The organism is Pseudomonas sp. SDO5591_S426, assembly GCF_054070755.1.
The window spans coordinates 1-50,979 of sequence record NZ_JBSVXD010000002.1 but is presented as its reverse complement, the minus strand read 5'-3'; the positions used below and the strand labels follow the sequence as shown (position 1 = coordinate 50,979).

The window sequence follows — 50,979 nt, the reverse complement described above, 5'->3', positions numbered from 1 at the left end:
GTCGGGAGTACCAGTTATGTCGGTGAAATCGCCATCAACAGTAGCTGCCATGGCTTTCAGCGCTTCGTGGCACTCCAGGCCGATTGCTGCGCGCTGCTTCGGCTTGAGACCCGCCCAAGCAGCGGCATAGGCTTCAATGTCCTGTTGCTTCGCCACAGCCAAAAGGTCGGCGAATACTCCGTCGATTTCCGGTGATGGGGATTTGGGACCAAATGAAACGCTGCTGGCGACAGCAGTGTTCGAAGACTGCTTCACGGGTGTGATGTCGATTTCTCCACCGTATGAGTCTTCGAACTCATCAGGTGTGTAGACGCCGAGGATGACGTCAGGGCAGAAGAGTCGCGCCCATTTCTTGGTCACCAAGTAGGCGATCTGCTGCTTGGGATCTTCCGCCCAAAGCGTGGAGTTTCGCGTCCGGACTTGGGTCAGCAGGAGCTGCAGCACCCTTGGCTCATCTTCGCCTTTAAACGTTGCCCAGACCTCAATCCCGAGGCCTTTCTCATCGTCAAAGCTCCAGGCAGGAACGCGGTACTTTTTGGGCTCGCCAGTGTCCTCGTCCTTCTTCGTTTTACTGGTGACTTCGCGCATCTTGCCGATGACGTTTTCCCAAGATCCAAACCACTTGAAGTTCAGCCGTCCCTTAACTGGCGCCTTGGCGGTAATCACTGCGTTGACGAGTTGTGCTTCATAACTCAGCGCGCCGCCGTTGACGATGAACGTCTTCTGCGCAACAGCGAACGGGTTCATCTGCCACTGCATCGCTTGCAGCACTACCGCCATGCAGTCCGCGTGGTTGCCCCTCAAATGCTTGGGGACTGTTGCCACGCCTTTCGACATCATCAGCGCGAGGTCGCTCATCGACTTCATGGTGTTTGGATCGAGAATGAGCGCCGCTGCGTTGTGCGATGGATCGTGGTAAGTGGCGATACCAGTTGGTGATTGAGTGTCTGAGTCGGTCATTACGCTCTCCGCGGCCGACGTGGAGTCGGTCGGCCTTCAGATGGAAAGGGGAGTTAGAAGCGGATGGCGCGAAGCCAAGCGCGAGCGATGTCGAGGTCCACGTCGAAGCCCAAGGCCACAACCTCGACGATGTCTTCAACCGACGGCGCGGTCGTCGAAACGTCGTCGAGATCAGCGGCAATCGCATTTGTGCTTGCGGGGGCGGCTTCGACCTGGTCCGCGAAGAGTGGCGCCGCCGCGGTGATGACCGGCGCCGGTGCAGCAGCCTGGGCGCGCAGACGAGCCAGTTCTTCCTGGTCACGCTGGTACTGAGCGTCGCGTTCGCGCTGCTGGCGCTGCTGCTCTTCCTGCTGCTCACGCTGTTGGCGTTGCTGTGCTTCCATGTCGCGGCGCTGCTGGTCCAGATCGTCCTGCTGCTTTTTCAAACGCAGACGGTCTTCTTCTGCGCGCTGCTTGCGCAACTCCTCAGCTTCGGCGTCGGCAATGCGCTGTTTTTCGCGCAACTCATCGAGTTCTTTCTGCTGGGTCAGCAGCTTGGCCGCAGCCTCTTCACGTTCAACAGCCGACTTGTGCAGCGTTTCCAGCTGTTCAATAGCGTTGTCGCGAGCGATGGTGCCTTCAGCTTCGAACTCGGCATATTCTTCGGGCAGGATCACCGACTCCTTTACGCTTTGGAGAACGGCTGCGACATCAGCAGCGCTTCGGCTTGCATAAGCAGCGGCTACAGAACTGAAACGAGTAATCTTTGCCCGGATGGCTTCGACACGTTCAGCCTCGATACGCTCGCGCTCGGCTTTCGCATCGGCTACACGCCTTTCTTCAGCCTTGATTGCTTCGTCGACAGGCGCTTCGACCGCCAGCACACGATCCTTCAGCGCCTCGCCGAATTCCTTCACTTGGTTGACGCGAGCCTGGGCTTCTTTAACGGCCTGCTGATAAGGCACCAGCGCCGTTTTGGTGGTGTTGGCCAGGGCATAACGGACATCGCGAATATCAACGCGAACTTCCTTGGCATTGGCCAGTCCCTCACTGGTCGAGCAGTCCACAACCAGGTTCGCGTAAGTCGTTTCGAGACGAACGATCTGCTCTTCGTGTGGCCGATATTCGGCGATGTCGGTGACCGCTGCTGCAGGCGATACACTCTTGGATTCTTGTGCCTCGTTGGTATCCAGCGATTCTTGTGCGAGGGCTTGTGCAGTATTTTTCGACATGACTATTCCTTGCCGCGTTGTGTGCGGCTTTCAAATGCTTGGATTAAGAAGTGACGCGATCGGCGAGGGCGCCGAGTAGCATCAGAAATGTGAAGAAGGAGATGGCGGAGAAGGAGCCGCGCCAGATCAGCACGCGGCGTTCCCACTGGCGACTGGTCACCGGAACACCCGGTAGGTGGTCGAGTGCGGCACCTGGCAGATGCTGGTGGATTCCCGGACGGCGTTATAGGCGGCAACCGCGGCAACTAGAACAGCGACGAGCGCCCAGTAGATTAGCTTCATGGTCGAGGCCTCACGGTGATCCTTCCGGCCTTGATCGCCGCAACCAGCTTCGGAGGTAGAGCAGCCACTGGCAACTCACGGGGAATACCCGCGCCGATCACAGCCAGGCAGCGTTCGATATCGTCGAGCTGCTCATCGATCAGGTTTTTCACTGGTGACGTAGTCATGCGGCTGCTCCCTACTTATTCGATGTGTTGAAAGTGGCGTAGATCTGGTCGATTCGCGCCCTGTAGTTCCGCTGCTCTTCGTCGCTGATTGCGCGAAGCAAGAAAGCGAGGGTGATTGCTGATGTCGCAGCCGCGCTGGCATTAGGCTTGCCGAGGTCCCGAACCAGGTTCTCGATCTCACCCTCGATCCAGGTGACGGCTGTCTGGTGGTCGCGCTGTCCAATGCTCATGCGGATCCTCCATTGGGTGGGCAGACCATTTCCATTTTCGACATGGCCAGGCCAATCCGTCGTTTCAAGCTTTTCCGTTCTTCCAGAAAGCGCGATTCCCGGTCGATCAGAGCCTGGGTGCGCATCTGCTCGGCGGCCTCGTAGTCGTGGAACTCTTCAGGGCGAGTTTTATTTTCTCGCCCCCAAGCGTCGTAGCGCCTGTCCCCGTCCCGGGCCTGCGCGCTATCGGCATAGCTGGTTGCCATGGTCGCCTCCAGAGTGGCGGTGTTGATTCAACAAAACTCGGCTGCACTCATCCATTCCGCTGGTTGCCGTTGAGCGCGGTGGGGAGTGCATGCGAGTTTGTTCGGGGAAGGATGCCCAGGCCCGCTACTGGCGTCGGCCTGGGTTTGCAGCAACAAGTTGTCTTCGGGCGCTGGGGTGGCCTACCGGTATCCCGGCCAATGCGCGGTGACATCGACGACCTACTGTCCGCTGCCTGTATGAGTGTTGGGTGCAGCCTTCAGGCTTGCTGCGCCGCGCAGGTGAATCGTTTTGGCTACTTCATGGCAGTGACTCCTATTGCTCGCGCACTGGGAAGGCAGTGGACACCTATCGAATTGGTGCTGATGGCCGGGCGCGAATCCGGCGAGAGCGGACCCTTTCGGGACGACCGCTCGGAGGGGCTAACCACGCATAAGCTGGCGCCTTATTAACCTGCGTTTCTCCAGGGCCGCCGAAGCGTTCAACCCAGCTTTCAACGCCGCATCTGCTTGCCGGTCACGTCTCCGGCGCCGAGTTCCACGGCCGTGTTCAGTTCGCCAGCGCTCGATAACAACCGATTCTGGGATTTGATGCAGGTGGGCGGTTATAGGCCGCAGTTTCGTCCGCATCGGAGAGTGATCGAAACACCAGGGCGCTACCCCTGCTTGTTTCCCGCCGCGTTTCTGGTATTGGCCGGCAGATCCGGCTCAGGAGATTTACGGGGCTTTGCGATCCTAGCGCTGCAGCCCGCTTGGGCACGCTTCGATCACTCTCCGATGCGGCCTGGTAGGACATCGGGCAGTTTTCGTCAGGCTGACGTGGCGCTGGCTGTTAGGAAAAGGGGTCGGCTGGCTTCGCGATCGAGCGGACGAACCACATGAAACCTTGCTGCAGGTTCGTTTTCGCCAGAGCCAGGAGCCGTGGGTCGACGCCGTCAATTTCGCTGACCTGCTTGAACAGTGCGCCGGCGTCCGCTTCGAGAGCCTTGATTGAGTTCATTCCGTCGATTTCGGACTGGCTCAAATCGCGGTAGCCGGTGATTTTCTTGTGCTGGTTTTCCATGGTGTTGCCCTCGGTTGTCATCCCGCTGCCCACTCAGCGAATGGGCAGAGGTGATGCTTCACACTGCTTCCGGCTTGTCTTTTTCGTACTTCTCACCGCAGAACATGCAGTAGTTGCCGAGCAGACTTACCCGCTTTGTCTGCTCTCGCAGACGGCTGGACTTAGTGGCAGACCCCTTGGTCGGAACCTTGAAGGTCGCGGTGACCTCGCAATAATTCTTGTAGGGCGCCGGACTGTTGAAGCACATCGCGTAACCGCCCATGCTCACCTGCAAATCAGTAGCCCCCTCAGGCAGCGTCGCGGCAAAGTGCTCGCGCAACCGCGCCTCATCTTTCTTCTTGCAATCGCACATCGTCCTACCCTCGGTTGTTTTCCCAATGCACCCGACCGAACTGCAGCTGGGTGCATCAGTGAAAACTCCGTGTTGCTGTCCGCCCCATGCTCGGCGCCGCGGTTTCCCCACCTGGCCGGCGTCACACATTTCGTGTTCGGTGTTCTTCGCCGGCTGGCTTGCATGGTTTGGCGTCCTCCCATGAGGGGAGTCCGGCAGGTTCCAGAGCCTGCATGGAGATCGAAATTTTTGTTTCGCGCTGTGCCCGCTGCCGGGGATCGATCCGCGAAGATTTCTGACTGTTAAAGAGCGACGCGGCTTTCGCTGCTGGGCCGGTGATGCGTTGGCTTGAGATGAATTTAAGCAAGCTGAAATTATCCTGTCAAGCATGCTGAAATAATAAATTCAGAATGCTGAATTTTTGGTAAAAAAAGCCCGCTAGATGCGGGCCTACTTCAAGCTTCGTAATACTCTCGCCACCCGATCCTGACGGTGTCACTGTCCAGGCGCTCTATGCGTATGCCGCTCGTGTCCTCGATTTCTTGAATTACTTGGCACCAAGCTTCAGGACTTTCATCGTCGTTGCGCGCGACGGTGATGATCTGGACCTTTTGAACGCCCGGCGCGGCAATCAGGCGCTGGATTCGCCGTCCCACCAACTCATAGGAATCTCGGGCATACACTGCGGGTGACGCGATTTTGGGCATAGAAAAGCTCCTTGCTTGAACTGGATAAATATACAGTATTTGGGCTTCAAAGCTTTTGCAATAGATCCTTCGTCTACCCCGGAGAATCTGGAGACAATGGCGTAAATGCCTGGTCATCGGATACAAAAAAGCCCGCGATGGGCGGGCTGTTTTGGGTCGATCGAATTAGGTTTTTTGGTTTTTCTTCTTTTCGAGGTTTGAGATGCATGCCGAGAAATACGTGTCTTGGAAGTCGACAGTCGCCCTCTTTTTCATGGCGTCGGTCTCGAAGCGGGGGACCTCATACGCGCTTTTTACGAGCATCTTGAACATCGCCTCCAAATAATCGTCATGCGTATTCTCGGCAACTTTCCATATTTTTGACATAGGAGCACCAGCTTGACGGGCCTCCATGACAATCTGCGCGGACTCCTCTATCCGCTTGCATTCGTCCATACCTGTGTTTGATGGTGCTGCTTGGGCGATCGCAAAGGGAAAGCCTACGAAACACGCGAGACTGAAGACTATCTTTTTAGAAGTTGAGTGCAAGGCAGTACCTCCATGTGCGTATGTGTCAACTCTAGCATGGCGCACGGCCACCATTAGAGAATCAATCCTCGGGATCACTCTCTTCTTCTGGCTCACACCTGGCTATAAGCTCAGCGATAGTTTCTGCGATGAAGTCCGCGTTTCCAGTGATCACAGCCAAGTGATCTTCAATGCGATTGGACACTTCCGTGGAACCGCGCTGATCGATCCAAATGCCAATCTCTTCGACGGCGCAGCCAAGGGCCATGATGTTCTGGTTCAGGCGGTAGAGCAGGGCAGGGGTAAGGTCGTCTGGCATGGCTGTTCCTCCAATTCATAAGGGAAAGCGTAGCTCAGCGGCCAAACTCACGCGGTGTGCAGATCGCAGGCAAAGAAAAGCCCGCGTGGGGAGCGCGGGCTAAATGAATCACGAAGGAGCTGAAATCACCGTAGTCGGTTGACCGTGAAAAACTTGTGAAACCCCTAACTAAAAAAGGTCAGCCCCGCACAAGGTAGACCTGCGGATCGCATGCTATAGCTTTACCTTCGGCATCTATTGATGGATGGGGAAATGAACACTAATGAGTTTGGCATGAAGGCATGGGGAGTTATCACTGTTGTGCTCGCGCTTGCTGCGCTTGCCGTGGTGATTGCGGGTGGCTTGCATCTTGGGCCCGACAATTTGTTTGTGAAGGACACTCCACAATGGATTGCGGGTCTGTACTTGGCTCTCATTGATTGCGGAACGGTTGTGGCAGGGGTTTTGGGATTCAGCGGCCTTGCGTGGTCTAATTTTTACAAGGCGTCCGCTGGAATCAAGGATGAGTCAGAATGAAAAAACCCGGCGCAAGGCCGGGCTTTTTGTTCATTTACACGTTCCACCCTTGTGGTGGGAGCCCGTACCACCCGTTGGGTGCGTGCCCTTAGGGCAAGCCGAGGCTGAAACTGAAATGATTGAGAGAAGTGCGACGAGCCCAGCGATTGCGATCTGTTTCATCATGCCTCCATGCACTGCGAGATGCAGTAGAAGGTTATCGGCTTTATGCGACGGATCTTGAAACAAAAAGCCCGGCGCTGGGCCGAGCCTTAAGTCGCCTCAGCGCAATTCACCAGCGAAACGCTTTTTCTGCGGCGCCGGCAAGGAGTGCAATTGCCATTGTGAGGGCGAACATTCCAAAGAACAGTAAAATTGAAGCGCCCCAAGACCAGTGCCAAGCATAGTGCGCTCCCAGTACCCCGATGACGCAGTTCAGGAGGTTTATTCGGAGAAAGAACACCAGAATTGTGGCGATCAAAGAGCTAAAGAACCAATGCCAGTCCAGCCAATATTGGATGCCACCGTATATCGCTAAAATCTGAGCAATGCCCAAAACGATATTGACAGGGAGAAGAAGGAATCCTATTCCAGTCACAACTTTTTCCGATGCGCTCATTTGCTGCCTCCTTGTATACGAGCCATTACTTTAGCATTGCGGAAGACTATCGGAGGGGCAAAAACAACGAGCCCGGCGCATGCCCGGGCTAGCTATCGTTTGTCGGGAGATTGAATTTCGCTGTGGAAATTGAGCTGCTCAGGGTTAGCTTCAATACTGGAGAGGGATCTGGCCAAAATACCGACCGTTCCAGCTCTTTTGTAAATCTGTTTGTCGTGCGTCCAGATCTCTTTGGCGCCGGCCGCTACCGAAATTGCGAGAATTTGCCGGTCGTACTTGAGCTTAGCCATCGTAGAGTCAGGGTCGAGCTGCTTCATCTCCTGCTTGCTAACCAACATTGCACACTCGATAGCAGCCAGCTGGTCAAATGGCGAAACTTCAATGCATTTAACGCCATTGATGATATCGAGATGCTTTTGATAACTGTCATGGCGAATACCTATCAGGTATTCGGCTAGTACCGGAGCCGGCAGGACTACAACACCCTTTATCGCCTCGATTCGCTCAACAAGTGCTTGGGCTCTCATAAATGCATTGTCTACGACCAGGTCCGTTTCTGGATCTCGAAGCTCTTTAGCCCCTTCGTTCTGCATGATCTGGACCAGGACGTTTGTATCAATGACGATCTTCAAGCCTAACCCCTAGTTTCCAAAATATCAGGATGGGCGCTAGACATGTCGTTCCAGTCCACCCCTCCCGCGGCCTTAAGCCGGGCTATAGCTTCCTTGAAGCCGATATCCTCCAATTTGGTGAAGGTGCTGATTTTCAGTTTTACCAGCTTCCAGGCACCTTCATCGGAGCGCACCCATTCGCCATCACCGTGCAGGCGGACTGGCTTGAAAAGAAATTGGGCAAGTCGTTCAGCAACAGCCACGTCCGCCTCGCACAGGAGGCTCTCGTTGTCCGCACCTTCAATCCTGACCGGAACCGTCTCATCCTTTCCACCCACGCTATACAGTCGACCCTGGATACTGGACGGTTTAATAATTCTAAGTGGAGGTTCCTCAAGCTTAACGCGCGGGAACTGGAAAATTTGAGCCCCCTCAGACCTAATGGATCCACCAGTGCGGTCAAGTGCCATATAACCTGAAAGGGTTTTGTAGGCCGCTACTGCAGATTTTTTTCCGAGTCCGCCAGACACCTCCCGCACCTGATTCATTATCAAGGGGAATGCCTTTTCATCGACGAGGGACTTTAGCTGAGCTGAGCCAGATTCGACACGATCAAAATGGACAGATTCCTCGCTGCCATAAAGCACAGACAAAGCGCGCAAGTAATCCGCAAGCCGTTTCATGGAGAGTTGGCCAGGGGTAAGGTCGTCGAGGTAAAGCGTTAACTCTTTCATGTCTTGATTATAGTCATGCGTCCATTTCATTCACTATAGGTATTTGTCGCTACCCAGCGTCTTCATCTCATCAGCATATGCAGTCAGCCTGACATCGCAATTCTCAGCGCCACTGCAGCCTCTAATAGCTTTTGCGCCTGCGTCGAAACGGATCTAGCTAAATCCTCATTCCCGGCTTCTTTTAGCGTTGCAGCCAAATCAAGCAGCTTCCCGACCTCAGTCTCGATGGTGCGGACGGATTCGCCTATCTGGTATTGAAGTGAGTGAGCCATACGTTCAATCCTCCAGATCGGTTACAAATCCTCACTGCGTGCCGAACCGATTCAATGAGTCCACAGCGGTCTTCAATGAAGAACCCTGCGGCTTTCGCCAATCCTGATCCGGTCCAGCGCCCGGTTCAATGCATCCAGGGCATCGAGGAGGGTTTTCGCCTCAGCTTCTCGACCATCTCCCCATAAACGTTCAGCCATTTTGTTCAGGGCCTGGATTGATCGCTCAATGTCAGCAGCGGTTGCGGTAGTGGTATCTGGCTGCTTCTTCGGCATGGTCAGAACTTCTGAAGCGCCCGCACCACAACACCAACAATCCGGCAATCTTCGGTAAAGGGCTCAATCCGCCAGGCAGGGTTCAGCGGTTTTAAGAATAGTTTCCCACCATCATTGACCAGCTTCTTAAAGGTCGCTTCATTGCTGTCCGGCAGTTTGGCAACTACCAGCTTGCCCGGTGTGGCTTCTGCCTCGGTATCTACCAGGATCAGCGTGCCTTCGGTAATGCTCTGTCCGACAGGCGAGGTCATCGAGTCGCCTTTGACTTCGAGCCAGAAAGCTGGACCTTTTGAGTCGTATTCGGAGAATTCGTAGCGATCGGAAAAGCCGGCCGGGTAGGGTTCAACCGCCTCGGCCCAGGCGCCGGCGGCGACCCAGCTGATAACCGGGTAGCGGTAGGACTCAATCTGAGGGCGAGTTTCACCGATGTTTGACTCAGCCTCACGCTCACTACCTTCACCAATAGCAAGCCACTCGGCTCGATACCCAGTTGCCTTTGCAAGCGCGTAAAGGTTTTCAGGGCGTAGGCTTTTGCTCTCTCCCGAAATCCATTGAGTGACGGCCGAATTTGCAACGCCACAAAGGGCGGCAATTTCGCCTTTCTTTTTTCCGCTGAGCTCGATCGCTCGGGCAATACGTTCGTGTCTTTCCATGGACTCAATATTAAGTTAACTGAATTTAAGCATGCAGTAGATAAAAAACGACATTGACGCTATAACTTAAGCATGCTGAAATTACATAAGACTCGAACGAGGATGCGCAATGAATACGCATGAAGTCGCCGAATTCTTCGGCAGCAAAACAAAGCTGGCACTGGCGCTGGGCATCCGTCCGAGCGCTGTGACCATGTGGGGAGAAACCATCCCCGAATCCCGGCAATACCAGATTCAGGTCCTCTCCAAGGGCAAATTCAAAGCAACCAAAAAAGACCAGGCCGCCTAACAGCGCCTCAAGCTTAGCGAGACAGTTGCGCGTTCAAAACCGCGTAGCTCATCACCGCGTAGTTGATCACGGAAAGGGCCAGCAACCCGCTCAAATGCGGGCCAAAGCCGGAGCTGAGACGACAAGGGAAGGGTGGAAGCCAAGGCGATCACCAGGCAGCAAAGGGCGGCTATCTCGCCTTGTAATTCAGATTGATTGGTCATGGATGCGTCCCTGATCAGTTGATGACCAAATGATCGCTTTGTTGGCGTAACGCCACCACGGAAACAAATTTGAGGTTTTACGAATGGAAGATTTTCTGCGGGCCTGCCAAAGCGCTGTTCTGGATAACGAGGCCAAAGCACTGGCGGCAAAGATGGGCGTTCCGCACGTTGGCCTGCTCCAGCGTGCCAACCCTGACAACGATGCTCACCACCTTACCGTGGAGCACTTGTTCGGGATCTTGCTGCACACGGGAGACATGCGGCCTCTAGCAGCGCTCGCAAATGAATTCGGCTTCGACCTGGTCGCCAAGTCTGCTCCCCAGCCTCAGGCACTCACCAAATCGCTGATCAATGTCGGCAAGGAAGTGGCTGATTTGACTATCGCCGTGCACGAAGCACTCGGCGACGACCATGTCAGCACCTTCGAAAAATCCTTGATTCGCCAAGAGATCAACCATGTCCGGCAAAGCCTGGACGTGATGGATGCATCGGTGAAGGCCGCCTGAATCATAGGCACAAAAAAGCCGGGATTGCGCCCCGGCTAATTCGATACCACTCAATGAGGCGGATTATGCAGAGCCAACCCAATTCAAGCAATACCCCGAACCATGTCGCGACACGTTTTGTAAATTCTGAAAACGTGTCGCGCACTCAAACCGCGACCCCATTCATCTTTCACGGCCTTCTAGTCCGCGTTATCGACGACGGCACCGGTGAGCCTTGGTTCATCGCCAAGGATGTTGCTGAAGCCCTGGGCTACGCCAACACCTCGAAAGCCATCAACGCTCACTGCAAAGCTGTGAATACCTGCCATACCGAAATGGGAGGGCAGGTCAGGGCGGTACAGATCATCCCTGAGCGCGATCTATACCGGCTGGTGATGAAGTCGAAGCTGCCTGCTGCCGAGCAATTCGAAGAGTGGGTTGTGGCCCAGGTGCTGCCGACGATTCGCAAGACAGGCCATTTCTCCGTCCAGGCGCCGAATAACTCCAAGATCGTAGGAGAGCTAGCCATCCTCGAGTGCTTCGACCGACTGCTCAAGCCTGCTCCGTCGAGCAAAATGTTGATGCTGGCGCAGATCGCAGCTAACAACGGTCTCGACGCCAAGTTCCTCCCAGGCTACGCAGTCGACGCAGCGCCAGACGCCGCCGGTGGAAGCTCCATGCCAACCAAGGCAATTACCGCACTGATTAAAGATCACGGTATCGCCAGCACAGCCGCCGCCTTCAACCGCGCGCTCGCAGCCAAGGGCTACCTCAAGCAACTCCAGCGCAAAAACTCCAAGCACGAGATGGTCGACTTCTGGTCGGTGACTGAGAAGGGCCTGGCTTACGGCAAAAACCTCACACGCCCTCAATCCCCCCGCGAGACGCAGCCTCACTGGTACGTCGATCGCTTCCTCGAACTGGCCAAACTGGTCGGGAAGGCCTGACATGCAATACACCGTCACGATCAACCAGGTGAAGGCGCTGGAGTGGGGGCTGAACTCGCAGCAGGCCCTGCTGTTCGCCTTCGTTTACGGCTGCCCGAGCTGGACCAAGCCAATCAAGACGGACGACGGGATCTTCTTCGCGTTGAGCAAGGCCAAGATCATCGAGGAGCTGCCGCTGCTCACTGATAAGCCGGACACCGCTTACCGCATGCTGAAGGCCCTGGAAGAAGCCGGTTTGATTGAGCTCTCCAGCACCTCGAACATCACACTGTTTCGCTTGACCGAAAAGGCGATCGAGTGGAACCAGAAGCTTGATGGGTCGGAAAAATATCCGACCCCACCAGAGAACAAGGGTCGGAAAAAAATCCGATCTACCTCGGAAAAAAATCCGAGCAAGGTCGGAGAAAAATCCGAGGCAGGGTCGGAAAAATCTCCGACAAATCAGGATACCAATCATCAGGGTACCAATCAGGATACCAGTCAGGACTTGCAAGACGGCCCGGGCAAGCCGGCCCGCAATTTGGTGCTGGTGGTCGATCGTACCGACGGTCCCCGGGTTGAGATTCCCGCCGACATGCCAGGCCCAAAAGACCAGTCCTGCAAAACCTTCAAGGCCTGGGCGAACTACGCCATGGCCTACCGCAAACGCTACAGCACCTGGCCGGTGTGGAACGCCAAGGTAGGCGGTCAGCTCGGCCAACTCGTTGACCGCCTTGGCGCAGATGTCGCCCATCACGTCGCGGCTCACTTCCTGAAGACCAGCGATGCTGCCGTCCTCCGCAAGTGCCACAGCCTCAACGAACTGCTGGCCAACGCCGAGAGTTATCACACCCAGTGGGTGACCGGTCAGCGCATCAACGGCGCCACAGCGCGCCAGTTGGAGCGCACCGAGGCGAACGCATCGGCAGCCGAGCAGGCAGCTCAGATGGTTCTGGCCAAGCGACAGGCGGGGGCACGCAATGAATACCTTTGAGATGAATGACCAGCAGGTTGCCGGCCTGGCGGCAGCGATCTGCGCCACCGCTGAGGCCATGGGGCAGGAGATGAACCCAGGTACTGCGGCAATGATGGCTGAAGACCTGTGCGCTTACTCCGTGCCTGTCGTGAAGGCGGCGTTGAAGGCGTGCCGCTTCGAAGTGAAAGGGAAATTGGCCATGGCCGACATCCTGCAGCGCGTCCAGGCCGCCGACGGCCGTCCGGGTAAGGATGAGGCTTGGGCTATCGCGATGACCTTGAACGACGAGTTCGAAACGGTGGTGCTGACCGACGAAATTCAACTGGCGCTGGCTGCCGCGAAACCTGTCCTCGACGCTGGCGATAAGGTCGGCGCGCGCATGGCGTTCAACAGCGCCTACGAGCGCTTGGTCGGCCAGGCCCGGGAGGACAACAAGCAGGTCAACTGGCACGTGTCTGTAGGCTTCGACGCCAATCGCCGTGTGCAGGCGATCAGCAAGGCTGCGCAGATGCGGCGCATTCCCCAGGATCGTGCTCAGCAGTATCTGGCAGAGCTGAGTGTCGAGCCTGTCACCGAGGATGGCCGTGCCCTGGCGGGTTTGATCACCGGCACGATAACTCGGCCGGCACCGAAGCTGCGCGCCAAGCTCGCGGCCGTGAAGGATTCGATGCTCGCCATGCGGAGAGCGTCGGCCGAGAAAAAAACAGAACTGCGAATTCAAGCGGCCAACGAGCTGGCTGATCGCCGGGCACTGCTGGTTCACCAGGCCGAACAATTGGAAGCAAAGAGAGCAGCGTCATGACCGACAAAATTAGCGTCAACAGCCAGGTCAAACTTTCCGAGGCCATCACCAAACTCAGCACCATGTTCCGCGACAAGAAGTTCGTCGTGGTCAGCCTTCGCCCGGGCAAGGACCGCACTCTGGATCAGAACCGACTGTGGTTCGGAATGTATAAGCGCATCGCGGAGATGACCCAGATCGGCGATGAGGCTGACGCCAGGCGCTACTGCAAGCTGCACTTCGGCGTACAGATCCTGCTGAACGAGGATGCCGGGTTTCAGGCGGAGTGGTACCGCGTAATGCGCCATCTTCCCTATGAAGTGAAGCTGTCCATGATGGGTGGCTGCAAATTGTTCGGCCCTGATGGGTTCCCGGTGACGAGCCTGTTCAACCGTTCCCAGGGCATTAAGTACACCGACCGCATGGCTGCCTACTTCACTGGCCATGGCGTGGTTTTTACTGACCTGCTTAGCGAGGAGGCCGCGTGAGGACTGCGATCAAGGAAGTGAAGCAGAAGAGTTGCAAGGCTTGCGGCAGCAAGTTCCGACCCTCTCTTTCGACCCAGAAGGCTTGCAGCGTGAAATGCGCGCTGGACTTGGCCAAGCAGCCGGCCAACCAGCAAGTAGCCCGGAAAGCCATTGATCAGCGCGAACGCCGGGAGATCAAAGTCCGCAAAGAGAAGCTGAAGAGCAGGGCAGAGCACCTGCGCGAAGCCCAGGCCGCGGTGAACGAGTATGTGCGCCTGCGTGACGCGCAACTGCCGTGCATCAGTTGCGACTCGATGCCGAGCGACAACGACCTCATGACCGGCAGCCGCTGGGACGCCGGGCACTACCGTTCTGTGGGCGCCTGTCCGGAGCTGCGCTTCGAGCCGCTGAACATCCACCGGCAATGCGTGAAGTGCAACCGGAACCTGTCCGGCAACGCGGTCGAGTACCGCATTCGCCTGGTGCAGCGAATCGGCGCTGAGAAAGTCGCCTGGATCGAAGGGCCGCATGCGGCGCGCAAGTACACCATCGAAGAGATCAAGGCCATCAAGGCTGAATACCGGTCAAAGACAAGAGAGCTGAAGGGAAGAGCGGCATGACATATCGCAACGTGGTATCCGCAGTTGTTCGGGCGCTCGCCGCCGAGACCATCAATTCCGCCGGCGGCTGCGACTTTGAGCCCAGGGTGCAATGCGCGAAGCAGAAGGGGGAGATCGTCGGTAAGGAGGCAGCATTCCTCACTGACTGCTGGGTGTTCGGTCGGCTGCACAAGTCGCTGTCGGCGGTGCACTGGCGGGCGCTGGTGGCGAAGTACTCCACCCATGATGAGCGCAAGCACGGGGCGATCCTTGAGCTGATAAAGACGACGCAGTCTCCAGCACCGCAGCGATTCCGGGAATGCGCTGTACTGACCTGGGCGATCCCGCAAGTGGCCGGTACAGAGGGTAAGCGATCCGCCGCGGTCCTGCCTGCTGCCTGGTATGACATCACCAACTGGGACAACGACGGCAAGCCGGAATCGACTCGGTACAGGTGGCGCTCGAACATCCGCAAGGTACTGGATGACCAGGTGAACGAAGCGCTTACTGCTGCTCAGGAGCTGCTCGATTCAGAGGGTCTGATTGAAAGTTGCGCGGCGTAGCAAATAGCCATTGCGTCGAGTGAGAAAGTGAGAGAGTATTCCCCCATCCTGTCGATCTTGCGCGTTAGGGATCGACAAAACATCTCCCTGGAGCAGCGGCATCCGTTGTTGTGGCTGGAGTCGTAGCCGGCACCGTAGGATTCATGGCATTGGTAGCTGTAAACCTGCTGTATCTCAAGGTGCAAGAGCCGAACGTAGCGGCCTCGACTACGAAGGAGGATAACGAGATGGTGAAAAAAACTGACATGGCGTTTCTTAACACGATTCACGCTGTCGGTGCCGGTCTCGTCTCCAGCCTCATCATTGCCGGTCTGATTTGAGCCTAACGGCTCACAGAGCCCTGCCTAGAGCGGGGTTTCTTTTAAACCCGCCCTGTGCGGGTTTTTTATTGTCTCGAATTTACCTGTAGGCAAGGCAGCCTTCGGGGAGGCTTGGACACTGATAAGCCGGTAGTGCAGTGCTACGAGAAAACACCGGCAGCCCGCGCACCCTGGCCGTACATGCTCCAGAGTGGCGCGAGACTGGACTGCGGGATCGATGCAAAGGGGCGTCGACGCAGGGCAGGTCTTCGGCGGACAGCGCGGAAAGACGCGCGAACCTATTCAGGCCTCTGCATTCGCAGGGGCTTTTTCGTTTCTGGAGGACGAAATGAAAAGCGAGTATCGCCAAGCCGTGGAGTCGGTCATCGCACAGGAAGCGAAGCTGGTGCAGGTGTCGCTAATGCACGAAGAGGCCGTCGCGAAAGAAAGTCAGCTGTCAGAAGCGCTGCGCCACAATCGGGAAACTCTCGTCCGGTATGAGGCGCGCGTTTCTGAAATTGAAGCCAACTTTTCTGCTAGAAGCCTAACCCCGTCTTGAGAAGTGTCGGGAACTGAACTTCACCTTTTGTAGCCTTCACCTGTCTCTTCGTGTCGACGACAAGCAAAAGATCTTTAGTTGAGTCGAACTCCGTCTCCAAGTACAGCCTGCTGCACAAGCTTTCTGCTGTCTCATTCGCCTCGAGAGCATAAAACGAAGACGTTTCAGCCCACGGATGAGTACTAGCAATTTCGTGAACTTTCTTCACGAAGGACTCATATCGACTCTGGTAGGTCGCATCAGACTTAAATCTGAACGTAATCACGAAATTTCCCATGGTGCGGTCCATCGTCGTTGCTATAGGGACTATGACGATAGCACGGTGCCATGCGCCCGTTACCGAGCGAGCCTTTTTATCCCAAGCTCCCTGACGGGGAGGAACCGAGATGCCAAACATGCCAGACAAACCAGACACCTGGGCGATAGCGCTTGCGTGGTTGAGCCAGCACTCGCCAATTTTCTACGCAGCTGCATTGTCTTGTGCCATGGCGGTTCTGCGCATCACCTATGGTGGAGGCACGCGGCGCCAGATGCTGGTGGAAGGGGCGATCTGCGGAGGTCTGACTCTGACCATCATCAGCGGTCTGGATTTCTTCGGCCTACCCCAGAGCATGGCCACCTTTGCCGGTGGTTGGGTTGGCTTCTTGGGTGTGGAGAAGATCCGCAACATCGCTGACCGAGTGACTGACTTCAAGTTGCCAAGCCGCAAGCCTGAGTAATCCGCGACACGTTTCGCGAATCATCAAATCGTGTCGCGACATGAGATTTACCTGTCGATCACTTTTACTGTGGCTGTGATCTCATAGGTAGAAAATCCCTTTGTCTGGAAATCATCCCAGACCGTTTGAGGGTCGAACCCAAAGAGTTTTTCTGAAGTATCCAGCTCTTTGATGTCTTCTGTCACCTCTGGGCCAATCCAACGCTGAGTGTCGTCAGAAAGATTGTCGAGTGTCTTGTCTTCAGGAATGGCGAGTGCCCGATGTTTCTGATGGTTGTAGTACGCCTTCACTTTGAATTTCATATCTCTGCTCCGTGAGTGTTGGAGCGTCATCAATACCGGTATCCAGCAACCTTTTCAACTTCGAGACAGTGAGGGCGCATGACCAATGTAACCCGCCTGCACCACGCGCTCCCATTGAGTAACGACATCAACAAGGCTCTGACCGAACTAGATAGCGCGATCGCCAAAGCGGTTGACGCTGCCAAGGCTGCCGGTCTGCCTCAGGGTTTGATCGTCGCGTTGCTGTATGGCCAGGCGCACAGCGAGACGACGCGGATGCTGAGTTAATCAAGACACTAGGTATTCGCTAGGTCAATTGCGGCTCTTGTGGCTAATCCCAACCCTTTGCTCAGCGCGTCGTTGGCTAAAGATTTGATCGCCTCGACCATGCCACCCTTCGCTGCGGCTTGGAGGCTGGCCCCAATGCTTTCACCTGAAAGGGTTGATGGTGTGGCTTTCAGTATTTCTAGGGTTTTCGCTGTGAGCGTGCAGTCTTCAAATTTATACGCATACGAGGATTTGTGGCGCTCAACTATGTATCCCGACTCAATGAGCCACGCAATCGTAGCTTCGAAGAAATAAAACGGCTCACCGCCCAGGTACTTATCATCTTCGGTGAGCTCTTTTTCATAAAAAAGGGCGGCTTTAAAGTCCATGACGTACAGATCAATCGGGATTGGGAAGCTGCCGTATAGCTTAGAGAAAACAAGACCTGTGAGCTGATCGAAGCGCTCAATGTTTGGGTCAGACATCTTTAAGTCCTGCGCTGATCTCAGAAAGGTTTTAGACAGATACCGACAACCCGCCACTTTTTCAAGTCTCAGAGATATCCGATGACAACCAAGCAGCCCGACTGGGAGCGCATCGAACAGCTCTTCCGGGCTGGTCTGCTCTCGGTGCGCGAAATCGCCTCATCATGTGGCGTCTCTCACACAGCAATCAACAAGCGATCGAAGACTGACGGCTGGGAGCGAGACCTAAAAGCCAAGATCAAGGTCAAGGCCGATTCGCTGGTTTCCAAACGAGAGGTTTCCAACAAGGTTTCCACGGAGACGCTGGCAACCGAGCGTGGAATCGTAGAGGCGAATGCTGAGGTCATTGCTGACATCAGGATGGCGCACCGGACTGACATCGGTAGGTCTCGGCGCCTGGCCAACAAGCTGCTGGATGAACTGGAATCGCTCACACATGAGCAAGGGACGATCAAGTCGCTGATCAAGCAGTTCAAGGAAGGCGATCACGAAGACGGCGAGGCGATGGCTGACATGCTGGCGCTGGCCAACAAAATCGGCGCGCTGCCATCCCGGACCAAGACCATGAAGGAATTGGTCGAGACATTCAAAACGTTGGTTGCCCTGGAGCGCCAAGCCTACGACCTGGACACGAAAGCCGGCGGCAATGATGCCGACGAGTTGTCGAACATGATGGACGAACTATCGAAGGAAGCCTGACATGAAGCCCGAGCACTTGAGGCTGCTCCGGGACAAGCGATGGCGCCTGAATAACCTCTACTTCATCACGGACAAACAGGGCAAGAAGGTCCGCTTCCGGATGACGGACGAACAGATCGAGTACTTCGATGGGATGCACACGCGCAACATCATCCTGAAGGCTCGTCAGCTCGGCTTCACCACTGAGTGCTGCATCATCCAGCTGGACGCGGCGCTGTTCGAGTCGGCCAAGTGCGCGTTGATCGCTCACACCCTGAACGACGCCAAGCGCCTGTTCCGAGAGAAGGTGAAGTACGCCTACGACAACCTGCCGGCCGAGATCCGCGCAGCCAACCCGGCGAGCAATGACGCCGCGGGCGAGTTGGTGTTCAGCAAGGGCGGATCGCTCTACGTTTCCACGTCATTCCGGGGCGGCACACTGCGTTATCTGCATGTGTCCGAGTTCGGGAAGATCTGCGCCAAGTTTCCGCACAAGGCCCGCGAGATTGTCACCGGCGCCTTTGAGGCTGTGGCCACCGACTGTTTCGTTACGATTGAATCGACGGCGGAGGGCAGGGCGGGTTACTTCTTCGATTACTCGCAGAGTGCTGAGCGCCAGAAACTCGCCGGCGTTCCCTTGGGCCTGCTCGACTGGAAGTTCTTTTTCTTCTCTTGGTGGAAGAACAAGGCCTACTCGCTTGATTCGACTGACGTGGTCATTCCGCAGCGCCTGACTGATTACTTCAACGAGATGCAGGCCAAACACGGGATCGTCACGAACGACGGTCAGCGCGCCTGGTATGCGGCCAAGGAGAAGACGCTCGGCGACGATATGAAGCGGGAATACCCGTCTATCCCTGTCGAAGCCTTCCAGCAGTCAGTCGAAGGCGCTTATTACGCCCAGCAGCTGACCAAGCTCTATGCCCAGCAGCGCATTGGGGCGATACCGAATAACAGCCACCTGCCGGTGATGACCTTCTGGGACATCGGCGTCGGCGACTCCACGGCCATCTGGTTCGTGCGCCAGGTCGGTGAAGAGTTTCACATCATCGATTACTACGAGAACAGCGGCGAAGGTCTGCGGCATTACATGAAGGTGCTCAAGGACAAGGGTTACACCTATTCCGAGCACTGGGGGCCGCACGACATCGACAACCGGGAGTTCGGCAGCGATGCCAAGACTCGCCGAGAACTGGCCCGCGAGGGTTACGACATCGATGGCCAGAAATACAGCATGACCTTTCAGGTGGTCCCAAAGCTCGGCATCAACGACGGCATTGAGCAGGCTCGCGAGATCCTGCCTAAATGTGTGTTCGACGAATCCAAGTGCGAGAAGGGCATCGCCTGCCTTGAGAACTACCGCAAGGAGTGGGACGACAAGCGCGGCTGCTGGAAAGACAAACCACTTCACGACTGGACCTCTCACGGCTCAGACGGATTCCGGTACTTCGCTGTCGCCAAGAGCGCAAGGAAGCCGGTCAAATCAATCAAAATGGGATTCGCACGCTAATGGCAGACGTCACTTACACCCGCCCGGAGTACGACGTGGCACAGTCCCGTTGGCGGCTGGTGCGAGACGTGTGCAAGGGCTCCGAAACCGTAAAGGCCCGCGGCGATGCTTACCTGCCGAAGCCCAACGAACATGACACCAGCCCGGAGAACATCGCCCGCTACAAGGGCTACAAGCAGCGGGCCGTCTTCTACAACGCCACCGGGAGAACTAAAAACAGCCTGGTGGGTGCGGTGTTTCGCACCTGGCCAACACTGACTGTCCCTGGCGCGCTCGACTATGTGTCGAAGGATATCGACGGGCAGGGCGTGAGCGTCTACCAACAGTCGCAATCGGTCATTGGGCATCTGCTCGAAGTCGGTCGTCACGGGTTGCTAGTGGACTACGCCGCCGTGAAGGCCGGCACTGTGAGCAAGGCCGACGAGCAGGCAGGCCGTGCCCGGGCAAGTGTTGCCAGCTACCCGGCCGAGTCCATCAGGAACTGGAAGACTCGCAAGGTCGGAGGTCAGCACCTGCTGAGCCTGGTTGTCTTGCGAGAAGAGGTGGACATCGATACCGATGACGGCTTCGGCAGTGAGCGGGTCGTACAATATCGGGTGCTGCGCCTGGACGTTGCCGGCGTTTACACGCAGGAAGTCTGGCAAGAGGGCAGCAGCGAAACTGCGATGATCACTCCGCCTTTCACGCCATTGAATGGTCTTGGGCAACCGTGGAAGTTGATCCCGTTCCAGTTTCTGGGCAGCGAGAACAACGACACCAGCATCGACGATTCGCCGCTGTATGACATGGCTGTGTTGAACATCGGCCACTACTGCAACAGTGCGGACTACGAGGACTCGGTGTGGTTCTCCGGACAGCCACAGTTTTGGATTTCCGGGCTTGATGAGGCCTGGCGCGATCACTTGGAAGCGAACGGCATTTATGTCGGTTCTCGGGCGCCCCTGACGCTCCCGGCCAACGGTTCGTGTGGCTTTGCTCAGCCTGAACCGAACACGCTTGTCAAAGAGGCCATGGATGCCAAGAAAGAGGACATGGTGTCCCTCGGCGCCCGGCTGATCGAACGGGGCAGCGCGGTGAAGACTGCGACCCAAGCTGACAACGAGAGCGCCGCCGAACACAGCGTCTTGTCGTTGGTGGTGAGCAACGTCAGCGAGGCCTACAGCCAGTGCCTGGTCTGGATGGCTGATTTCGTGAATGCTCAGGGCGAAACGCTCTACAAACTCAATCAGGACTTCAGCCAGATCACATTGGACGCAACGATCCTCACCGGTTTATTCAACGCGGTGCAGGGCGGCAAGTTGCCGTCATCTGACTTCTGGCAGTACCTGCGCGATCGCGGGGTGATTGATCCCGAGAAGACCGACGACGAGATCCGCGACGAGCTGGAGACTGAAGCCCCGGCACTCGACCTGGACGACGATGAGGTGAAAGCAAATGTCGGCAAACCAAGCAATCCTTGACGCCACTATCCGGCACGCGGTCTTCCTCGAGCAGTTGAAGTCAGGGGAGGTCGCCAAGTTCGGGCCTTTCCTAAAGGAGATCGACCGCTCGATTCGTGAGCGGCTGACTCGGGCCGACCTGACGGATTACACCGTCGCTCGGTTGGAGCGACGGCTGAGCGAAGTCGACAGCCTGCTGCTGGGGATCTTCGATCGGTACAGCGAGAAGCTGAACCTCGACCTGGTGGATATCGCCAACTATGAGGCCGAGTTCGAGGCAACCAGCCTGACTCGGGCGGCGCCAGTTAGCGTGTCCTTTGATGCCGCAGTGCCAGGTGCTGCTGCAATCCGTGCTGCCATCCTCACCAATCCGCTCAGCGTGCGTGGTGCGGACGGCGGGAAGCTGCTCAAGTCGTTCATTGATGGCTTCACCACCACAGAGCGGCAGCGCCTCACTGGCGCGATCCGGCAGGGCTTCTTCGAAGGCCAAACCAACTTCCAGATCATCAAGAACATTCGCGGCACAAAGGCGCTCAAGTACAACGACGGCATCCTGGCCACGACCAACCGCAATGCCGGCGCCATCGTTCGTACGGCAGTGCAGCACGTCGCGACCCAAGCGCGCATGGAGACGCTGAAAGAGAATTCCGATGTCGTACAGTCGGTGGAGTGGGTTAGTACGCTGGACACGAAGACGACCAGCCAGTGCCGAACGCTCGACAAGCGCCGCTTCAAGCTGACTGAGGGGCCGAGGCCTCCGATCCACATCAACTGTCGCTCGACGGTGGTGGCGGTGACCCGGTTCAGCGCGCTGTTCGCCAAGGATGCCACGCGGGCATCCATTGGCGGCGGCGCCCAGCAGGTGAGGGCAGACCTCAGCTATTACGCCTGGCTTAAGCAGCAGCCATCGGCGTTTCAGGACAAGGCTATCGGGCCGGTTCGGGCAAAACTTTTCCGAGAAGGCGGGCTGAGCATCGAGCGATTTGCTGAGCTGCAGCTTGATCGCAACTTTTCACCTCTGACCCTTGTGCAGATGAAGGCGCTTGAGCCTCTGGCGTTCGAGCGCGCTGGGCTGAATTGAGATGCGTGTAGTCAGAGGATGTTGAGATAGTGACGAAGTCCTATCCACATTTTACTGACACCGAGACGATCCACAGCGTCTTGCTGGTTTTTGTAGGCATCCAGCGGATCGACCTTGTCTTCAGGCCAGCTTGCGAATGCATGAATGATGATTGCAGTGATCTTTGGGATTTGGTCCAAATGCCTTGAGTTTGCTGAACCCGAGTAAAATCCAGGCTGACAGCGTTCAAGAGGCAATAGGGCTAGATAGAACTGGTGTCGCCAGTGCTCTTCATGACCTTCAAGCTCTTCAAGGGCTACTTTGTCACGTATACGCACCTTTGCTCTCTTGTAGTCCTCAAGCAGCCTCGCTGTTGTTAGCCATGCGAGCCGGTCTGCTGGGGGTGGCACAGAACGAGGATTGCCGACAAGGGATTCATACGCGCGCTCGAGAGTCTTAACTGCGTAACTCAACATGCGGTCATCGCGTCTCTCATTGACACTTTTTCGTATAGTCAAAAAAGCAAAAAAAGCAGATAGGGCGCCCGCAAATGCTGCCGCTATGTTTGCCGAATCTCCGACTGTCATTCTTCCACCTCACCGCAAATATCACATCAGGCGTATGCCATCGTGCAAGCGGACATTTGACTACGGCGACCAACCGGGCGTCGAGCATCACTATCACCCGCAGGCAGTTCCTGCATGCCTGTCTCTGGGAGAAAGCGTCAAGCTGTCGCGTGATCGTTGACTGAGGACGGGGTTCTGCATGTACAGTCCGTTTTTTCTATTATTGTTTCGGTAAGTCATGAGCGAAGAGCGAGATATTCCAGAGCCAGAGCACGACCACCTGCTCGATCATGAATTCCATGATGACGAGTCATGGGTTGAAGAAGACGCTCAAGCAGCTTTTGACGAAGAAGACGATGACGTTGATTTTCTTGATCAGATCGATCAGGAGGAATGACCCGAAGGGTCTACATGTTTCGAATCAAGCCCTGGCATCCGCCGGGGTTTTTTTATGCCAACGATTTAAACAGGCCTCGCCAATGACGGGGCTTTTTCATATCTGCGGGCCGGCCCTGCAAATCGTCTCTGGGAGACAAGCAAATGGGTTTGAAATATCAGCTGGACACTCTTGACGGTCTCGATGACTCCGTTAAATCGCTCTACACCGAGAAGGAAGGCAAGTTTGTCCTCGGTATTGAAGGTCTGCCGCAACAAGAAGACGTATCCGGACTGAAGTCCAAGGTCCAGGAACTGCTGGACGAGAAGAAGGCCGCCGACAAGGCGCGCAAGGATGCCGAGGAACAGGCCCGCCTCGATCGCGAAGAAGCCGCTCGCAAGTCCGGCAACGTCGAAGAACTCGAACGATCCTGGACTGAAAAATACAACCGCCGCGAAGCTGAGCTGAACGGCATGCTGGAGCAGGAGCGTGGAACGCTGAGCGGACAGATCCGGGATCTGACCGTTGGCCGTACCGCTACCGATATCGCGTCCGCCCTGGCAATCCCGGGCAGCGCCAAAGCCCTGTTGCCGCACATCGAGCGCCGCCTTGGCGTCGAGCAGCGCGACGGGAAGCCTGTTGTGGTCGTCCTCGATCCGCAGGGCAAACTCTCGGCGGCAACGCTGGATGAGCTGAAAGCAGAATTCGCAAACGACACGGCGTTCGCGCCGTTGATCGCGGGTAGCAAGGCATCGGGCGGCGGGGCTGCTGGTGCTGGAGGTGGCGGCGGGGCCGCAAAAGGAAAAATCGGCGGCACCAAAGAGGAACGCACGGCCGCAATCGCGAGCCGGTTCCCGGATCTCCCTCAATCGTAAGGAATAACTCATGTCCCTGTCGCAAATGCAGGTTTTCAACGAATACATCATGCCGGCGACTCTCGAGACGCTGGATCAGTATCTCGCCGCTTTCAACGCTGCAAGCCGCGGTGCAATCGTGCTGTCTCCGGATGGCTTCACGGGCGACTTCCTTCAAGAGTCGTTCTTCCAGACCCTGGCCGCTGCCCAGCGTCGCGTGGATCGTTACAGCGCAAACGCCGCTGTCGCTGCCACCGACCTGACCGAGCTGAAGAACACTTCGGTGAAGGTAGCCGGCGGCTTCGGTCCGATCCGCTACGAGCCATCGCAGATGACCTGGCTGGAGCGTCCAACTGCGCAAGGCATCGAAGTCGCCAGCCGTGCTTTCGCTGAAATTCTCCTGAAGGACCAGCTGAACACCGCGATTGCTGCCCTGGTGGCGGCGATCACTACCCAGGCCGCCGCTGTCAACGACGTGTCGGCTACCGCAGGCATCACTTACGCTGGTCTGAACAACGCTCATGCGAAGTTCGGCGACGCGAGCCAGAACCTGGTCACCCAGGTGATGCAGGGCACCAGCTACCACAAGTTGGTCGGCCAGAACCTGGCGAACCAGCAGCAGCTATTCCAGGCGGGGAACGTCCGCGTCGTGGACATCCTCGGGAAGATCTCCGTGGTGACGGACGCCCCGGCGCTGATGCAGGCCGGCACCCCAAACAAGGAAATCATCCTGTCCCTGGTGCAGGGCGCGGCGCTGGTGCACGACGGTCGCGACATCATCAGCAACGTCCAGACCACCAACGGCAAGGAGCGTATCGAAACCACCCTCCAAACCGATTACACCTTCGGTCTGGGTCTGAAGGGTTACACCTGGGACACAACCACCGGCGGCAAGTCGCCAACCGACGCCGAACTGGCGACCGGTACCAACTGGGACAAGACTGCCACCAGCATCAAGCACACCGCCGGTGTGGCTCTGATCGGTGACGCTTCCAAGTAACTCCTGAATGTTGAGCCGGGCGACGTGCCCGGCTCGGCGAGGTAATGATCATGAGCCAAAAAAATATTTGGTACTTGCCTGGTCCATTCCACCAGTACCAAGAAGATGTGAAGGCGCTGGCCAAGGAAAACGGTCTGCGCATTGTCGACGCGAACGCCACCGGAAGCCGCGATGATGAGGCTGAGGATCTGCCAGAAGTTACGTTGCGACAGGTCGACTCGGCCCCGGTGCTGCTGATCGCCGACAGCGTTGATTTTGACGGCGCTGCGTTACAGGAATTGATCGACAAGTTGAACGCAGAACGTGACGGCATCGTGTTGCTGATCGACGCCGCCGAAGGCCTGTCGGAGCTTGAACATCCGGGTGCTGGCGAACTACCGATCCGCTTGTTCGATGCTCTGAAAGCCATCCATGAAGGTGTCGTCACCATCGAGGGTGAACGCGATACTCTGGCGGGCGAGGTCGAATTGCTCCGCGCTGAAGTCGAACGCCTCAAGGCGGCAGCGGAGCCCGTCGACAATACCGAGAAGATCGCAAGCCTCAAGGCGCAGCTCGACGCTGCCAGCGTGACGTATCGGGCGAATGCTTCGGTAGAATCGCTGGAAAAGGCAGTTGCTGATCTGCAGCAGGCGTAACAATCCGGGTGCCCGGTAACGTGGCATCCGATCCAGAACACCACAGCGAGCTGATTCATGACTCTCATCATCGAGGACGGTACCGGCAAGACCGACGCCGAAAGCTACGCATCCGCCGAAGGCCTGGCCATGTACGCCGTGAAGTTCGGCGCGACCATCCCGGCGGATATGCCAGCACAGGAAGCGCTGCTGCGTCGGGCCGCTCTGGCGATGGATGGCATGACGTGGAAAGGGCGGAAGACCAATAGCGAGCAGGCTCTGGCCTGGCCGCGCCGCGGCGTAGAGCTGGATCAGGAGATCAAGCCAGACAACTACCTGCCGGCGCGCATCCAGTACGGACAGATGGCACTAGCCGCGGAGATCCATCAGGACGATATCGACCCCGTCGAGAAGCGCAAAGGCGCGGTGACACTCGAGCGTGTTGAGGGGGCGGTAACTCGCGAGTACGCGACGATCCCTAACACCAGCGGGCGGCTGTTGCCGGCGGCGCCGGATCGGCCGAGCGCAACGCAGTTTGCAGACTATCTCCAGAAGCGGGGGCTTTTCGCCGTCAGGGCTTAGAGCCCAAGGGCCTCTTCTAACTTACTGGACCAATATTTACCGGTGAGTGGCAATCTCTTGGTCATACCGCCGTTCGTAAGCTCATCCAAAAGGTCAATGTTAGGGGAGCCTCCATGAGGGAAACAGTCGTCATAAATCTCTAAGTACTGATCTTTTAGGGGGGACGTGGCGATCTCTTCAGCCAGCAACCGTTTAACTGTCAGTGCTTTGGCGGGAATATTTCCATGGTTGTTCGCCATAGCGTGCTTCAGATCATCTACAGAATTCTTCAATTTTTGTAATCCGCTTGAACCTGTCATGCGTACCTCTTGGAGAGTGGAATTGAGTTTTTACGATGAAATGGCCGCTACCACCCTAGATTTAATCACAGAGCTCGGTCAGCCAGTGGTCATCCGGGCAATCACTGTCGGCGAGTACGACCCGGAAACTGGTACCGCGCCGCCAGATACCATCACTGAGCAAACCGCTCAAGGCATCCTACTCGACTTCACCGGTCAAGAATTCCAGAACAACAGCCTGATCAAGCAGGGCGACAAGAAGCTCAAGATTGCCGCGCAGGGGCTTGAATGGGCGCCTGATCTGCTGAACAAAATCATTGTTCAAGGTCGCACCTGTTCAATCGTCCCTCCGCTGAAAGAGATCAATCCTGCCGGGGCGCGAATACTTTACGAGCTGCAGGTGCGGTCGTGAGCCGCGCCGGCGCCGGACAATCCGGCAGTTTCGCGCTGAGCCTTGCCGAGTTCGCAGCCCAGGCAACGGAAGCCATCGACGCGAGCCTGCGCGAGATCATCATCGAAGTCGGAAGTAGTGTTATCCGCATGTCGCCGGTGGCTAACCCGGAGATATGGGCGCAGAACACCGTGGCCCACCAGTACAACAAAGCGGTCGACGATCACAACAGCGAACTGCGCAGCGATCCCGCGAACCTGACCAAGGCGGGCCGACTCAAGCCTGGCCGAAAGCTGAACGACGGCATGGATATCATTGCACCAGAAGGATATGTCGGTGGGCGGTTCCGGGCCAACTGGCACCTTTCGATTGATGTCGTAGAGAACGTCACTTTCGACGAGGTTGACCCCAGTGGCCAAGAGACGATTGCCGCGCTGGTTTCAGCCGTGAGCGACTTCACCGCCGGGCAGACCGCGTACCTCATCAACAACCTGCCGTATGCGATTCCGCTCGAGTTCGGGCATTCGACCCAAGCGCCCGGCGGCATGGTGCGTATCACAGTGGCTCGCTTCCAGCAGATCGTGCAGGAGGCCATCAGGAACAACCAGGTATGAGCCACAACATCATCGCTTCGATCTACGAGGCCAGGCTGATCGCCTGGGCGAAAGCCTTGCCGGTTCCGCTGAAAGTGGTGGTCGAAAACGAGGCCTACGCACCGAAGGACGGGGAGACCTACCTGAAGGCCTACACGTTGCCAGCCGACACCGTGAGCAACACGCTCGCCGGTGACCACAAGCTGTACACCGGAGTGTTTCAGGTCAGCATCGTGACCCCGTCTGGCAAGTACCGCGGCGCGGGCGGTGCGATAGCCGACCAGATTGCAGCGCTGTTCCCTCTGTACGAGCGAATCACGAAAGGCACTCTTACCGTGGTGACCATGAGTCCGGTAGACCCAGGCCCCGGCATTCCCGACGACACCACCTACACGGTGCCGGTTTCGTTCTTGTACCGAGCCGACACCAACTGAATTAGCCCGTTGGGCAAACCCAGAACCCGTCATTGAGCGGGTTTTGTCATTTCTGCAAAGAGGAAAACCCATGAGCGTCAAGATTCCCAACGGCACCACCTTCGAGATTGCAGCCACCCTGAGCGCTCCGAAAGCGTTTACCGCGATCAGCAATGCCAGCCCCGCAGTGCTCACCGCTGCAGCCCACGGACTGGTTGATGGCGACGTGATAGTTATCGATTCCGCCTGGGCGAAGCTGAACGGCCGGCCGGCTCGCGTTATTGATTCGGATACTGGAGATTTCGCTGCGGAAGGCATCGATACCACCAGCGTGAAGAACTACCCGGCAGGCTCTGGCGCTGGCACTGTCCGTGAGGCTTCCGGTTGGACGCAAATCTCGCAAATCACTGAGCCAACTGCGAACGGTGGCGAGCAACAGTTCCTCACCTACGGCTTCCTCGAAGACGACGATGACCGTCAACTGCCCACCAACAAATCGCCCAGCAGCCTGACGCTGCCAGTCGCGGATGATCCGGCTAAAGCATATGTCGCTCTGGTTGAAGCTGCGGACGAAGACAAAGAGCCGCGCCTGATCCGTGCGAACCTCCCGGGTGGCGCGACAATTTACTACTTCGCGTACGTGTCTATCACTGCGACTCCGACGCTGAGCCGTAACAACATCATGACGCGGACCATCACGCTGTCGTTCGCCTCCCGTCCAACCCGCTACAACGCCTAAGGGGATCCCATGGCAAAGTTTTCCATAGCGCCAAAGCCGACGTTCACCGTCGACGTGGCCATCCCTCAAGTGGGCGGCAAGCCAGCCATGGTGCCGTTCACATTCAAGTACCGCGACCGCACCGAGTTGGCCGAGCTGTTCGATTTCTGGAAGGAAAAAGCAGAGGCCCTTGGGGATCGCTTCAAAGGAACGGAGCCGTCCCTATCAGAAGTCACTGCCGCCGAGGTCGAGCAGGGCGTCGACCAGATCAAAGACCTCGTGGTGTCCTGGGGCTTCAACGACAAGCTCAATGATGAGTCGATCACTGCACTGGTGAACAGCTGTATCGGTGTATCGGATGCTGTTGTTAAGGCCTACAGCGAAGCCTTCGGCAAGGCTCGCCTGGGAAACTGATCGCCGTTGCCCGTGCGCTATATGAGTCCGAAGGATCTGCCGAGCAGATGGCTATGTTCGGCTTCTTGCCAGAAGACTATGCCGAAACCGTCGAAGTCTGGCCGGACAACTGGCCGTCGTTCCTAGTCATGGAATCGATGGGGACTCAGTGGCGCACAGGCGCATGCGGCGCGACCGGCCTCGATTACGGTGTTCTGCCCAATGTAATGAAGCTCGTCGGCATCCCGGCGAAGTATCGGTCTGTTGTGTTCCATGACATTCGCGTCATGGAGTCGGAAGCTATCGCGGTCATGGCAGAAACGCGCGACAACAGCCCGTAATCACGGGCACTTATTCAAGGTGAGTCGATGAACATTGCAGAACTCGGCATCAAGGTCGATTCGGCTGATGCCGCCAACGCTGCGACCGATCTCGACAAGCTGACCAAGGCTGGTGATCGCGCTGAGCAGTCCGCCGTCAGCCTGATGAAAGAGATGGAGGCGCTGGAAAAGTCGTTGTTGAAAGGCGCGACCACCACGCAGGAGCTGTCCAAGCAGCGCGAGAGCCTGGCGAAACTCACCAAGACCGGTGCTTATGGCGAAGCCGAGTTCACCAAGATCACCGCGCAGCTGGATAAGCAGCAGGTGGCACTAGCAAAGTCGACGCTGGATGAACAGAAGGCCCTGAACAGTCTGTTGGGGGCAATCGATCCAGCCCGGGCAGCTATGGCCAAACTCGACAAGCAGGTCGAGGACCTGGGCAAGCACCTCGATGCTGGGCGTATCAGCCAAGACCAGTACAACTCGGCACTGGGCAAGATCGACAAGGACTACGCGAAGCTCGAAAAAACGGCGACCGGCTTCGATAAGCTGAAGCTGGGTACCCGCCAGGCTCAGGAAAACGTCGTTCAGTTGGGAAATGCGCTGTCCTCCGGCGACTGGGGGAGCGGCGTGCGTGCGGTGGCTCAATTAGGGGCGGGCGCTGGAGCATCGGCTGCCGGCTTGCTTGCCATTCTGGCGCCTATCGCGCTGGTCACTGCCGCAGTGGGCGCGCTCGCCTATTCCTACTATAAAGGCAGCGAAGAGCAGGATGCCTACAGCAAAGGGCTGATTATTACCGGCAACTCGGCTGGTGTCAGCGCCGGGCAACTTAGCGAAATGGCCCGCCAGGTCAGCGCTACCGTGGGTACGACCGGCCAGGCCGCTGAAGTTCTGGCGCTGCTGGCAGGCAACGGAAAGATCGCAGGCGACAGTTTCGTAGGTATCGCCCTAGCCGCGGTATCCATGCAAGAAGCGACCGGCAAAGCTGTGAGCGAAACGGTCGCCGAATTCTCGAAGCTGGCAGATGACCCGGTCAAAGCATCCGCTGCGCTCAATGAGCAATACCACTACCTCACGGCGTCGGTCTATTCGCAGATAGCCGCGCTGGAGAAGCAGGGTGACCATGCTGGTGCGGTCAAGCTGGCAACCGAGCAATACGCCGACGCCATCAACGAACGTACGCCAAGAATCCTCGAAAACCTGAGCTTTTGGGAGAAAGGCTACAACGCTGTCGCCCGGGCGGCGGACAATCTGAAGAACATCGGACGGCCCGATATCGATGCTGATATCGACCAAGCTCGGCGCAATCTGGCTTCAGCTCAGGCCGGAGATATCGGGGCGTTTCAAAACCAGAAAGAAATGGTCGAGCTTTATAGCAACCAGCTCAACATGCTGGAGGACCAGAAGGCTGCAGCTGCTGACATCGCAAAATGGGAAGGCGAGCAGGCAAAGGCCCAGGGTGATGCAGTTGTTGCCATGGGCAAAGTGGATGCTCTGAGCAAGTCCGCATACAGCAATGAGCAAAAGCGCGCGGAGGCGCTCAAGGAATACAAAAGGCAACTCGACGACATTCGCAAGGTCGCTCCGACGGATCCCCGGCTGAATCAGGCGGCGATCGATAAGAACATTGCGAACATCAACGACCAGTTCAAGGACCCCAAGGCGCCGGCCGGCAGTGTCGACACCACCGGTTTCAACAACGCGAAGAACGCACTGGCCGAAACCTTGGCCTACTACAAAAACGCCGACAAGGAGTTGGAAGCGTCGCAGCGCGCCGGCGTGATCAGCCAAGCTAGTTACACCGAGCAGCGGATCAGCCTGTTGAAGCAGCAGGCCGATGAAGTTGCCCAGGGCTACCAGGCGGAGATCGATGCGCTCGAAGCTGCCAAGGCCAAGAAGGGCACCACTGGCGCTCAGATCATCCAGATTGATCAGAAGATCGCCGACGCCCGCACTGCCATGGTCAAGGCACAGCAGGACAGCGATAGCGAACTTTCGGTCATTGCAACGAACGAAGAGGGTCGGCTGCGCAAGCAGACTCTGGCGGTCAGCACGTACACCAACGCCCTGCAGCAGCAAGTTGAAACTCTTCGGCAGCAGGGATTACGGGCGGCTTCCGGCCTTGGCCAAGGTGACCGACAACGTGGGCTGACGGATCAGCAGAACGGTATCGACGACCGCTTCAACCAGCAGCGACTGGAACTGGCGAACCAGTACGGCGACGGCTCGCGCGGCATGAGCCTCGATGAGTACAACCAGAAGCTGGCCGCGCTGAAAGCTACCCAGCAGGACCTGCACGACACTGTGCGATCCAACTACAACGACATGACTGCCGCCCAGGGTGACTGGAGCGCTGGCGCATCATCGGCGTGGCAGAACTACTTGGAGTCGGCGCGCGACGTCGCCGGGCAGACGAAGAGTCTGTTCACCAACGCCTTCAGCTCGATGGAGGACGCCATCGTCAACTTCGCCATGACCGGGAAGCTGTCGTTTACCGACTTTGCCAAGTCGATTCTCGCCGATATGGCACGCATCGCGGCGCGGCAAGCATCCTCGTCAGCTTTGAGCGGGCTGTTTGGCTTGGCCGCCAGCGCTGCGGGTTCTTACTTTGGCGGCGGGTCTGCTGGCTCAACGCAAGCGGGTTACTCCGGTGACTTATCGGGTTTCACTCCAGGCAGTATTCAGGCCAAGGGCGGCGCCTGGTCTGGCGGCGTGCAAATGTTCGCCAACGGCGGCGCCTTCACCAACTCCATCGTCAGCAAGCCAACCGCATTTGGTATGGCTAATGGCAAAACTGGCGTGATGGGTGAGGCGGGTGACGAGGCAATCGTTCCGTTGGCTCGCGATTCACAAGGCCGCCTCGGCGTTCGCGGAGGTGGGGGCAACTCCAGCACGATCCAAGTCAGTGTCACGGTTGAAGCCTCCGAAGGTGGTGGCGCTACACCTGACCCAGCGCGCTTGGCCGAAGCCATCAAGGTCGTCTGCCGTCAGGAAATCGCAATGGCTCGTCGTAACGGCGGGCAACTCACCTAAGGAGGAGTCATGCAGGTCTTCACCTGGAAAGCGGGTTATGACGCCTCGAAAACAGTCGCTCCGACCGTCAAGGTCATCAAGTTCGGCGACAACTACGAGCAGCGGCAAGCGTCCGGCATCAACCGCCTGCCACGCAAGTTCTCACTGACGTTCAAGAACAGAACGGAGGTGATCGCAGAAATCGATGCTTTCCTTTCTGCGCGAGGCGCCGTCGAAGCCTTCAGCTACACCCACCCTGGCCAATCTGCCGGGGTTTTTGTTTGTCGGGAATGGACGCGAGGCGATATCGCCTATGGCGCATCCAACCTATCAGCTGCTTTTGAAGAGGTGTTCGAATGAGCGAGTTGCAGGGGCAGCTCTCGTTGGCTACGGGGATGGTGATCTGGGAGGGATTCGAATTGGTTCTCACTGACCAGACCATCCGCTTTCACGCAGGAACCAACGAAAATCTCGGATCTGTCGTGTGGCAGGGCAATACATATGTGCCCTGGCCTATCAATGCCGTCGAGTTTGCTACGCCCAGCCAAGGATCACCGGCCCGCCCAAAGCTGCAGGTCGGCAACTTCGGTGGCACCATTTCAGCGTTGTGTCGGCAATACGACGACCTGCTTTGGGCAAAGCTCAAACGCCGCCGCACTCTGGTGAAGTACCTGGATGCAGTGAACTTCTCTGCTGGTAACCCTACAGCCAACCCGGCTGAGGAATACCCGGTCGAGACATGGTTCATCACGCGGAAGGTCAATGAAACCCCGGCAGCGGTCGAGTTTGATCTTGGCTCGCCGCTCGACCTGCAGGGCGTCAAGCTGCCGCGTCGGCAGGTGGTGGCGGGCACTTGCTTGTGGGCATATCGCTCGGGTGAATGCGGTTGGGCTGGCGGGCCTGTGGCGGATTATGCCAACCGTCCGACCAGCGACCTTTCCAAGGACCAGTGCAGTCGTACTGTGGCTGGCTGCAAGCTGCGGTTTGGCGCCAATGACGAGTTGCCGTTTGGTGGCTTTCCGGGTATATCGCGCGTTCCGAGACTCTGATCATGAGCAAACTTTTCAACAAGTGCCGGGCTGATGCCGAGGCGCACGCGCGTGCGGAGTACCCACGCGAGTCGGTCGGCCTGATCGTCAGCGTGCGCGGCAAGCCACGATATGAGCCGTGCCGCAATCAGTCGGAAGAACCGGACCACTTCGTCCTGCACCCGGAAGACTACGCCGCTGCGGAGGACAAGGGAGACATTGTCGCTATCGTGCACTCGCACCCGGACGCCGGTCCTGAACCGAGCTTGCACGACATCGCCAGCCACGCGGTGAGCCGTATGGCGTGGTGGATCGTTGGGCTGAAGGATGCGGTTGCAACCTGGCACGAAATGCCGGCTTCGGGTGAAATGCCGCTGGAAGGCCGGGTCTTCGTCCACGGCGTGATTGACTGTTACACCCTGGTCCGCGACTACTACCGGCAAGTGCTTGGCGTCGACTTGATGGACTTCTACCGCAAGGATGACTGGTGGCACAACGGCGAGAACCTCTACGTCGACAACTTCACTAAGGCTGGTTTCGTGCAGGTGGATACTCCGCAGAGTGGCGATCTGATCGTCATGGCGATCGGTAGCCCAACACCGTGTCACGGTGCGATCTGGCTGGACGGCGACGTTCTGCTGCATCACCTATATGGTCGGCTGAGTTGCCGTGAGGTGTACGGCGCGGCCTACCGGGAATGCACGACGCATATCCTTAGGCACAAAAATATCAATCCAATTGCGTGGAGCGAGCAACCTCAGCTATTTCGCCAAATAACTTATGGATATTTCGATGAAATCGCTTCAGGCAGCTCAGCGTTTGGTTTTCTTGGCTCCTAGGCTTTTGAGTGTTATTGGGGGGCTATTAATGGTTCATAGCCAGAGTAATCAGGCGGAGTGGGCGAACTTGGTTGAATAGCTTCCTTTGGGGGGAGTTTGTATGGTGGCTCACAGGATTTGAATTTGCTGTTATGCAGAATGGCAAGTGGCTCCGTCCACTCATTGACTGATCCTCTTTTGGAGAGTTTATAGTCGGCAACGAAAAGCATTTGGCGAGCGATCCCCCAGCGGTAGTGAGCATAAAAGAGATTCGAATCAATGAGGTTAAAGTCCTGCGCGGAGTGATCAGGATCTCCCTTGATAAGCCCCCAACCCGCATAGGGATGAAATCCAGGTTTGCGAGACCACGTAAGGGCCTCTTTGTCCGAGGCGACGGACCAGATCCGTTTGTCTCTCTCGCTGTCAGCATAGGTTCTTGGGCTGGAGTTGATCGCCCATGTCTCACTGATTAGAGCGCTTGTGGCTGGGTTTTTTGTAACATGTACAGCTAGCGCTCCGCCTAGCGATATTCCTGTTACTACTAATCGTTTTCCAGCGACGTCAGGGCGGGCTGTCATTTCGAGCACATAAGCAACCGCCTGATTGTACTGTGTCCGATTCGGGAGGGGGTTGATATTGGTGAACCAGTCCGCCCAGTCATTTGAACCTGCAAAGGCGATGATAATTTCTTCCTTAACGTCGGGAGTAACAGGCTTCAGTCGAAATGTACTAGCTTCAAAGCCAGAGGCTTTGCGGGGAGCCGCGTCTAGCTGAACGAGTCTAGGTGGCTTTGTAAAATGATGGGCATCCCCTTCGCTATTGTCCTGCTGAAGGACAAGCGCTGCGGCAAGGCCGTACATATACCCTTGCACTGCAACCGTTCCCGTAACATCCATTGTAAATGGGGCACCATTTGGGGCCAAGTATCTGTTGTTGCACCAGACATAACCTTCCTCACCAAGCGTGCCATCGGTGAATGGAATGCATCCAGATAAAAATAGAGGGAAGCTTAGTAGCAGAACTTTTGGTTTCAATTTCGATCTCCTAGCAATGCCTAAGTGCCACCATGTAGGTATAGTGCGACTTCTCTTGGTTGCAAGCAGTTCTTAAGATCATCTATAGAGAAATAGAGCGGGACTGACAGTAAGTGGACTCATTCTCTCACTCCTCTCTATTAATGTTTTTGTCGACTATTGACGTTTGAATACCTTGGGAGGCGATGCGGTTTTGATTGGATGGCAGACCATACGAGGCTTTCGTGTTGCTTCCTCGTTGGTGATAAAGTCTTGCGATATCTCAACGAGGGAACGACATGAAACTGTTCTTAGGGGCTTTGGCGCTGATCGCGCTTGCGGGATGCGCAACCTCACCGACTCCACCTAACAGGGCGGAAAATGTGCCAGCCGATGAGCTATATGGCTTTCAGGAGAAAAGCCCGGAGAATTCTGAGAAGATTTCAGTCATCCGCGACACCGGGTTTACTGGCTCTGGCTGTGATGTCTTGGTCTATATCGATGGTAAGCGAGCGGGCAAAATTGGTCCTGGAGAGAAAGCGAGTTTTTATGTTCAGCCTGGAATCATAAACCTGGGATCAGGCCCTTCGGGTTCTGGATTATGCGGGGGGGCCGCAATCAAGACGATCACCGCGAATATCCACGCCAAACAAGAGAGTCTCTTCAGATTAAATGGAGACATACAAGGGTTTTACTTAGCGCCATATGTCGATTACGAGGGCAGATAGCTCTCCAATTAAACCACCGCCTCCGGGCGGTTTTTTATTGCCCGGAGATAAGTATGAATGCCGCCAACAACAAGGCTATGACCCTGATTTTGCTATCTGGCAGTTTGGCTAAGGCTTTCGGCCGTCAACACTTTCGCCAGCTCGAAACCGGCACCACCACTGAGGGTTTCAGCGCACTGAAACACACTATTCCTGGTTTCGAGGATTTTATTCGCGAATCTGCGCGCCGCGGCGTTCGGTATGCAATTTTCCGCAATCGCGAGAATGTCGGTGAAGACAGGTTCACCATGAGCGGGACGACTGAGATCCGAATTGTCCCGGTAATCTCAGGCAGCAAAAGTGGCGGACTGCTCCAGACCATAGTGGGAGTTGCGCTTATCGTAGTTGGCTCGTTCACCTCTTGGGCTGGTGGCGCCGCGCTGGTCAGTGTAGGTATCGGGATGGTCGCTGGCGGCGTACTGCAGATGTTGTCCCCTGTGCCAAAAGCCGCAAGCCAGCAAGAGCAAGCAGCCTCAGAAAACAAACCGAGCTACCTCTTCAACGGCGCCTTCAACTCAACGCAGCAAGGTCTCCCCGTTCCCATCGTTTACGGCAAGATGCTGGTCGGCTCCAGCGTCGTTTCGGTCGGCACCTGGGCGGAGGCTATTCCTGTATGAGTGAAGTCATTGTCGGCAGAAAGGGTGGTGGCAAGGGCGGTGGAGGTGGCGGCGGTTCTTCGAGGGCAGCTGTAGAAGCCCCGGACAGCATCCGTTCAAGCCAGCACGTCCGTATTCTGCACGTGATATCGGAGGGGCCGATTGCCGGCGTGCTGGGCGGCCCGATGGGCACCTATTTTGATGACGTTCCGCTTCAGAACCCGGACGGCAGCTACAACTTTGCGAGCGTGGGGCTGGATAACCGCAATGGCACGCAGGGCCAGGCTTACATGCCGATCACCGGCCTGGAAGCTGAGCAGACCGTCGGCGTCGAGATGAAGGCTGGCGCTGCCATTGAGCGCGCCATTACTGACACAGACGTCGACGCCACGCGAATCACCATCAGCGTTCCGCAACTGTCAGAGCAAAATATCCAGAACGGTGACACCAACGGCTCCACGGTCAGCTTCCGCCTGGAGGGCAAGCTCGGCACCAGTGCGTGGTTTCCGCTCTGCGCTGACCTGACGATCACCGGCAAGACCATGAGTCGCACGCAGTTCTCCTATTACGTGCGTCTTCCGGCTTCTGGCGGCCTGCCGCGCTACGTTCGTGCGACGCGCCTGTCTGCCGACTCGGGCTCTGCGGCGATCCAGAACCGCACCTTCTTCGACAGCTATACCCTGTTGTGGGATGAAAAGTTTCGCTATCCGAATACGGCGCTGATTGGCATCTCGCTCGATGCGCAGCAGTTCTCCAGCATTCCGCGCATGTCGTTCATGGTCAAAGGCATGCTGGTTCTGGTGCCGAGCAACTACAACGCCGTCACTCGCCAATACATCGGTTCTTGGAATGGCACGTTCTATCGCACCTGGACCGATAACCCGGCCTGGATCTGGTACGACATGCTGACCAACACCCGCTACGGGCTGGGTGGTTTGCTCGATTCAGCCTTGATCGACAAGTACTCGCTGTACAGCATTGCGCAGTACTGCGACGTGATGGTCCCGAACGGATACGGTGGCACTGAGCCGCGCTTTACCTGCAACCTGGCACTGACCACGCAACAGGACGCCTGGAAACTGGTCAACGACATGGTGTCGGTGTTCCGTGCGATCTGCTTCTGGGCGGGTGGAACGCTGACCGCTGTGCAGGACGCGCCGCGCTCCAGTCGTTACCTGTTCAACAACTCCAACGTGGTCGGCGGCGATTTCAACTATCAGTCGGTGGCTTCGGATCAGCGCTACAACGTCGCGGCCGTCACCTGGAACGACCCGCTGCAACAGTACAAGCAGTCGGTCGAGATCGTTGAACGCCCTGAGCTTATCGCCAAATGGGGGCGCATCCAGCAAAGCGATGTGGTCGCCATCGGCTGCACGTCGCGCGGGCAAGCCCGTCGCCTGGGGCGCTGGTTGTTGTACGCCGAAAGCGAAGCGGTGACGTTTGCCGTCGGCGCGGACGGCGCGATCCCATTGCCAGGCGACATCGTCGATGTTGCCGATGCGAACCGGGCTGGCGCGCGCAACGGCGGTCGACTGTTGCCGGGCAGCACGGCGTCGAACCTGCTGTTGGATGCGCCAATCGGCTTGGCCGGTGCAGGTGTCGTCAGCCTCATCACGGCTAATGGCTCGTATGCGAGCGCATCTGTCACAGTTGGGGCGGGGGCAACGTCAATCGCCGTTTCGCCACCGCTGGCCGCCGATCCACTCGCTTCGACGCCGTGGGCGTTCTCGACGGCCGCACTGGAAACGCAGAAGTTCCGCATTGTCGGCGTCAGCGAAGGGGATGACGGTACTTACGCGATCAGCGCTGTGGCGTATGACCCGGACAAGTTCGATCAAGTCGAATTTGGTACGCCTGACGTCGACAATCCGACCAGCATCGTCAACCTCGGCGCCCCGGCTGCCGTCGGTCAGATGACATTCACTGAGTCGCTGTATGACACCGGCACCGGATTGGCGGCAGCACGACTCACGGTGAGCTGGACGCCACCTGCCCGGGCGATGCGCTACCAGATCGAAGTCATGAGACCCGGTGGCAACTGGGAGTATTTCGCCGAGATCTCGACGCCGACGGTTGATTTCGATTCGGCATCCTCCGGCTTGTGGTCAGTTCGAATTGCGCCGAAATCCGTGCTGGGACTTGCTGGTCCGGCTTCGTTGCAGACCTACAATGCCCAGGCTCTTCTGGCGCCGCCGACAGCACTGACGGGCTTACGCCTGGACGTGATCAACAGCGTGGCCACGTTGGCCTGGGACCCAGTTCCAGAGCTCGACGTGAAGCTGGGTGGCAGCATCTCCATCCGTCACTCGCGCAACACATCAGCCAACTGGGATGCGGCCTTGCCTCTGACCGATGCGGCGGGGCGCTCGACTTCGGCGGTGGTGGCGTTGCTACCCGGCAAGTACCTTGCCCGCGCCGTCGACTCATCAGGGGTTGGCGGGCCTGTGACTGAAGTCTGGTCAGATGCACAGGTGCCTCTACCGGCAAACGTTGTGCTGTCGCTCGCCGAGTCGCCGGCCTTCCCGGGTGTCGCCATCAACGCATCGGCTTCTGGCGGATTGCTGAAAATGGGCGGTTCCGGAGCTTTCGACGACATCTTTGATCTCGACGGATGGCTGGGTGAAGTCGACAAATTCGGTGGCTCGTTGCTGGCGTTTACCTACAGCTTTGCGGCGCCCGCCGATCTTGGCTACGTCTATGACTGTCGCCTGACAGCCGATGTGGCGGCGGCGCTGTACGACGACGGGACTTACATCGACACGCTTGCCGACTTTGACACAATTGAAAGCATTGATGGCGATCCACCGAACGGAGCCATGTTGTCGCTGTGGGTGCGCACCTCGGATGTATCGCCGGCGGTGTGGTCGGCTTGGAAGCCGTTTGTTGTGGGGGATTACCGGGCTCGGCAGTTCGACTTCCAGCTGCGTGGCTCGGTAGAGAAAACCTCAAACTGGATCGACGTCTCGAAGCTCGAAGTAGTGATCGATATGCCTGATCGCATCGATAGCGGGAATGACATCCCGGTACCAGTCGGTGGACTGGCCATTACCTACAGCCCGCCATTCAACGCCTCACCCGCTGTGAGCCTGACCGCGCAAAGCCTGGCCACAGGCGACTACTTCGATGTGTCCGCCAAGACCGCCAACGGTTTCACGGTATTCATCCGCAACTCCAGTGGGGTCGCCGTATCAGGCCGCACGATTGACTACATCTCCAAGGGGTACTGATTTATGTCGCAGCACGATATGGACGTTGCAAACGGTCCAGGGTTGACGGTTCGCACGGATATGAATGCTGCTCTGCAGGCGCTCGCGTCTCTGAGTAGCGGAGCGGGGGCGCCAAACCCTACGTTTCCATGCCAACCATGGGCAGACACGGGGACGGGGCGCCAGAAGCGGCGCAATAGCGCCAATACGTTATGGCTTGATGTCGGACCTCTGGATTTGTCACTTCCGACCCAGTTGGTCACGCAGGACGCTACGGCCTTCACATCGGCGGGCACGGCGCCTTCTTTCACTATCACGCCATTTGTCGCGATAACTGCGTATGTGGCTAACCAGAGATTTCGCGTTAAGTTTCACGCTTCAGGATCTGGCGCGAACACGCTTAGTGTTTCCGGGCTGAGCGCAAAGAGCCTCAAACAGTACGATGCGACAGGCGTAAAAATCACGGCCGTAATCGCATTAGGTCAGCTCTCCGACGTTGAATACGACGGCACGGATATGGTCCTTCTCGACCCTTTACCAGTAGCCAGTAGCGATGCGTGGATGTACATGCCGATCGGCGTGCCGATTCCGGTGTTTGATCACATGGCTGGCGTCAGTGTCCCGTCGACGACGAGCCCAAATTATCGCTACATCAAGCTCACGGCGGCCGATGCGTTCAATACCGGGGTTCTGGTCTCCGAAAGTGTTACCGGATCGGTGCCGCTGGTGCTTGCCACGGCGGTTATCAGCCTGGCAGGAAGCCCAGTCAACGGCCTGACGGTCTCTCTGATCAATACTGAGCGTCGAGCATTGCGAGCTGGTTCTGCGGGCACCCTTGAAAACGACCAAATGCAGGGGCACGTGCACAGCCGAGGCATCGGCTCCACTGCGAACATCGACGTGCAGAACTCCGCCACCCCCAATCGGTACTCCACCAATCCGTCTGACACAGGCGCAGCAGCGAACGATGGCACTAACGGTACACCCCGTATCGGTCTGGAAACCCGCAGCAAGAACATCGGGGCCACTTACTACATGAGGATCAAATAGATGTGGTATGCCTCCTTTAACCAAGCAGGAACTGACCCGATCGAGGGCGGAATTGAGATCACTGAAGCCCAATACATTGAGGCTGTTGACGGACTGACCAACGGACTGGAGGTCACCATTACGAATGGATTTCACGTCGGTCCGATAGTGCCGCCACCACCACCCGAGCCAGAGCCACCTACCGAGGCAGAGATTCTGGCGGCGCAAAGTGCCAAGCTGCAGGGCTTTGTCCAGTTGGCATCTGCGCAAAAAACTGCTCTTACCAACCGTATCAGCGACCTTGAAAGCGCCATCGAAAACATCGGGGTGGAAGGGCAAGAGGAGTTTGCTGCCACTCCCGATGAGCAGGCTGAATATCCGCTACGAAAAGCCCAACTGACGAAGTGGAAAAACTACTCAATTCTTCTCGGTCGTGTAACCGCGCAGTCTGGTTGGTATTCCCAGGTGACTTGGCCCACCCAGCCAACCAGTGGAATGGATCTCTCGGTCTCTGCTTCAGCACTGCCTACCGCCTGACAAACAAAGCCACTCAAAAGCCGGCGAAGTAGCCGGTATTTTTTTGCCTGGAGAAATGTGATGACCGTAATTGATAAAGACCGCGACGTACTCGCCCGAACGCTGTGGGGTGAGGCGCGCGGCGAAGGTGTGAGCGGCCAGATCGCGGCGGCCTGGACCATCCGCAACCGGGTGAATGATGGAAAGGATAAGTCGTGGTGGGGGGAGGGCTACACAGGTGTGTGCCAGAAGCCGTACCAGTTCAGCTGCTGGAACAAGACAGACCCGAACTACCAGTTTCTGATCGGCGTGAAGCAGATCCCGTTCCGCGAGTTGGCACAGGCACGGATTGCCGCTGACCAGGTGATCGACGGCAAGGTGCCGGATCCCACCGGTGGTGCCACGCATTACTACGCGATCGCCATGAAAACACCGCCAGGCTGGGCCGCGAAGGCGAAACAGACCCTGAGGCTGGGCGGCCATGTCTTCTTCAAGGATGTGCCATGAAACCATTCTGGCTGCGAATCCTACCCTTCATGGCGGCGATCGCGCTTCTGACTGCTGCTCTGTTCGGAGCCTATCACCACGGCGTGTCCGTCACGGACGTCAAATGGCAGATCGATTGGAATGCCCGTGATGCCCGTGACGCCGAGGCGAAAAAGCTCAACGAAGCTACCGAGCGAACCCGGGAGCAGGCCTACCAACAATCAATCAACAAGGCGGTTCAAGATGGCCAACAGATCATTGATCAAGTCACGGCTGATGCTGCCGCTGCTCGCGCTTCTGCTGACGGCCTGCGCGGCGCAGCCGACAACCTTGCCAGTCGACTCGCAGCCAGTGAAGCCCGCGGCAATTCCTGCACTGCCGCCGCAAGCAAGGCAGCTGCCCGCGCCGCAATGGTGCTTGCCGACGTGCTCAAGCGCGCTGATGAAAGAGCGGGCGACATGGCTGCAGTTGCTGACCAAGCCCGAGCAAGGGGAATGACCTGTGAACATGCGTACGACGGGTTGGTTGATATCCCGTGAACAATACGCTGCTAGTCCGCTGGCGTGAGGTTGATTAGGCGGCGCAAGGTCGGTATAGAGGAAGGACTTTTCCCCAAGGATAGGCTTACAGAATGAAGCAAACAAAATTGCTGGTCACCGCTTTCAGTATTTTGGGTTTGGTCGGTTGCACTTCCGCGCAGATGGTGTCTTCACCAAACTCTGGCTCAGCGTATGCGCCGGTGAACGAAGGTTCGAGAGCCGGGCTCGTCAAGTATTTGAATGATGGCGCTGATTTTGTGCGCAAGCAGCGCCGCGAGGATGCTTATAAGCAGATGCATGATGCTTGCAACGGCCAATACAAAATTGATGCGGAGGGCGCAAACGCGGAGGGCGGATCAGTCATAAATTCGGGCTCCAGTAGTTTTTGGATGCAATCAAACTACTGGTACATTCAGTTTTCATGTGTCCGATGAAGGTATGTACCGCCCCCAGAGTTAGATGATTGTTTTTGGTTGGGCTATCAGACCGTCCAGTATTCCCCGTAGCCTCTCAGCTTCGCGCTGATGCCCTCTTGCCGATATCTCCAAATCGTAAAGTTGCTTTCGTAGCTTGGCCGATTCACCGGATCGCTCCCGCAAATTCGCCATGGCTTCATCACGCTGACTGATCGCTTCGGTATGCATCTCGACCAGCGTGTTAATTTTCTCCCGAGCCTGGCGCAGCTGCAGGGTCAGTTCCTGGACTTCATTCTCGTAGATGCGCAAGGAGTGCCGGCAGGTTTCGAGAGGCGTCGGGCTGCCGAGCCAGTAGTCGGTGTCTTCTAGTTCATAGCGGTCCATTTTGCGCCTTACCAATACTGTTTGGATATACAGCAATCGAGGCGAGAGGTTTCGGCGAGGATCCCGCGACGAAATGTTTTCACTCCGGCGTCATCATGACGGCGAGCGTCATCTTGATGAATTCTTCGTTCCGGTCGATCGCTTCTAGCGCGCCGCGCACGTTTTCGGCAACCTCGGCTGCACCGCGCTGCTCGACCCAATTGGAAAGCTCCATGATGGCAGCCTCCAGGGCGAGCTGATTTTCGTTGATTTTGAATAGCAGGGAAGGGAGTAAATCTGAATTTGGCATGGCGAATCCTCGGTTATGAGGTCAGCGTAGCACCGCGTTACATGAAGGATTTTTAACGGTCGGCAGGACGCCGGAAGAAGGGGGATGGAGGCCTAGTTATGGAACACTTCCAAAATAGTTATGGAACACTTGCCTGCTGTCGAGATTCCGGCCAAACCCCAGAAACGACAAAGCCCTGAATAATCAGGGCTTTGTCGTATAAAGATGGCGGAGGCGATGGGATTCGAACTCATGGACCTGTTACAGTCGACGGTTTTCAAGACCGTTGCCTTAAACCACTCGGCCACACCTCCGTTTGCGTTGCGGGCGCCATAATACCTGAATGAAACACACTGTCAAACTCTCTGCATAGCTTGTTACAGAGCGTCTGTTATTATCTTTGCGACTGAACGTTTCAAACCAACAGGAGTGTCGCCATGCGCGAACAGGATTACGCAGTTAATAACAGCTTGCAGGCTGAGCAGCTAGAGGTTAGCCGCGTCCTGCGCAACACATACGGCTTGCTCGCACTCACCCTCGCATTCAGCGGTGTGATGGCCTTCGTTGCTCAGCAGATGCGCGTCGGTTACCCGAACATCTTCGTGGTGCTGATCGGCTTCTATGGCCTTTTCTTCCTCACCAACAAACTCCGTGATTCCGCGTGGGGCCTGGTGTCGGCATTTGCCCTGACCGGTTTCATGGGTTTCCTGCTCGGCCCGATCCTCAACCGTTACCTGGGTATGCAGGGCGGCGCTGAAGTGGTCAGCTCGGCCTTTGCGATGACGGCACTGGTGTTCGGTGGCCTGTCGGCCTACGTGCTGATCACCCGCAAGGACATGAGCTTCCTCGGCGGTTTCATCACCGCAGGCTTCTTTGTCCTGCTGGGCGCGACGCTGGCGAGCTTCTTCTTCCAGATCAGCGGCCTGCAACTGGCGATCAGCGCAGGTTTCGTGCTGTTCTCCTCGGTCTGCATTCTGTTCCAGACCAGCGCCATCATTCATGGCGGCGAGCGCAACTACATCATGGCGACCATCAGCCTGTATGTATCGATCTACAACCTGTTCATCAGCTTGTTGCAGCTGTTCGGCATCATGAGCCGCGATGATTAATCGTCGGCAATGAGTAAAAAACCCGCTTCGGCGGGTTTTTTCTTGCCTGCGATTTGGCCGCGCGATCACGCCATCGGCGGCAATCGGCGCTTGACCGGGGTTTTCTTGACGATCGCGGTGTTGGTTTCCGCGTGGGTGTTGAGGCGATCGAGCAGGGTGTCCAGTTGTTCCATCGAGCGCACGTGCAGGCGGGCGATGAAACAGTCGTCGCCAGTCACCTTGTCGCACTCGGTGAATTCGGGAATGGCCATGATCTGCCGTTCGACCTCCTGCAACTGGCCTGGTAGCGGGCGAACGCGCACGATGGCCTGGAGTTGGTAGCCGAAGCATTTCGGGTCGATTTCCACGGTGTAGCCCTTGAGCACGCCGCGTTCTTCGAGGCGACGCAGGCGTTCGGCGACGCTGGGCGAAGACAGGCCGCTGATTTGCGCCAGGGCCTTGAGCGAACGTCGCGAGTCTTCCATCAATGCCGTGATCAGCACTTGGTCGATATCATCGGTCATGGCCAAAACCTCAATTAGGCAGTTTTTCAAAATTGCCTTCGCATTAAAGGCAGATTCCGAGTTTAGCCTGCTTTTTGCGCTGGAGAAGCCCCAAGGCTGATCGGCATAATTTGCCCATCAACAAAGGAGTCTGAAGATGGACAACACAATACGTCGCGGCTCGTTCGAAATGACCGCCGCCATGCTGATCTCCGGAACCATCGGCTGGTTTGTGCTGGTGTCCGGGCAACCGGTGCTGGACGTGGTGTTCTGGCGCTGCCTGTTCGGTGCTGGCACGCTGCTGCTGATTTGCGCGGTATTCGGCTTCCTGCGCCCCGACATTCTGACCCGTACCACGTTCCTGTTGGCCGTGCTCAGCGGGGTGGCGATTGTTGGCAACTGGGTGCTGTTGTTCGCGTCCTATTCTCGCGCCTCGATTGCCATCGGCACCGCGGTCTACAACGTTCAGCCGTTCATGCTGGTGGGTCTGGCCGCGGTGTTTCTCAACGAGAAGATCACCTTGCAGAAAATGGCGTGGCTGGGTGTCTCGTTTCTCGGGATGCTGGCGATTGTCAGCGCCCATGGCGGGCAGGGCGAGAGCGGCAGCGAGTACTTGCTGGGTATTGCTTTGGCACTGGGCGCTGCGTTCCTTTATGCGATAGCCGCGTTGATCATCAAGCGCCTGACCGGCACGCCGCCGCATCTGATCGCGTTGATCCAGGTCAGCACAGGCGTGCTGTTGCTCGCGCCGTTCGCGCACTTTTCAGCGCTGCCGCAAGCGCCGAGTGCCTGGGCCAGCCTGATCACGCTGGGTATCGTGCACACGGGCGTGATGTATGTGCTGCTGTACGGCGCGATCCAGAAACTGCCGACGGCGCTGACCGGCGCGCTGTCGTTCATTTATCCGATCGCAGCGATTTTCGTCGACTGGTTTGCCTTCGGCCATCGTCTGGAACCACTGCAATGGCTCGGGGTTGCCGCGATTCTGCTGGCGGCTGCGGGCATGCAGCAGGGCTGGAGCCTGAAGTTTCGGCGCACGGTAACGCAATAAGTCAGATGTTCCAGCGCGGCGCAGTTTTGGCCAGGCGCTGGCGCATCTCGCCAATGTTCGCGGCCAGTTGTTGAGTCAACAAACGGTAACCGTCGAGGGCGTTGTAGACCGGAGCATCGAGGCTGACGATCGGCAACTCCATGGGGCGATTCAAGCGATGGACGACGCCGGTCTTCAGCGCCCGGGCCATGCCAATCAGTTGCACGTGGATCAGCCGGTGCTCTGCTTTCAATGCCGAGCGCAGGCGAGCCACGGTCTCGGGGTCACTGGTATCCGGTCGGGCATTGGCAAGAATCTCCAGCGTACTGACACACAGGCGTAGCTGACGCTGAATGGCGTCGAGTTCGTTCATGGAAATCTTCACCTCCTTGGATACCGATGGCATCAGCGAACGCAGTTGCACCATCACGGCATTCAGGCGCCCCATGAGTTTGAGGTGTTCGTCAGCGGTGACGGGTTGGCCGTTGATAATGCGCCCATAGATTGTCGCGCAATCACGCAGGGCGTCAGCCAGGTTGTAGCGCCAGGAATAAACCGCATACAGCGGCAGCGCGAAGGAAAACGCCAATGCCAGAGCGATACCGATCAGGATATCCACCCCGCGCCACAACCCGTCAGCGACTGGATTGTCACCGTGCCCAGCGACGATAAATACGGTAATTCCCGCCAGCAACGCGGTGTATCCACCTTTGCCGATGGCGTGGTACGAGAAAAAACCGCACACCACGGCCATCGCGAAATAGGTCAGCCACGGCATGCCGAGCCAGGATTGCTGGACCACCAGAACAAGTCCGACAGCCGCTCCAACCAGGGTTCCGATGGCCCGTTCCGCAGCTTTTTTGCCGATGTTGCCGTGATGCTGCAAGCCGCCGATCACCACCAGCATCGTCACCGACGCCCATTCACCGTGAGGCAGGTTGATGCCGGTGGTCAGCGCGATCGACGCCAATAACCCGAGCGACACACGCACCGCATGGATCATCCGCGCATGGCGATAGCGCCGGTACGGGTCCAGCAACGGACGCAGTAACCGGCGCAGTAGCGGTGGCAGGCGAAGCGCGGTGGATGTGCTCAGGTTTGCGCTCCTCAGAAGATGTAGTCAGTGGTCAGGAAGCTCGAACTGCGGCCGCTGATGATCTCGCTGATCAGATCCTTGTTGGTCTCCTGGAATTTGGTTGCCACCAACGTGCGGATCGAAAACACCCGCAAGGCGTCATGCACCGACAAGGTGCCCTCGGCGGAGTTTTTGCGGCCGTTGAACGGATACGTGTCGGGGCCGCGCTGGCACTGGGCGTTGAGATTGATGCGCCCGACCTGGTTGGCAAAGGTGTCGACCAGGCGGCCAACCGCGACCGGGTTGGTGCCGAAGATGCTCAGTTGCTGGCCGAAGTCCGATTCCAGGACGTAATCGATCACCGTGTCCAGATGCCGGTAGGGCACGATCGGCACCACCGGGCCGAATTGTTCTTCCTGATAGACGCGCATCTGCGGCGTCACCGGATACAGCACGGCGGGGTAGAAGAACGATGCGCGAGCCTCGCCGCCATTGGGGTTCACCACTTTCGCCCCTTTGCCGACGGCGTCGGCCACCAGCGAATGCAGATAATCGACCTTGCCCGATTCCGGCAGCGGCGTCAGGGCCACGCCACTTTCCCACGGCATGCCCGGTTTGAGGGTGGCGAGTTTGGCGTTGAATTTCTCGATGAACGCATCGACCACATCTTCATGGACGAAGAGGATTTTCAGCGCGGTGCAGCGCTGGCCGTTGAATGACAGGGAGCCGGTAACGGCTTCGTTCACGGCGTTGTCCAGATCCACTTCCGGGAGGACGATGCCGGGGTTCTTCGCATCCAGCCCCAGCGCGGCACGCAAGCGGTGCGGACGTGGATGCAGTTTTTTCAGGTCACTGGCGGCTTTGTTGGTGCCGATAAACGCAAAGATGTCGATATTGCCGCTGGCCATCAGCGCGCTGACCGTTTCGCGACCGCTGCCGTAGATCACGTTGATCACCCCGGCCGGGAAGCTGTCGCGGAAGGCTTCCAGCAATGGGCGAATCAACAGCACGCCGAGTTTCGCCGGTTTGAACACCACGGTGTTGCCCATGATCAGCGCCGGAATCAGCGTGGTGAAGGTTTCGTTCAACGGATAGTTGTAAGGCCCCATGCACAGCGCTACGCCCATCGGTACGCGGCGGATCTGGCCGAGGGTGTCTTGCTCCAGTTCGAAGCGGCTGGAGCGGCGGTCGAGTTCCTTCAGGGCATTGATCGTGTCGACGATGTAATCGCAGGTGCGGTCGAACTCTTTTTCGGAATCCTTGAGGTTCTTGCCGATTTCCCACATCAGCAACTTGACCACCGCCTCGCGTTGCTCACGCATGCGCCCGAGGAAGGTTTCGACGTGCTGGATACGCTCGGCCACGCGCATCGTCGGCCACAAACCCTGGCCGCGATCATAGGCGCGGACGGCGGCGTCGAGAGCGGTCAAGGCGGTTTCGGCGTCAAGCAGCGGCGTGCTGCCGAGGATCACTTGTTCGTCGCCATTCGCGCCGCTCAGGTACACCGGGCTGCGCACTTGGGCGAGGGCGCCGGGCCAGGTTTTCAAGACGCCGTCGACCAGGTATTCGCGTTGCTCGATCTGGCCGTCGAGACGGTATTTTTCCGGGATGCTGCCGGCCTCGGGAAACAGGTTGCCAAGGAGATCTGCTGTGCTCATGTCGCTACCCCGTGTGAAATGTCAGCCGTACGCTGATGGCTTGCCGTTCGGAAATCGCTTCAAAGGTTATACGCCCTAATGACCCGACTTTTTAAGTCAATCGAGCGGCGATGGGCAGAGTAGAGGGGGCAAGGGTTTGGATCTTGTGCCTCAAGCGTAGACCGCTTTAGTCGGTTCTTGAAACGCGACTTTTGACCTTTGAGCACACAACAGCCGGTGCTGCGGTTAAACTTCGCGCTCTTTCTAAAGGAGTTCACATGAGTCACTACCAGCCGGGCATTCTCGCCACCCCTGTTCCGCCTCACGCCCGCCACATGTTCTTTGCTCTCGAATCTGCTGCTGAACTGCCGGCGGCACTCGATAAGTTGATGCATCTGGTGGACGGCAAGTCGGCAGTGGTCGGTTTCGGTGAATCCCTGGTCAAGGCGCTCGATTGCAACATCGAAGGGTTGCGGGTGTTTCCGGCAATGACCGGCGTCGGCATGGACAATCCGTCTACGCAGCAGGCGCTGTGGTGCTGGTTGCACGGCACTGACCGTGGCGAGTTGCTCAATCGCAGCAACGCCTTTGCCGCCGCACTGGCACCGGCGTTGCGCCTGGTGCAGGTGACCGAAGGCTTCCGCCACCGCGATGGCCACGACCTGACCGGCTACGAAGATGGCACCGAGAACCCTCGCGATGAAGCCGCTGCGGCTGCCGCACTGGTTGGCCAGGGCGCTGAAGGCATGATCGGCGGCAGCTTCGCCGCGATCCAGCAATGGCAGCATGACCTCCAGCGCTTTCACGCGATGCCATCCCATGAAACGGACGACATCATGGGTCGCCGCCTGAGCGACAACGAAGAACTCGATGACGCGCCGATCTCCGCCCACGTCAAACGCACCGCCCAGGAAAGTTTCGCACCCGAGGCGTTCGTGGTCCGTCGTTCGATGCCGTGGATCGAAGACGAGCGTGCCGGCCTGATGTTCCTCGCCTTCGGTTTTTCCCTCGACGCCTTCGAAGTTCAGCTGCGGCGCATGAGCGGGCTGGAAGACGGCATCACCGACGGTTTGTACCGCATCAGCCGACCGATCACCGGTGGCTACTACTGGTGTCCGCCGCTGAAGGACGGCCGACTGGATCTGCGTGCACTGCGTATCGGCTAATCATCAAGGAATGACTATGAACGTGGTGCGCTGGGGCATGATCGGTTGCGGCAGCGTTGCCGAGCGCAAGAGCGGGCCGGCCTTCTACAAGGCACCCGGCTCGGCGCTGGTGGCGGTGATGGGGCGGCGGCTGGAGGCAGTCAGCGACTATGCCGCGCGTCACGGCATCGCCCGGGTCTACACCGATGTCGACGCGTTGATCAACGATCCCGAAGTGGACGCGGTGTACATCGCCACGCGGCCCGACAGTCATCACGCTTACGCCCTGAAGGTCGCCGCCGCAGGCAAGCATTGCTGCGTCGAAAAACCGATGTCGCTGAATGCCGGGCTAAGTCGTGAGATGCAAAAAATCTTTGCCGATGCCGGGCTGCACCTGTTCGTTTCCTACTACCGACGTTCACTGCCGCGCTTCCAGCAGGTGCGGCAGTGGCTGGAGCAGGGGCGGATCGGCGAGGTTCGACACCTGACCTGGACACTGACCAAAGCGCCGTCGGCGACGGATCTGCAGGGCGCGGGCAACTGGCGAACCGATCCGGCGATTGCCGGCGGCGGTTACTTCGCCGATCTGGCCAGCCATGGCTTTGACCTCTTCCAGTACCTGCTGGGCGATATTGTCGAAGTCGCCGGCTTCACTGCGCGGCAGGCTGGTTTGTATGCCGCCGAAGATGCCGTCAGTGCCAGTTGGCGGTTTGCCTCGGGAGCGATGGGCATGGGCTGCTGGAATTTCGTTGCCGATCGCCGCGAAGACCGTGTCGAGGTGATCGGTAGCAAAGGCCGGATCAGTTTTTCGGTGTTTGATGAGTATCCGGTTGAGTTGCATGCCGATGAACAGCTCAGCCTGAACATCGACAACCATGCGCACATCCAGTGGCATCACGTGTTGGGCATGAACGCGCATATACGCGGTGAAGCGCAGCATCCGTCGGTGGCTGGGGAAGCGCTGAAAACCGATTGGGTGATGGACCAGATCCTCAAGCGCGGTTAAAGAAAAGATCACAAGATCGCAGCCTTCGGCAGCTCCTACACAGATTGCATTCCTGTA

Annotated in this window: 71 protein-coding genes and 1 tRNA gene (1 of these 72 only partly in view); 44 read left to right on the top strand and 28 right to left on the bottom strand. The window is 57.5% G+C overall.

Annotated features, from left to right (window positions below):
* The 11 genes from ACW9JC_RS00980 to ACW9JC_RS00930 form a co-directional block, all read right to left on the bottom strand.
* Positions 1–960: the 5' portion of a RecT family recombinase gene (locus tag ACW9JC_RS00980; RefSeq protein WP_457453009.1), read on the bottom strand. It extends 30 nt beyond the left edge of the window; 960 of the gene's 990 nt are visible here — the first part of the coding sequence; it begins with the start codon at positions 958–960; the stop codon falls past the left edge of the window.
* A 53-nt stretch (positions 961–1,013) separates the two neighbouring features.
* A complete protein-coding gene (locus ACW9JC_RS00975; RefSeq protein ID WP_457453007.1) occupies positions 1,014–2,171 on the bottom strand; it encodes a hypothetical protein in 1,158 nt (385 codons plus the stop codon).
* A 156-nt stretch (positions 2,172–2,327) separates the two neighbouring features.
* Complete coding sequence (locus ACW9JC_RS00970; RefSeq protein WP_457453005.1) at positions 2,328–2,453, bottom strand: hypothetical protein; 126 nt, start codon at positions 2,451–2,453, stop codon at positions 2,328–2,330.
* Positions 2,450–2,620 (bottom strand): hypothetical protein, encoded by a 171-nt coding sequence (locus tag ACW9JC_RS00965; protein ID WP_457453004.1) that lies wholly within the window; start codon positions 2,618–2,620, stop codon positions 2,450–2,452. Before ACW9JC_RS00965 ends, ACW9JC_RS00970 begins: the two co-directional genes overlap by 4 nt.
* Positions 2,621–2,631: 11 nt before the next feature.
* Positions 2,632–2,850: a hypothetical protein gene (locus ACW9JC_RS00960; RefSeq protein ID WP_457453002.1), complete on the bottom strand. Its 219-nt coding sequence runs from the start codon at positions 2,848–2,850 to the stop codon at positions 2,632–2,634.
* Entirely contained in the window at positions 2,847–3,095 is a 249-nt protein-coding gene (locus tag ACW9JC_RS00955) for a hypothetical protein (RefSeq protein WP_457453001.1), read from the bottom strand. Before ACW9JC_RS00955 ends, ACW9JC_RS00960 begins: the two co-directional genes overlap by 4 nt.
* A gap of 829 nt (positions 3,096–3,924) precedes the next feature.
* Positions 3,925–4,155 carry an Acb2/Tad1 domain-containing protein gene (locus tag ACW9JC_RS00950; protein ID WP_457453000.1) on the bottom strand — a complete coding sequence of 77 codons (231 nt, stop codon included), beginning with the start codon at positions 4,153–4,155 and terminating at the stop codon, positions 3,925–3,927.
* A gap of 58 nt (positions 4,156–4,213) precedes the next feature.
* Positions 4,214–4,507 carry a hypothetical protein gene (locus ACW9JC_RS00945; protein ID WP_457452998.1) on the bottom strand — a complete coding sequence of 98 codons (294 nt, stop codon included), beginning with the start codon at positions 4,505–4,507 and terminating at the stop codon, positions 4,214–4,216.
* 434 nt (positions 4,508–4,941) lie between these two features.
* Positions 4,942–5,193: a DUF1654 domain-containing protein gene (locus tag ACW9JC_RS00940; RefSeq protein WP_457452996.1), complete on the bottom strand. Its 252-nt coding sequence runs from the start codon at positions 5,191–5,193 to the stop codon at positions 4,942–4,944.
* A 165-nt stretch (positions 5,194–5,358) separates the two neighbouring features.
* Positions 5,359–5,721, bottom strand: coding sequence for a hypothetical protein (locus tag ACW9JC_RS00935; RefSeq protein ID WP_457452995.1), 363 nt, complete (start codon positions 5,719–5,721; stop codon positions 5,359–5,361).
* A gap of 61 nt (positions 5,722–5,782) precedes the next feature.
* Complete coding sequence (locus ACW9JC_RS00930) at positions 5,783–6,019, bottom strand: hypothetical protein (protein ID WP_457452994.1); 237 nt, start codon at positions 6,017–6,019, stop codon at positions 5,783–5,785.
* A 252-nt stretch (positions 6,020–6,271) separates the two neighbouring features.
* On the opposite strand from ACW9JC_RS00930, the gene ACW9JC_RS00925 reads away from it, so the two are divergent.
* Positions 6,272–6,535, top strand: a complete 264-nt coding sequence (locus tag ACW9JC_RS00925; RefSeq protein ID WP_457452993.1) for a hypothetical protein — start codon at positions 6,272–6,274, stop codon at positions 6,533–6,535.
* Between the two features lie 271 nt (positions 6,536–6,806).
* On the opposite strand, the gene ACW9JC_RS00920 is transcribed toward ACW9JC_RS00925, so the two are convergent.
* From ACW9JC_RS00920 to ACW9JC_RS00895, 6 genes are all read right to left on the bottom strand, one after another.
* Positions 6,807–7,133, bottom strand: a complete 327-nt coding sequence (locus ACW9JC_RS00920; RefSeq protein WP_457452991.1) for a hypothetical protein — start codon at positions 7,131–7,133, stop codon at positions 6,807–6,809.
* Between the two features lie 92 nt (positions 7,134–7,225).
* Positions 7,226–7,765: a PIN domain-containing protein gene (locus ACW9JC_RS00915; protein WP_457452989.1), complete on the bottom strand. Its 540-nt coding sequence runs from the start codon at positions 7,763–7,765 to the stop codon at positions 7,226–7,228.
* 2 nt (positions 7,766–7,767) lie between these two features.
* Positions 7,768–8,478 (bottom strand): hypothetical protein, encoded by a 711-nt coding sequence (locus ACW9JC_RS00910; RefSeq protein WP_457452987.1) that lies wholly within the window; start codon positions 8,476–8,478, stop codon positions 7,768–7,770.
* An 83-nt stretch (positions 8,479–8,561) separates the two neighbouring features.
* Positions 8,562–8,750, bottom strand: a complete 189-nt coding sequence (locus ACW9JC_RS00905) for a hypothetical protein (RefSeq protein ID WP_457452986.1) — start codon at positions 8,748–8,750, stop codon at positions 8,562–8,564.
* Positions 8,751–8,822: 72 nt separating this feature from the next.
* Positions 8,823–9,023, bottom strand: a complete 201-nt coding sequence (locus ACW9JC_RS00900) for a hypothetical protein (protein ID WP_457452984.1) — start codon at positions 9,021–9,023, stop codon at positions 8,823–8,825.
* Positions 9,024–9,025: 2 nt separating this feature from the next.
* On the bottom strand, positions 9,026–9,676 hold the full coding sequence (locus tag ACW9JC_RS00895; protein ID WP_457452983.1) for a LexA family protein: 651 nt from the start codon (positions 9,674–9,676) through the stop codon (positions 9,026–9,028).
* Between the two features lie 109 nt (positions 9,677–9,785).
* On the opposite strand from ACW9JC_RS00895, the gene ACW9JC_RS00890 reads away from it, so the two are divergent.
* From ACW9JC_RS00890 to ACW9JC_RS00840, 11 genes are all read left to right on the top strand, one after another.
* Positions 9,786–9,965: a Cro/CI family transcriptional regulator gene (locus ACW9JC_RS00890; protein ID WP_017255748.1), complete on the top strand. Its 180-nt coding sequence runs from the start codon at positions 9,786–9,788 to the stop codon at positions 9,963–9,965.
* 286 nt (positions 9,966–10,251) lie between these two features.
* Entirely contained in the window at positions 10,252–10,674 is a 423-nt protein-coding gene (locus ACW9JC_RS00885; protein WP_130931620.1) for a phage regulatory CII family protein, read from the top strand.
* Positions 10,675–10,739: 65 nt separating this feature from the next.
* Positions 10,740–11,600 (top strand): BRO-N domain-containing protein, encoded by an 861-nt coding sequence (locus ACW9JC_RS00880; protein ID WP_457452980.1) that lies wholly within the window; start codon positions 10,740–10,742, stop codon positions 11,598–11,600.
* A 1-nt stretch (position 11,601) separates the two neighbouring features.
* Positions 11,602–12,573 (top strand): phage replication protein, encoded by a 972-nt coding sequence (locus tag ACW9JC_RS00875; RefSeq protein WP_457452978.1) that lies wholly within the window; start codon positions 11,602–11,604, stop codon positions 12,571–12,573.
* Complete coding sequence (locus tag ACW9JC_RS00870; protein WP_457452976.1) at positions 12,560–13,357, top strand: hypothetical protein; 798 nt, start codon at positions 12,560–12,562, stop codon at positions 13,355–13,357. Before ACW9JC_RS00875 ends, ACW9JC_RS00870 begins: the two co-directional genes overlap by 14 nt.
* The gene (locus ACW9JC_RS00865; protein WP_457452975.1) at positions 13,354–13,824 is read left to right on the top strand and encodes a hypothetical protein; all 471 of its coding nucleotides are present in this window, start codon (positions 13,354–13,356) and stop codon (positions 13,822–13,824) included. Before ACW9JC_RS00870 ends, ACW9JC_RS00865 begins: the two co-directional genes overlap by 4 nt.
* Entirely contained in the window at positions 13,821–14,423 is a 603-nt protein-coding gene (locus ACW9JC_RS00860) for a recombination protein NinG (RefSeq protein ID WP_457452974.1), read from the top strand. Before ACW9JC_RS00865 ends, ACW9JC_RS00860 begins: the two co-directional genes overlap by 4 nt.
* Entirely contained in the window at positions 14,420–14,965 is a 546-nt protein-coding gene (locus tag ACW9JC_RS00855; protein ID WP_457452973.1) for a hypothetical protein, read from the top strand. Before ACW9JC_RS00860 ends, ACW9JC_RS00855 begins: the two co-directional genes overlap by 4 nt.
* 143 nt (positions 14,966–15,108) lie before the next feature.
* Positions 15,109–15,285 (top strand): hypothetical protein, encoded by a 177-nt coding sequence (locus ACW9JC_RS00850; protein WP_457452972.1) that lies wholly within the window; start codon positions 15,109–15,111, stop codon positions 15,283–15,285.
* Between the two features lie 328 nt (positions 15,286–15,613).
* Positions 15,614–15,823, top strand: a complete 210-nt coding sequence (locus tag ACW9JC_RS00845; protein ID WP_457452971.1) for a hypothetical protein — start codon at positions 15,614–15,616, stop codon at positions 15,821–15,823.
* Between the two features lie 386 nt (positions 15,824–16,209).
* A complete protein-coding gene (locus ACW9JC_RS00840; protein WP_457452969.1) occupies positions 16,210–16,542 on the top strand; it encodes a phage holin, lambda family in 333 nt (110 codons plus the stop codon).
* A gap of 47 nt (positions 16,543–16,589) precedes the next feature.
* Here ACW9JC_RS00840 and ACW9JC_RS00835 read toward each other — a convergent pair whose 3' ends face one another.
* Complete coding sequence (locus ACW9JC_RS00835) at positions 16,590–16,844, bottom strand: hypothetical protein (protein ID WP_457452967.1); 255 nt, start codon at positions 16,842–16,844, stop codon at positions 16,590–16,592.
* 78 nt (positions 16,845–16,922) lie between these two features.
* Here ACW9JC_RS00835 and ACW9JC_RS00830 point away from each other — a divergent pair, with 78 nt between their 5' ends.
* The gene (locus tag ACW9JC_RS00830) at positions 16,923–17,111 is read left to right on the top strand and encodes a hypothetical protein (RefSeq protein WP_457452966.1); all 189 of its coding nucleotides are present in this window, start codon (positions 16,923–16,925) and stop codon (positions 17,109–17,111) included.
* A gap of 8 nt (positions 17,112–17,119) precedes the next feature.
* Here ACW9JC_RS00830 and ACW9JC_RS00825 read toward each other — a convergent pair whose 3' ends face one another.
* Positions 17,120–17,575, bottom strand: a complete 456-nt coding sequence (locus tag ACW9JC_RS00825; RefSeq protein WP_457452965.1) for a hypothetical protein — start codon at positions 17,573–17,575, stop codon at positions 17,120–17,122.
* Between the two features lie 81 nt (positions 17,576–17,656).
* Between ACW9JC_RS00825 and ACW9JC_RS00820 the strand changes: the two genes are divergently transcribed.
* The 4 genes from ACW9JC_RS00820 to ACW9JC_RS00805 are packed head-to-tail and all read left to right on the top strand — an operon-like array spanning position 17,657 to position 22,283.
* Positions 17,657–18,274, top strand: a complete 618-nt coding sequence (locus ACW9JC_RS00820; RefSeq protein WP_457452963.1) for a hypothetical protein — start codon at positions 17,657–17,659, stop codon at positions 18,272–18,274.
* 1 nt (position 18,275) lies between these two features.
* Positions 18,276–19,763: a terminase gene (locus ACW9JC_RS00815; protein ID WP_457452962.1), complete on the top strand. Its 1,488-nt coding sequence runs from the start codon at positions 18,276–18,278 to the stop codon at positions 19,761–19,763.
* The gene (locus ACW9JC_RS00810; RefSeq protein WP_457452961.1) at positions 19,763–21,223 is read left to right on the top strand and encodes a DUF4055 domain-containing protein; all 1,461 of its coding nucleotides are present in this window, start codon (positions 19,763–19,765) and stop codon (positions 21,221–21,223) included. The genes ACW9JC_RS00815 and ACW9JC_RS00810 overlap by 1 nt, the downstream gene beginning before the upstream one ends.
* Positions 21,198–22,283 carry a minor capsid protein gene (locus ACW9JC_RS00805; RefSeq protein ID WP_457452960.1) on the top strand — a complete coding sequence of 362 codons (1,086 nt, stop codon included), beginning with the start codon at positions 21,198–21,200 and terminating at the stop codon, positions 22,281–22,283. The genes ACW9JC_RS00810 and ACW9JC_RS00805 overlap by 26 nt, the downstream gene beginning before the upstream one ends.
* A gap of 11 nt (positions 22,284–22,294) precedes the next feature.
* Here ACW9JC_RS00805 and ACW9JC_RS00800 read toward each other — a convergent pair whose 3' ends face one another.
* Positions 22,295–22,849 (bottom strand): hypothetical protein, encoded by a 555-nt coding sequence (locus ACW9JC_RS00800; RefSeq protein ID WP_457452959.1) that lies wholly within the window; start codon positions 22,847–22,849, stop codon positions 22,295–22,297.
* 217 nt (positions 22,850–23,066) lie between these two features.
* On the opposite strand from ACW9JC_RS00800, the gene ACW9JC_RS00795 reads away from it, so the two are divergent.
* From ACW9JC_RS00795 to ACW9JC_RS00775, 5 genes are all read left to right on the top strand, one after another.
* Positions 23,067–23,225, top strand: a complete 159-nt coding sequence (locus tag ACW9JC_RS00795) for a hypothetical protein (RefSeq protein ID WP_457452957.1) — start codon at positions 23,067–23,069, stop codon at positions 23,223–23,225.
* A 143-nt stretch (positions 23,226–23,368) separates the two neighbouring features.
* Positions 23,369–24,079, top strand: coding sequence for a hypothetical protein (locus ACW9JC_RS00790; RefSeq protein WP_457452955.1), 711 nt, complete (start codon positions 23,369–23,371; stop codon positions 24,077–24,079).
* A gap of 10 nt (positions 24,080–24,089) precedes the next feature.
* Complete coding sequence (locus ACW9JC_RS00785) at positions 24,090–25,058, top strand: major capsid protein (RefSeq protein ID WP_457452954.1); 969 nt, start codon at positions 24,090–24,092, stop codon at positions 25,056–25,058.
* A gap of 50 nt (positions 25,059–25,108) precedes the next feature.
* Entirely contained in the window at positions 25,109–25,693 is a 585-nt protein-coding gene (locus ACW9JC_RS00780) for a hypothetical protein (RefSeq protein WP_457452952.1), read from the top strand.
* 57 nt (positions 25,694–25,750) lie between these two features.
* On the top strand, positions 25,751–26,254 hold the full coding sequence (locus ACW9JC_RS00775; RefSeq protein ID WP_457452950.1) for a DnaT-like ssDNA-binding protein: 504 nt from the start codon (positions 25,751–25,753) through the stop codon (positions 26,252–26,254).
* Here ACW9JC_RS00775 and ACW9JC_RS00770 read toward each other — a convergent pair.
* Positions 26,251–26,553: a hypothetical protein gene (locus ACW9JC_RS00770; protein WP_457452949.1), complete on the bottom strand. Its 303-nt coding sequence runs from the start codon at positions 26,551–26,553 to the stop codon at positions 26,251–26,253. The genes ACW9JC_RS00775 and ACW9JC_RS00770 overlap by 4 nt on opposite strands.
* 22 nt (positions 26,554–26,575) lie before the next feature.
* Between ACW9JC_RS00770 and ACW9JC_RS00765 the strand changes: the two genes are divergently transcribed.
* The 10 genes from ACW9JC_RS00765 (at position 26,576) to ACW9JC_RS00720 (ending at position 34,239) form a co-directional block, all read left to right on the top strand.
* Positions 26,576–26,944 carry a hypothetical protein gene (locus ACW9JC_RS00765; RefSeq protein ID WP_457452947.1) on the top strand — a complete coding sequence of 123 codons (369 nt, stop codon included), beginning with the start codon at positions 26,576–26,578 and terminating at the stop codon, positions 26,942–26,944.
* Complete coding sequence (locus ACW9JC_RS00760; protein WP_457452945.1) at positions 26,941–27,537, top strand: hypothetical protein; 597 nt, start codon at positions 26,941–26,943, stop codon at positions 27,535–27,537. The genes ACW9JC_RS00765 and ACW9JC_RS00760 overlap by 4 nt, the downstream gene beginning before the upstream one ends.
* Positions 27,534–27,950 carry a phage tail terminator-like protein gene (locus tag ACW9JC_RS00755; RefSeq protein WP_457452944.1) on the top strand — a complete coding sequence of 139 codons (417 nt, stop codon included), beginning with the start codon at positions 27,534–27,536 and terminating at the stop codon, positions 27,948–27,950. Before ACW9JC_RS00760 ends, ACW9JC_RS00755 begins: the two co-directional genes overlap by 4 nt.
* Before the next feature lie 70 nt (positions 27,951–28,020).
* On the top strand, positions 28,021–28,668 hold the full coding sequence (locus tag ACW9JC_RS00750; protein WP_457452943.1) for a phage tail protein: 648 nt from the start codon (positions 28,021–28,023) through the stop codon (positions 28,666–28,668).
* A 9-nt stretch (positions 28,669–28,677) separates the two neighbouring features.
* The gene (locus ACW9JC_RS00745) at positions 28,678–29,061 is read left to right on the top strand and encodes a phage tail assembly chaperone (RefSeq protein ID WP_457452941.1); all 384 of its coding nucleotides are present in this window, start codon (positions 28,678–28,680) and stop codon (positions 29,059–29,061) included.
* 47 nt (positions 29,062–29,108) lie between these two features.
* Positions 29,109–29,381 carry a DUF1799 domain-containing protein gene (locus ACW9JC_RS00740; protein WP_457452940.1) on the top strand — a complete coding sequence of 91 codons (273 nt, stop codon included), beginning with the start codon at positions 29,109–29,111 and terminating at the stop codon, positions 29,379–29,381.
* Positions 29,382–29,408: 27 nt separating this feature from the next.
* Complete coding sequence (locus ACW9JC_RS00735; RefSeq protein ID WP_457452938.1) at positions 29,409–32,393, top strand: phage tail tape measure protein; 2,985 nt, start codon at positions 29,409–29,411, stop codon at positions 32,391–32,393.
* Positions 32,394–32,402: 9 nt separating this feature from the next.
* Complete coding sequence (locus ACW9JC_RS00730) at positions 32,403–32,732, top strand: phage tail protein (RefSeq protein ID WP_457452936.1); 330 nt, start codon at positions 32,403–32,405, stop codon at positions 32,730–32,732.
* Positions 32,729–33,421: a phage minor tail protein L gene (locus ACW9JC_RS00725; protein ID WP_457452935.1), complete on the top strand. Its 693-nt coding sequence runs from the start codon at positions 32,729–32,731 to the stop codon at positions 33,419–33,421. Before ACW9JC_RS00730 ends, ACW9JC_RS00725 begins: the two co-directional genes overlap by 4 nt.
* Positions 33,422–33,423: 2 nt before the next feature.
* Complete coding sequence (locus ACW9JC_RS00720; protein ID WP_457452933.1) at positions 33,424–34,239, top strand: C40 family peptidase; 816 nt, start codon at positions 33,424–33,426, stop codon at positions 34,237–34,239.
* Positions 34,240–34,250: 11 nt separating this feature from the next.
* On the opposite strand, the gene ACW9JC_RS00715 is transcribed toward ACW9JC_RS00720, so the two are convergent.
* Positions 34,251–35,252: a hypothetical protein gene (locus ACW9JC_RS00715; RefSeq protein WP_457452931.1), complete on the bottom strand. Its 1,002-nt coding sequence runs from the start codon at positions 35,250–35,252 to the stop codon at positions 34,251–34,253.
* A 278-nt stretch (positions 35,253–35,530) separates the two neighbouring features.
* On the opposite strand from ACW9JC_RS00715, the gene ACW9JC_RS00710 reads away from it, so the two are divergent.
* The 8 genes from ACW9JC_RS00710 to ACW9JC_RS00675 all read left to right on the top strand — a co-directional run bounded on the left by ACW9JC_RS00710 (position 35,531) and on the right by ACW9JC_RS00675 (position 42,804).
* A complete protein-coding gene (locus ACW9JC_RS00710) occupies positions 35,531–35,959 on the top strand; it encodes a hypothetical protein (RefSeq protein WP_457452930.1) in 429 nt (142 codons plus the stop codon).
* Between the two features lie 53 nt (positions 35,960–36,012).
* Positions 36,013–36,615: a tail assembly protein gene (locus ACW9JC_RS00705; RefSeq protein WP_457452929.1), complete on the top strand. Its 603-nt coding sequence runs from the start codon at positions 36,013–36,015 to the stop codon at positions 36,613–36,615.
* The gene (locus tag ACW9JC_RS00700; protein ID WP_457452927.1) at positions 36,612–39,821 is read left to right on the top strand and encodes a host specificity protein J; all 3,210 of its coding nucleotides are present in this window, start codon (positions 36,612–36,614) and stop codon (positions 39,819–39,821) included. Before ACW9JC_RS00705 ends, ACW9JC_RS00700 begins: the two co-directional genes overlap by 4 nt.
* 3 nt (positions 39,822–39,824) lie before the next feature.
* Positions 39,825–40,850 (top strand): hypothetical protein, encoded by a 1,026-nt coding sequence (locus ACW9JC_RS00695; RefSeq protein WP_457452926.1) that lies wholly within the window; start codon positions 39,825–39,827, stop codon positions 40,848–40,850.
* A complete protein-coding gene (locus ACW9JC_RS00690) occupies positions 40,851–41,366 on the top strand; it encodes a hypothetical protein (RefSeq protein ID WP_457452925.1) in 516 nt (171 codons plus the stop codon).
* A 60-nt stretch (positions 41,367–41,426) separates the two neighbouring features.
* Positions 41,427–41,852 (top strand): cell wall hydrolase, encoded by a 426-nt coding sequence (locus ACW9JC_RS00685; RefSeq protein WP_457452924.1) that lies wholly within the window; start codon positions 41,427–41,429, stop codon positions 41,850–41,852.
* Positions 41,849–42,370, top strand: a complete 522-nt coding sequence (locus ACW9JC_RS00680; protein WP_457452923.1) for a DUF2514 family protein — start codon at positions 41,849–41,851, stop codon at positions 42,368–42,370. The genes ACW9JC_RS00685 and ACW9JC_RS00680 overlap by 4 nt, the downstream gene beginning before the upstream one ends.
* 92 nt (positions 42,371–42,462) lie before the next feature.
* The gene (locus tag ACW9JC_RS00675; protein WP_457452921.1) at positions 42,463–42,804 is read left to right on the top strand and encodes a hypothetical protein; all 342 of its coding nucleotides are present in this window, start codon (positions 42,463–42,465) and stop codon (positions 42,802–42,804) included.
* Between the two features lie 21 nt (positions 42,805–42,825).
* Here the strand turns inward: ACW9JC_RS00675 and ACW9JC_RS00670 are convergent, their stop codons facing one another.
* The 3 genes from ACW9JC_RS00670 to ACW9JC_RS00660 all read right to left on the bottom strand — a co-directional run bounded on the left by ACW9JC_RS00670 (position 42,826) and on the right by ACW9JC_RS00660 (position 43,752).
* The gene (locus tag ACW9JC_RS00670) at positions 42,826–43,170 is read right to left on the bottom strand and encodes a hypothetical protein (protein ID WP_457452919.1); all 345 of its coding nucleotides are present in this window, start codon (positions 43,168–43,170) and stop codon (positions 42,826–42,828) included.
* A 79-nt stretch (positions 43,171–43,249) separates the two neighbouring features.
* A complete protein-coding gene (locus ACW9JC_RS00665; RefSeq protein ID WP_457452918.1) occupies positions 43,250–43,459 on the bottom strand; it encodes a hypothetical protein in 210 nt (69 codons plus the stop codon).
* Between the two features lie 205 nt (positions 43,460–43,664).
* Positions 43,665–43,752: transfer RNA gene (locus ACW9JC_RS00660), tRNA-Ser, on the bottom strand.
* 123 nt (positions 43,753–43,875) lie between these two features.
* Between ACW9JC_RS00660 and ACW9JC_RS00655 the strand changes: the two genes are divergently transcribed.
* Positions 43,876–44,547, top strand: coding sequence for a Bax inhibitor-1/YccA family protein (locus ACW9JC_RS00655; RefSeq protein ID WP_338581136.1), 672 nt, complete (start codon positions 43,876–43,878; stop codon positions 44,545–44,547).
* A gap of 65 nt (positions 44,548–44,612) precedes the next feature.
* On the opposite strand, the gene ACW9JC_RS00650 is transcribed toward ACW9JC_RS00655, so the two are convergent.
* Positions 44,613–45,050, bottom strand: a complete 438-nt coding sequence (locus ACW9JC_RS00650) for an Lrp/AsnC family transcriptional regulator (RefSeq protein WP_272602465.1) — start codon at positions 45,048–45,050, stop codon at positions 44,613–44,615.
* 136 nt (positions 45,051–45,186) lie between these two features.
* On the opposite strand from ACW9JC_RS00650, the gene ACW9JC_RS00645 reads away from it, so the two are divergent.
* On the top strand, positions 45,187–46,080 hold the full coding sequence (locus ACW9JC_RS00645; RefSeq protein WP_457452917.1) for a DMT family transporter: 894 nt from the start codon (positions 45,187–45,189) through the stop codon (positions 46,078–46,080).
* Between the two features lies 1 nt (position 46,081).
* Here ACW9JC_RS00645 and ACW9JC_RS00640 read toward each other — a convergent pair whose 3' ends face one another.
* The gene (locus tag ACW9JC_RS00640; protein ID WP_457453088.1) at positions 46,082–47,062 is read right to left on the bottom strand and encodes an FUSC family protein; all 981 of its coding nucleotides are present in this window, start codon (positions 47,060–47,062) and stop codon (positions 46,082–46,084) included.
* 104 nt (positions 47,063–47,166) lie between these two features.
* The gene (locus ACW9JC_RS00635) at positions 47,167–48,792 is read right to left on the bottom strand and encodes an NADP-dependent glyceraldehyde-3-phosphate dehydrogenase (RefSeq protein ID WP_457452915.1); all 1,626 of its coding nucleotides are present in this window, start codon (positions 48,790–48,792) and stop codon (positions 47,167–47,169) included.
* A 257-nt stretch (positions 48,793–49,049) separates the two neighbouring features.
* On the opposite strand from ACW9JC_RS00635, the gene ACW9JC_RS00630 reads away from it, so the two are divergent.
* The gene (locus tag ACW9JC_RS00630) at positions 49,050–49,937 is read left to right on the top strand and encodes a Dyp-type peroxidase (protein WP_457452913.1); all 888 of its coding nucleotides are present in this window, start codon (positions 49,050–49,052) and stop codon (positions 49,935–49,937) included.
* 16 nt (positions 49,938–49,953) lie between these two features.
* Positions 49,954–50,922: a Gfo/Idh/MocA family protein gene (locus ACW9JC_RS00625; RefSeq protein WP_457452912.1), complete on the top strand. Its 969-nt coding sequence runs from the start codon at positions 49,954–49,956 to the stop codon at positions 50,920–50,922.
* Positions 50,923–50,979 lie beyond the last annotated feature (57 nt).

What these genes read in the sequence shown, in the direction of transcription:
- ACW9JC_RS00975 (WP_457453007.1), bottom strand. Translation starts at nt 2,171, where the DNA reads ATGTCGAAAAATACTGCACAAGCCCTCGCACAAGAATCGCTGGATACC.
- ACW9JC_RS00970 (WP_457453005.1), bottom strand. Translation starts at nt 2,453, where the DNA reads ATGAAGCTAATCTACTGGGCGCTCGTCGCTGTTCTAGTTGCCGCGGTT.
- ACW9JC_RS00965 (WP_457453004.1), bottom strand. Translation starts at nt 2,620, where the DNA reads ATGACTACGTCACCAGTGAAAAACCTGATCGATGAGCAGCTCGACGAT.
- ACW9JC_RS00960 (WP_457453002.1), bottom strand. Translation starts at nt 2,850, where the DNA reads ATGAGCATTGGACAGCGCGACCACCAGACAGCCGTCACCTGGATCGAG.
- ACW9JC_RS00955 (WP_457453001.1), bottom strand. Translation starts at nt 3,095, where the DNA reads ATGGCAACCAGCTATGCCGATAGCGCGCAGGCCCGGGACGGGGACAGG.
- ACW9JC_RS00950 (WP_457453000.1), bottom strand. Translation starts at nt 4,155, where the DNA reads ATGGAAAACCAGCACAAGAAAATCACCGGCTACCGCGATTTGAGCCAG.
- ACW9JC_RS00945 (WP_457452998.1), bottom strand. Translation starts at nt 4,507, where the DNA reads ATGTGCGATTGCAAGAAGAAAGATGAGGCGCGGTTGCGCGAGCACTTT.
- ACW9JC_RS00940 (WP_457452996.1), bottom strand. Translation starts at nt 5,193, where the DNA reads ATGCCCAAAATCGCGTCACCCGCAGTGTATGCCCGAGATTCCTATGAG.
- ACW9JC_RS00930 (WP_457452994.1), bottom strand. Translation starts at nt 6,019, where the DNA reads ATGCCAGACGACCTTACCCCTGCCCTGCTCTACCGCCTGAACCAGAAC.
- ACW9JC_RS00925 (WP_457452993.1), top strand. Translation starts at nt 6,272, where the DNA reads ATGAACACTAATGAGTTTGGCATGAAGGCATGGGGAGTTATCACTGTT.
- ACW9JC_RS00920 (WP_457452991.1), bottom strand. Translation starts at nt 7,133, where the DNA reads ATGAGCGCATCGGAAAAAGTTGTGACTGGAATAGGATTCCTTCTTCTC.
- ACW9JC_RS00910 (WP_457452987.1), bottom strand. Translation starts at nt 8,478, where the DNA reads ATGAAAGAGTTAACGCTTTACCTCGACGACCTTACCCCTGGCCAACTC.
- ACW9JC_RS00905 (WP_457452986.1), bottom strand. Translation starts at nt 8,750, where the DNA reads ATGGCTCACTCACTTCAATACCAGATAGGCGAATCCGTCCGCACCATC.
- ACW9JC_RS00900 (WP_457452984.1), bottom strand. Translation starts at nt 9,023, where the DNA reads ATGCCGAAGAAGCAGCCAGATACCACTACCGCAACCGCTGCTGACATT.
- ACW9JC_RS00895 (WP_457452983.1), bottom strand. Translation starts at nt 9,676, where the DNA reads ATGGAAAGACACGAACGTATTGCCCGAGCGATCGAGCTCAGCGGAAAA.
- ACW9JC_RS00890 (WP_017255748.1), top strand. Translation starts at nt 9,786, where the DNA reads ATGAATACGCATGAAGTCGCCGAATTCTTCGGCAGCAAAACAAAGCTG.
- ACW9JC_RS00885 (WP_130931620.1), top strand. Translation starts at nt 10,252, where the DNA reads ATGGAAGATTTTCTGCGGGCCTGCCAAAGCGCTGTTCTGGATAACGAG.
- ACW9JC_RS00880 (WP_457452980.1), top strand. Translation starts at nt 10,740, where the DNA reads ATGCAGAGCCAACCCAATTCAAGCAATACCCCGAACCATGTCGCGACA.
- ACW9JC_RS00875 (WP_457452978.1), top strand. Translation starts at nt 11,602, where the DNA reads ATGCAATACACCGTCACGATCAACCAGGTGAAGGCGCTGGAGTGGGGG.
- ACW9JC_RS00870 (WP_457452976.1), top strand. Translation starts at nt 12,560, where the DNA reads ATGAATACCTTTGAGATGAATGACCAGCAGGTTGCCGGCCTGGCGGCA.
- ACW9JC_RS00865 (WP_457452975.1), top strand. Translation starts at nt 13,354, where the DNA reads ATGACCGACAAAATTAGCGTCAACAGCCAGGTCAAACTTTCCGAGGCC.
- ACW9JC_RS00855 (WP_457452973.1), top strand. Translation starts at nt 14,420, where the DNA reads ATGACATATCGCAACGTGGTATCCGCAGTTGTTCGGGCGCTCGCCGCC.
- ACW9JC_RS00850 (WP_457452972.1), top strand. Translation starts at nt 15,109, where the DNA reads ATGGCATTGGTAGCTGTAAACCTGCTGTATCTCAAGGTGCAAGAGCCG.
- ACW9JC_RS00845 (WP_457452971.1), top strand. Translation starts at nt 15,614, where the DNA reads ATGAAAAGCGAGTATCGCCAAGCCGTGGAGTCGGTCATCGCACAGGAA.
- ACW9JC_RS00840 (WP_457452969.1), top strand. Translation starts at nt 16,210, where the DNA reads ATGCCAAACATGCCAGACAAACCAGACACCTGGGCGATAGCGCTTGCG.
- ACW9JC_RS00835 (WP_457452967.1), bottom strand. Translation starts at nt 16,844, where the DNA reads ATGAAATTCAAAGTGAAGGCGTACTACAACCATCAGAAACATCGGGCA.
- ACW9JC_RS00830 (WP_457452966.1), top strand. Translation starts at nt 16,923, where the DNA reads ATGACCAATGTAACCCGCCTGCACCACGCGCTCCCATTGAGTAACGAC.
- ACW9JC_RS00825 (WP_457452965.1), bottom strand. Translation starts at nt 17,575, where the DNA reads ATGTCTGACCCAAACATTGAGCGCTTCGATCAGCTCACAGGTCTTGTT.
- ACW9JC_RS00820 (WP_457452963.1), top strand. Translation starts at nt 17,657, where the DNA reads ATGACAACCAAGCAGCCCGACTGGGAGCGCATCGAACAGCTCTTCCGG.
- ACW9JC_RS00815 (WP_457452962.1), top strand. Translation starts at nt 18,276, where the DNA reads ATGAAGCCCGAGCACTTGAGGCTGCTCCGGGACAAGCGATGGCGCCTG.
- ACW9JC_RS00810 (WP_457452961.1), top strand. Translation starts at nt 19,763, where the DNA reads ATGGCAGACGTCACTTACACCCGCCCGGAGTACGACGTGGCACAGTCC.
- ACW9JC_RS00805 (WP_457452960.1), top strand. Translation starts at nt 21,198, where the DNA reads ATGTCGGCAAACCAAGCAATCCTTGACGCCACTATCCGGCACGCGGTC.
- ACW9JC_RS00800 (WP_457452959.1), bottom strand. Translation starts at nt 22,849, where the DNA reads ATGACAGTCGGAGATTCGGCAAACATAGCGGCAGCATTTGCGGGCGCC.
- ACW9JC_RS00795 (WP_457452957.1), top strand. Translation starts at nt 23,067, where the DNA reads ATGAGCGAAGAGCGAGATATTCCAGAGCCAGAGCACGACCACCTGCTC.
- ACW9JC_RS00790 (WP_457452955.1), top strand. Translation starts at nt 23,369, where the DNA reads ATGGGTTTGAAATATCAGCTGGACACTCTTGACGGTCTCGATGACTCC.
- ACW9JC_RS00785 (WP_457452954.1), top strand. Translation starts at nt 24,090, where the DNA reads ATGTCCCTGTCGCAAATGCAGGTTTTCAACGAATACATCATGCCGGCG.
- ACW9JC_RS00780 (WP_457452952.1), top strand. Translation starts at nt 25,109, where the DNA reads ATGAGCCAAAAAAATATTTGGTACTTGCCTGGTCCATTCCACCAGTAC.
- ACW9JC_RS00775 (WP_457452950.1), top strand. Translation starts at nt 25,751, where the DNA reads ATGACTCTCATCATCGAGGACGGTACCGGCAAGACCGACGCCGAAAGC.
- ACW9JC_RS00770 (WP_457452949.1), bottom strand. Translation starts at nt 26,553, where the DNA reads ATGACAGGTTCAAGCGGATTACAAAAATTGAAGAATTCTGTAGATGAT.
- ACW9JC_RS00755 (WP_457452944.1), top strand. Translation starts at nt 27,534, where the DNA reads ATGAGCCACAACATCATCGCTTCGATCTACGAGGCCAGGCTGATCGCC.
- ACW9JC_RS00750 (WP_457452943.1), top strand. Translation starts at nt 28,021, where the DNA reads ATGAGCGTCAAGATTCCCAACGGCACCACCTTCGAGATTGCAGCCACC.
- ACW9JC_RS00745 (WP_457452941.1), top strand. Translation starts at nt 28,678, where the DNA reads ATGGCAAAGTTTTCCATAGCGCCAAAGCCGACGTTCACCGTCGACGTG.
- ACW9JC_RS00740 (WP_457452940.1), top strand. Translation starts at nt 29,109, where the DNA reads ATGGCTATGTTCGGCTTCTTGCCAGAAGACTATGCCGAAACCGTCGAA.
- ACW9JC_RS00735 (WP_457452938.1), top strand. Translation starts at nt 29,409, where the DNA reads ATGAACATTGCAGAACTCGGCATCAAGGTCGATTCGGCTGATGCCGCC.
- ACW9JC_RS00730 (WP_457452936.1), top strand. Translation starts at nt 32,403, where the DNA reads ATGCAGGTCTTCACCTGGAAAGCGGGTTATGACGCCTCGAAAACAGTC.
- ACW9JC_RS00725 (WP_457452935.1), top strand. Translation starts at nt 32,729, where the DNA reads ATGAGCGAGTTGCAGGGGCAGCTCTCGTTGGCTACGGGGATGGTGATC.
- ACW9JC_RS00720 (WP_457452933.1), top strand. Translation starts at nt 33,424, where the DNA reads ATGAGCAAACTTTTCAACAAGTGCCGGGCTGATGCCGAGGCGCACGCG.
- ACW9JC_RS00710 (WP_457452930.1), top strand. Translation starts at nt 35,531, where the DNA reads ATGAAACTGTTCTTAGGGGCTTTGGCGCTGATCGCGCTTGCGGGATGC.
- ACW9JC_RS00705 (WP_457452929.1), top strand. Translation starts at nt 36,013, where the DNA reads ATGAATGCCGCCAACAACAAGGCTATGACCCTGATTTTGCTATCTGGC.
- ACW9JC_RS00700 (WP_457452927.1), top strand. Translation starts at nt 36,612, where the DNA reads ATGAGTGAAGTCATTGTCGGCAGAAAGGGTGGTGGCAAGGGCGGTGGA.
- ACW9JC_RS00695 (WP_457452926.1), top strand. Translation starts at nt 39,825, where the DNA reads ATGTCGCAGCACGATATGGACGTTGCAAACGGTCCAGGGTTGACGGTT.
- ACW9JC_RS00690 (WP_457452925.1), top strand. Translation starts at nt 40,851, where the DNA reads ATGTGGTATGCCTCCTTTAACCAAGCAGGAACTGACCCGATCGAGGGC.
- ACW9JC_RS00685 (WP_457452924.1), top strand. Translation starts at nt 41,427, where the DNA reads ATGACCGTAATTGATAAAGACCGCGACGTACTCGCCCGAACGCTGTGG.
- ACW9JC_RS00680 (WP_457452923.1), top strand. Translation starts at nt 41,849, where the DNA reads ATGAAACCATTCTGGCTGCGAATCCTACCCTTCATGGCGGCGATCGCG.
- ACW9JC_RS00675 (WP_457452921.1), top strand. Translation starts at nt 42,463, where the DNA reads ATGAAGCAAACAAAATTGCTGGTCACCGCTTTCAGTATTTTGGGTTTG.
- ACW9JC_RS00670 (WP_457452919.1), bottom strand. Translation starts at nt 43,170, where the DNA reads ATGGACCGCTATGAACTAGAAGACACCGACTACTGGCTCGGCAGCCCG.
- ACW9JC_RS00665 (WP_457452918.1), bottom strand. Translation starts at nt 43,459, where the DNA reads ATGCCAAATTCAGATTTACTCCCTTCCCTGCTATTCAAAATCAACGAA.
- ACW9JC_RS00655 (WP_338581136.1), top strand. Translation starts at nt 43,876, where the DNA reads ATGCGCGAACAGGATTACGCAGTTAATAACAGCTTGCAGGCTGAGCAG.
- ACW9JC_RS00650 (WP_272602465.1), bottom strand. Translation starts at nt 45,050, where the DNA reads ATGACCGATGATATCGACCAAGTGCTGATCACGGCATTGATGGAAGAC.
- ACW9JC_RS00645 (WP_457452917.1), top strand. Translation starts at nt 45,187, where the DNA reads ATGGACAACACAATACGTCGCGGCTCGTTCGAAATGACCGCCGCCATG.
- ACW9JC_RS00640 (WP_457453088.1), bottom strand. Translation starts at nt 47,062, where the DNA reads ATGATCCATGCGGTGCGTGTGTCGCTCGGGTTATTGGCGTCGATCGCG.
- ACW9JC_RS00635 (WP_457452915.1), bottom strand. Translation starts at nt 48,792, where the DNA reads ATGAGCACAGCAGATCTCCTTGGCAACCTGTTTCCCGAGGCCGGCAGC.
- ACW9JC_RS00630 (WP_457452913.1), top strand. Translation starts at nt 49,050, where the DNA reads ATGAGTCACTACCAGCCGGGCATTCTCGCCACCCCTGTTCCGCCTCAC.
- ACW9JC_RS00625 (WP_457452912.1), top strand. Translation starts at nt 49,954, where the DNA reads ATGAACGTGGTGCGCTGGGGCATGATCGGTTGCGGCAGCGTTGCCGAG.